The following is a 57,671-nucleotide window of genomic DNA, read 5'->3' as shown; positions in this document are numbered from 1 at the left end:
GCTGCCACATGAGACCCGGGCCAGGCGGAACCTGGAGTCGAACATCCGAGCGGGCCGGGATGACCTCGAGCCACCTTCCTGGGGATGGTGCGATGCCGGCAGTTCGTCCGAACGCACGGCAGGCCTAGGCCGGCGATCTGGAGTGTGTGCTATGCCATTGAACTTTTACCGATTCGACGTCAGATGGGATGTGTCACAGCCCAAGAACGCGGTGTTCGAGGCCCTTTCCGACCTCATGAGCTACCCCCAATGGTGGCCGGACTATCAAGCGGTCAGACGCCTCGACGGCGACGTGTTCGAGATCACCGTGCGATCGACCCTCCCCTACTCGCTGGTGGTGACGAACAAATTCCTGATCCGGGACCCCCATCGTGGACACTTCCGGCTTGCGCTGGGCAGGGACCTCGTCGGTTGGATCGACTTCCTCGTCACCGACCAAGGGAACGGGCGCAGTTCGGTGCACATCACTCAGGAATGCACCGCGACCAAGCCCCTGTTGAAGATTCTCGCGCCCGTGGCAAAATCGGCATTCCGGCACAACCATGCACTGACCATGAGGCATGGACTAACAGGCCTTGAGGAGCGACTGGCATCCGGGAACAACTGACATGGCCATAGGGGCGAATCACGCTCCGCTCGGGCCTGATTCAATCACATGGAAATTCTTCGGTGACTGGCGAAACGTACTCGTCACCCTCTGGGTAGGGTCGATGCAGAACATGCATCCCGGCCTTGGCGCGGGCGTGGAGGAGCATTCCCGATTCCTCGAAGAAAGATGGGCAAGGGTGTTCCGCTCCTTCTATCCCATCATTGGCGTTGTTTACGATGGCCCGCGCGCACATACCACCGCGTTGAAGATTCGCGGCTACCATAATAATATAGGCGGAATCGACAACCTCGGACGCCCTTATCATGCGCTCGCCCCAGACACCTTCTACTGGGCACACGCAGTCTTCTTCATGGCCATGATTTGATTCGGTGACCGATTCATGGGAGGGGTGACAGAAAGCGAAAAGGAGCAGTTGTTCTGGGAGCATGTGGAATGGTATCGACTATACGATTTGAGCATGCGTCCAGTTCCTGAATCATGGGACTCTTTCAAGGCGTACTGGAATCACATGTGCACGCACGTGCTGGAGGACCACCGAGCAGCGCGGGACGTGCTGGACCTGCGCGGCGTCGAGAGACCACGCCACTTCCAGCGGATACCGCGGTTCGTGTGGACTGGATCGTGGGAACTGTGCGCGCGGGCACTGATGTGGATCACCACTGGGCTCTACGAACCGGTGATCCGTCAGCGCCTCGGCCTCACGTGGACCGAGCGGGACGAACGGTGGCATCGACGTGTCGGTTGGCTTGTGCATCACGGGTTCATGTACGTCCCTCGCAGCCGCCGCTATCACCCGCGTGCCCGGGCCGGCCGGCGCAGGGCCAACGGCCAAAACGCGCCACTGGTCGAGACACCGGACCGCAATCTGCCGAAGTCGACGGCTCTGCCCAGGAACCGGCGCGCGGGCAGCTCGGGGGTGTCCGGTGGATCAGGGTGTTTCCTGCACAGAAAGCGCCGTGGCCGAAGCGAGTCGGAAGGGAGACGGCCGTCCGCAGCTCCGGCCCCGAAGGGCGGGGCCGAGCAGAAGGGACCTTGACGACGACACGACCTGAGACACGTCCGATCAGCAGACCAACCCAGCGGGGAGGCATGCCCTAACGTGCCCTCGAACGGCGCCCCGTACTTGGTCCCTTGGGACTTGCCCGGTTGAGCGTGTGACCGCTCTGCGCTTGAGCCGTCAGGCCACGTAGGTAACAGGCCGGAGGGAACGGCCAGTGGCCATCTGGTCACGAGCAGCAAGAGGCGTCCATCGTATTGACCGGTGACAGCTTCAATAGCAGCACCTTCGCCATCGAGCTCGGCAAGTTCCAGGTGGAGACCCAGGGCTGATTCAAAGTCGTGGTCTTGACGAGAAGCGGCTGGTCACGGACGTATGACGATGCGGGAGGCGGCCGCTACGCAGGCAAAGAGGCTCCGGTTGAAGGGTGACCTTCCCAAGTCGCCCTGTACAACCGGAGCCTCGATGTGTCGTCAGTCTGCCATCGTCTGTCTGACCAAGACGCTGTCCCGTCAACACCGCGCCATCCCCGCACCGGCTGAGCGGCTCTGTCATCTGGCCGACCCCCGTGATCGACGCGGACGGCGCCACACCCTGGTCTCCGTCCTGCCAACCGCGGCCAGCGCGGTCCTGGCCGGCGCCCGCTCCTACCTGGCCGTGGGCCAGTGGGCCCGCCACGCTCCCCAGGACACCCTCGAACGCCTCGGCATCCGTCCGGGCGGGCCGTTCGCAGTGCGTCGCGCCCCCTCCGCCTCCACTCTCCGCCGCGTGCTGACCCTGGTATGCCCCGGCGCCCTGGCCGACCTGCTCGGATGCGACCCTGCGGGGGCCGCATCAGTTGCGGTGGACGGCAAGACCGTGCGCGGCTCGCGCATGGATACCGCTCCGGCCGCCCACCTGCCCTCGGCCGTCGTGTCCGGTGGACGCACCGTCAGCCAGCTGCGGGTACCGGACAAGACCACCGAGGTCACCGGCTTTACACGCCTGCTGGCACCGTTCGGCCTGACCGGCGTGGTCGTCACCGCCGACGCCCTGCACACGCACCGCGAACACGCGAAGTGGCTGGTGGAGGCGAAGAAGGCGCACTGCCTGCTGATTGTCGGCGTACGGGCTGTAGTGCAGAGGTGTGTACGGGCTGATGTGCAGAGCTTGATCCTGTGTCAGCTGGCCGCAGTGATGCCGCCTTCGATGGCTGTGAGGCGGTTCTTCAGGCGGTAGCTGGCGCCGTTGATGGCGAGGATCTCGCAGTGGTGGAGTAGGCGGTCGATGATGGCAGTGGCCAGGACGTCGTCGCCGAAGACCTGACCCCACTCACTGAAACTCTTGTTCGAGGTCAGCAGGGTGGAGCCCTTCTCGTAGCGCTTGGAGAGCATCTGGAAGACGAGGTTTGCCTCGTCACGCTCCAGCGGGAGGTAGCCGACCTCGTCCACCACGAGAACGTGAGGCCGCAGGTAGGTGCGGAGTTTGCTGGCCAGGCGGCCGATGGAGTCGGCGGCCTTGAGCTGGCGGACCATGTCGTCGAGGGTGGTGAAGTAGATCGAGTAGCCGGCCCGGCAGGCGGCGACAGCCAGCGCGACGGCGATATGTGTCTTGCCGACCCCGGGCGGGCCCAGCAGCGCGACGTTGGACTTGGCCTCGACGAACGCGAGGGTGGCCAGGTCCTTGACCTTCCTGGGGTCGAGTTCGGGCTGGTAGGAGAAGTCGTACTCCTCAATCGTCTTGTGGTGTGGCAGGCGGGAGACCCGTAGCGCGTGGCGGAAGCGGCGTTCTTCACGGACGGCAAGTTCTTCTTCCAAGACCAGGTCGAGGAAGTCGAGGTAGGCCATCGACGCGGCGTCGGCCCGGCCGACGTGCTCGGCCAGGGCCTCGGTGAGGTGGGGCAGGCCGAGTTTGGTGGCGGTGGTGCGGATCCGGGCGGTGACCAGCTCGCTCAACGCATGTCCTTGGGGTCGATGGGGGCGGGGTTGAACGGGCGGGTGCCGGCGATCTGGTCGTAGAGGGCCAGCGGACGGGTGCCGACGTGGACTTGCGCGGCTCTGGCCCGGGTCAGCAGCGAGATCAGACCGCCCGGTTCCTCGGCGCCGGAGCGGGCCGGCCTGCTCACGGGTGGCGGAAGGTCGGTGGTGGTGGCGCGGGTGTGTCCGTCGGGCAGGGCCTTCCAGTGGGCCTCATCCACGATCCTCGCGCTGCGTCCGACCGCGCGGGAGTGCACGGCCAGCAGCGTGATGCCCTGCGCGTCGGGCACGGTGGAATGCAGGGCCACGGTGCCTGCGGAGGCTCTGACCTCGACGAGCTGGCGGTGGCGGACCTTGGTGGCGGGCACCGAGTAGAGGTTGGCGTCGAAGGCGACCAGGCAGTCCTTGGCCACGTGTCGCAGGTGCCGATCGGCCACGATGTAGGGCTTGGCGGGCAGCGCCCGCAGCGCGGCGTGATCCCGCTTGGCCCGCACGCCGATCACCTCGCCGTGGGTGCGGTGCGTACGCGCCCGGCGCTGGGGCACCCAGGCCATGAACGCCCCGTCCATGTCATCCAGGCTGGAGAAGGACCGCCCCGCGAGCACATGATCGCGGACGATGAGGACCTGGCGCTCGACGCGGCCCTTCCCCGTCGGCCGGTAGGCGGCCAAGACGTCGATGTCGAAGTCGTAGTGCCCGGCGAACGCCACGGCCTCCGGATGCAACGGGACCGCCTCGCCCGGGGCGACGTGACGGCGCACGACAGTCTTGGTCCGGTCGTAGACGATCACCCCGGGCGCCCCGCCGAAGTGCGCGAACGCCCGCCGGTGGCACTCGAAGAACGATGCCAGATTCTGGCTGGTGGTGAAGCAGCAGAACGGATCTCGGGAGTAGGACAAGGTCATGTGGAAGGAGTAGACCTTCGGGATGCCGACATGGGCCAGGATGTTGCCCTCGTCGCCCCAGTCGACCTGGGCCTGGGCGCCGGGCACCACCTCGAAGCGGCGGTGCAACTTCGCCAGCTCGCGCGGGGTATATCCCAACTCCTCGGCGATGCGGGGTCGGGCCTGCTGCACGTACATCTTGACGCGCTGGTAGTGGTGCGGGAAGGCATACTGCTCGACCAGACGCTCATGGATGACCGCGGCCTTCAGCAGCACCTCAGCCCGTAGCCACGCATCAATCACATGCGCCCACGGCTTGATCACCTGGTTGCCGAGATCCGAGCGCGGCGCCGGAGCCGGCGGAACCGGAGGACCGTCGCTCTCCAGATACTTCTTGACCGTACGCCAGTTCAGACCGGTCTCCCGAGCGATCTCCGAGATGCTCGCGCCCGCCTCATGCAGAGCCCGGAAACGCCGCAGCTCCAGCCACCGCCCCGGTTCCAGCAACATCCGACAGGCCCTCCTCGACGCTTCACAAGATCAGCGTCAGGCTCCTCTCATCGAGCCGGGCCCCACCCCGACACGCCGAGTCACCTCTGTAGATCAACCCGTACGCACCTCTGCATCAGAGCCCGTACGCCGACACTGATCGTCAAGGGAAACCAGCCGGGTCTGGCCGCCGCGCTGCGTGCGCTGCCGTGGAAGGAAGTGACCTCCCGCCGCTACGACCGCGAGGCCGGACACGGCCGGCGCGAAACACGCTCGGTCCGCACGCTTACGGTCACCGATCTGGGCCTGGACTTCCCACACGCGGTCCAGGCGGCGAAGATCCTGCGGCACCGCACCGACACATCAAGACCGGCACGGTCACCCGGCAGACTGTCTACGCGATCACCGACATGACGGCCCGTGAGGCGTCGCCACAGGCCATCGGCCGGCTGGCCAGGTCGCAATGGGAAATCGAGGCCCTGCACCATGTCAGGGACGTGACGTTCACCGAGGACGCTTCGAAGATCCGGGCCGGGCACGGACCGGAGAACATGGCCACGCTGCGGAACTTCGCCATCACCACCCTGCGGGACGCGGGCCACCGCAGCATCGCCGCCGGCCTGCGGGAAACCTCCTACGCCCCCTTCACACGCCCACTGGACCTCCTCGACCCGGCCTGACCAGCAACCCAACATGATCATCTGGACTTTGAATCAGCCCTGGGTGGTGGGGGGTCGTGACTATTGTGCTGGCGACGCAGCCGATCAACGCTCGTGATGAGGAAGATCGTCTTCGCGGATGGCGAGGTAGGTCTCGGCTGTCGCGGCTTCGAGGAGGCCGGGGTCTTCGTCGAGGTCGAGCCGGGGGTCGTTCTGGGTGTGGAGCAGTTCTCGCCAGGGGCGGTCTCTGCCGTCCTCGAAGGCCGCACGGACGCGGGGCTCGATCCGGGCGCGCTCTTCCTCTTGCTGTTCGCGGAAGACCCTGCGCTGGGTGTGGCGCCGGCGCTCCTCGGCTTCCTCGCTGGCGGGCTCGTCGGCCCGAACGTCCTCGGCCCGCATGCCCGGGGTCCGTTCGGCGATGAGCTGGCCCTCGCGGTGTAGTTGGGCGCAGGCGGCGAAGAGCTGCCGGGACATGCCCAGGCGCAGTTCGGTGCCGGGTACACGGTAGGTCAGGAAGTCGTCGAGGCCGAGGGCCCGGGCGTACTCCCGGCGGCCGGGCTGGGCGTCGTCGGCGAATTCGGCACGGACATCGCTGCGCATGGCGTGGGCGTCCGTGTCACGCTCCAGGGGCGTGGTGACGCCGCGGGCGCTTCTGCGGCGGTTCGTGCGGTCGGCGGGCAGGGCCACGGTCTTGAGCCGGGAGGGCTGGGCGCCGCTGAGCGCGAGGTACACCAGCATCTGGGCGCGTGCCGTGCCCATGAGGGCGTCGTCGCTGTCGCCGAGATGGTCCTCGGGGGACCCCGGTGGCTGGGGACTGGTGGTGCTGACGGTGGGAGGGAGCGGCGGTTTGCCGGGGTGGTGGTCGTGGTCGATGGTGAGGAACAGGTCGCCCTGGGGCTGGACACTGGCTCCCACGAGGATTCGCCGGTGGGCGTATTCGTGGAGGACCTTGCTGCCGCCCTGGAGCTGCTTCCAGCCTTCCCAGAGGCGGGGGCTGCGGACGTTCCCGCCCTTGGCCTCGATCATCCAGTACAGGTTCTCCTGCTCGTGCAGGCCCCACAGGTCCGGCAGTTTCGCGGAGGTGCTGACGAACTTGTCGCGGAGGGCGGGAATGGGGCCGCCGTCCTCGATGTGCAGGGTCTGGCCCAGCCCCATCAGTGAGTGTGTTGTGGCAAAGGGAGTCCCTGTTCGATGAGCAGGGGCTTCTTCGTGTGCGGGGCATGACTGGGGCGGGGTAGGGGCAGGCAGCGGACGGCTTGTTGTTGATCGAGGAGGGTGCGATGCCGTCGGTGCTGGGGTTGATGGAACAGCGTGAGGCGCGGGCGAGGCAGGACCTGGAGTCCTGGACGGAGGTCCTGGAGCAGGCTCAGGCGGAGGTGGATGCCGCGCGGGAGCGAGTCGAGCGGGCCCGGGTGGGGCGTGAGGAGCTCGTGTCGGTGCCGGCCGAGGAGAGCCCCGTGATCACGCCGGTTTCCGTGCCGTCGGGTGGTGAGATGGCTGCCGCCGTGGGATCGAGCGGCCCCGGCGCGGGGCATGGCGAGAGGCCGCCGGTGCGGCGGTCGGGCATGGGCGGGGAGGTGCTCAGCGGCCTGTATCGGGAGGTGTTCGCCGCGGTGGTGGCCGCTTCGGGGCCGGTGAACGGAGTGGAGCTGACGCGGGCGGTGGGCCGGGAAGCGGAGATCAAGAACGAGGTGGAGAAGATCCGTCACCGTGCCTACGTGCTGGAGAAGCGGGGCTGGCTGGCGCGGGCGAAGGACGGACGGTTCATGCCCGCGCCCGGGGCAGTCGGCCGGGACGCTTCTCCGGCCAGCGCGGAGCGTCCGCGGCCAGGCGCCGGGACAGCCTGATCACAGCGGCCCACCACACCATCTGGGCGTGGTGGTCGAGGCGGCGTTCGTAGTCGCGGTTGAGGCGGCGTGAGCGGGAGAGCCAGCTCAGCGTTCGCTCCACCACCCACCTGCGGGCCAGCACGACAAACCCGCGGTGACCGTCGGATCGGCGCACGACCTCGATCCGCACTCCGTGCAGGGCGAACGCCTTGGCCAGGGCCGGGCCCTGGTAGGCGCTGTCGACCCACACCAGTTTCAACAGCCGGCCCGGCTGGTCCATGAATGTCTCCAGCAGCGCGGGAGCGGCCTTGGAGTCGTGCACATCGGCTGTGGTCACGGTGACCTCCAGGAGCAGGCCCTCGGTGTCGGTCAGGATGTGACGCTTACGCCCGTCACGTGATTTCCCGCCGTCGTATCCGCGACTTTCCGCACCGACGGTCTCGGAGGCGTCCACCGACTGACTGTCGATGATCCCCGCGGATGGCTCGGCGTTGCGCCCTTCGTGTTCCCTGGCCGTGCGACGCAGCCGTTCATGCAGTTCACGCACGTAGTCGTAGGCCCGCCAGCGGCGGAAGAAGTCGTAAACCGCCCGCCAGTACGGGAAATCGACCGGCAGGGCCATCCACCTCACACCATTGTCGACCAGGTAGCGCACCGCATCGAGTATTTCGCGGTGGCAATACCCCTCGGGACGCCCGCCCTGCTTGAGGAGCCAGGACGGCACCGGCATCGCGGAACGGACCTCGGCCCACTCCGCATCCGTCATGTCACTCGGATAGCAGTCCGCCCGCCGCCCCGGAACGATCGAACCGAACCGGTGCACGTAGCAGTCACACCCAGGAGTGACCGTGGTGGACGAAGTACACAGAGATACTGCTCAACTGATCGGACAACGGGCTTCCTTGGGCGTGCTGGGTGTCGTAACCGCGTCACTACCAAGGGGCCCGTTCTTTCATGCCCGCGGTCGCACCCGTACCTCCGTCCAGATGATCACCCGCGCCCGCATGCCTCGAACGAAATCCGGTTTGCCACAACGCACTGAGAAGTGCCGAGGTGGGCGGTTCGCCTGCTGAGTACCGGATGTGACGGCTTGTCGACTTCTGTCAGCGTCGGCCCTGGACGCAGAACAGGCATGGCCGCTGGTGATTATGTGGGTGTCTAGTTCGTATGAGCACCGAGCGAGTTCATGCCTGCGCACCCATCTTCCCGCATACCGACATGCCTCCGGCAACTGGGGGACGCCTCCGGCCCAGCCCTGCTGGAGACAGCCGTCGACCTGCGCAGTTATCTGGCCGCGGTGCCTGACCCGCGGGCCCGTCGCGGCATCCGCCATCCATGGACGGCGCTGCTCACCGCTTCGGCCGGCGCCGTTCTGGCCGGCGCCGCCTCGATCACGGCGATCGGTGAGTGGGTCACCGACGCGCCGCAGCGCGTCCTGGCCCTGCTCGGGTTCCGCCCCGACCCGCTGACCGGCCTGATCCGCCCGCCCCATGCCACGACCATCCGCCTCGTCCTGGCCGCCGCGGACGGCGACGCCCTCGACCGCGCCATCGGCGACTTCCTCCAGGAACGCAAGTCCCCGGCCCCGGACCCGGGACGGAAGGTCATCGCCGTCGACGGCAAGACGCTCCGCGGCTCCCGCACCGCCGGCCGGACGGCCATCGCCCTGATCGCCGCGATGGCCCACAGAGGCGAGGTCCTCGCGCAACGACAGATCGACGGGAAGAGCAACGAGATCCCGGCCTTCGCCCCGCTCCTGGACGGCATCGACCTGACCGGTGCCGTCATCACGGCGGACGCCCTGCACACCCAGCACGACCACGCCACCTACCTGCACGAACGCGGGGCTCACTATCTGGCCGTCGTCAAGCGGAACCGCCCCGGACTGCATGAGCGGATCCGTGGCCTTCCCTGGCGAGACATCCGCCTGGACCACATCGAGCGCACCCGGGCCCATCACCGCGACGAGACCCGCCGATTGAAGACCGCCGCGTTCGCCCACATCGACTACCCGCACGCACGCCAGGCCCTCCAAGTCGTGCGCTGGAGACGGGACCTGGGCACGGGCAAGCTGACGATCGAGCGGATCTACCTGGTCACGAGCCTGCCGCCCGGTGCAGCCGACGGCAGCGAACTCGCGGCCTGGATCCGCGGCCACTGGCGTATCGAGAACCAACTGCACCACGTCCGCGACCGCACCTTCCACGAGGACGCCTCGGACGTCCGCACCCGCCATCTACCCCGCGTCATGGCCGGCCTGCGCAACCTCGCCATCGGCGTCCACCGCCAGGACGGCCACACCAACATCGCAGCCGCCCTTCGCCACACCGCCCGCAACCACCTGCGGCCCCTCACCACCCTCGGCCGCCGCGCCGGCCGGGGCCTCTACACCCTCGGCCCCGAGTGGACCACCCCAACCTCCACAAGCCCCCGTTGACAGCGGCGGACAGGCCATAACTCCGTGGTCTTGGGGTACTTCCTCGGCGCAGGCATCGTCTGGACTCCGCTCATGAGACCCATCTGACCCTCTGCCACCCACCCCCGCATCTCGGGGGCAGGGCTCCGGCATGAAGCAGGTATGACCGTTTTTTGATCACGGAATGGCCAGGATTCGCAGGGGCCGGGTGGCGTCGCGGGCGTTTCCTCTGAGAGCTGTGGCGATGCTGCGGAGACCGGCCAGGCGAAGGGCTCCGATGGCGAGGTTGCGCCAGGTGGCCATGGCGCGGGGCGCGTTGCCGGTCCGCAGCTGTGAGGCGTCCTCGGCAAAGGTCGTGTCCCTCACGTGATGGAGCGCCTCTACCGACCAGTGGCCGCGGATCAAGGACGCGAGCTGGGCCGGATTGGCCTGCTCGGCGGTCAGGCTGGTGACCGCGTACACGGTCTTGGTGCTGACCTTGCCGGTCTTGCGGTTGACTCGGCGCCGCTTGAGTTCGATGGCCTGGGCGGCGCCGGGGAAGAGCAGGCCGGCGACAGTGCAGACCTTGATCCGGCGGATCTCGCTGCGGCCGTGGCCGGTCCCGACGGTGCGGTTCTGGAGTGGGATCTGCTTCCAGGGAAGGGACTTCATCTGCTTGCGGAGCTTCTTCTGGTTTCCCTTGACGATGACGATGTAGTGGGCGCCCCGGCCTCCCAGGTACTCGGCGTGCTCGCGTTGGGTATGCATCGCGTCGCTGGTCACGACCGCTCCGGTCAGGTCGATGGCATCCAGTAGTGGCTGGAAGCAGGTGATTTCATTCGTCTTTGTCTCAACGTCGACCTGGCCCAGGACGGCGGAAGTGGCGTGGTCGACGGCCGCCAGCAGGTGGATCTTCCGGTCGTGCGCGCGGGCGGCGCCGCGCAGGGATTTGCCGTCCACCGCGATCGCCCGCAGCAACCGCTCGCTGGGTTGCGGGCATCGGGCGGACAGCCAGCTGCCGACGGCTCGGTCGAGTACGTCACCGTCGACCTGGGCGAGTACCCGGCGGATGGTGGCCTCACCAGGGGCGTGGTGTTGGCCGGTGAAGGGGTCGCAGCGGGCACCGAGCCGGGCCAGGACCGACTGCGAGGCGTCAGCCGCCCACTCACTGATCGCCAGCAGAGAGGTCGCGCCGGTCAGGACCGCAGCGGCGCAGATGGCGAGCACGCCGACCAGGGGGTGAAGCCGGCCCCGTGGGTCACGGGGGTCCGTCACCGTCGCAAGGCAGGTCAACAGGCCCGGGCACTCCTCAACCGACAGAGACGATGCGGTGGCGAGTTGGTCAAGCGAGGCGGGCATGAGGGATGATTCGGCAACGGCAGGCACGGTCTTCCAGCAGGATCATGGGACGTAGACACTCACATGATCGCCGGTGACCGTGCCTGCCACATTTCGTCACGAACCCTCCCAGCAAGGCAAGTTGGGGTGAACACCCTCAAGTCACCTTCGTGCCGATGCCCTGATCTCGGGGGAACCTCAGTGGCGCCTGGCCCCAGGCTCAGGATCTGCGCCCGTTGATGCGTGCTGGGGTACAACACCCTCCGCCAGACTCAAGTTTACTGGAGAGGCAGCCGGGGCAGGTCCACTCCATCAGGCCGATCACTTCCAGCCAAAGGGGGTTTCATGTCCTTATTCATCATTCCCATCGTTGGCGTTCTCTCTGTCCGTGCTTCCGGTAGGACCCAGCGCCGGGGCTGCTGCTCGGCATGCACTCCAGCGGATCGCCTCTTTGGTTTGCGAACGGGGGACCCGCAAGCAGTTCTACTACGGGAAGCTAGCCCAGCTCCCGCCACAATTGCATGTGGACGCCACTCGGACTCTGGAGCGGCGCAAATAAGCCGCGCGGCCCGCTGGCGCCGCGCCTCCGGAAGGGTGGGGAATCGCCATGCGGTGTGATGTTGACCGGTCCATAGCGGGTAACCGTAGGCACCTGATCTTGATAGGTTACTCGCCCGCCATTGGCCACGGGCGCTGTGCCCACCCCGGGGGCGGCGAGCCCGAGAACACGTCGGAGAGATGAGGTGGCCAGCCGTGGCCTGGAGGCCATCCCTGTAGCCTCACACCGAGTACCGCTGCTCGGGCACTCTCGCCAACTCCAGTACCAGCCTCTGGAGTTCATGCGGTCGTTGCACACTGGTGAGCCCTTGAAGCGGATCTATCTGGGGACGCACGCTGTGTGCGTCCTGACAGACCCCGAGTTGATCGTGCAGGTGCTGCGGGCGGATCGTCGGCATTTCGACAAAGGTGCACTGTTCGACGAACTGCGCCCCTATATCGGAAACGGTCTGGTCACATCCGCAGGAGACGTGCACCGACGCCAGCGGCGCATGGTGCAGGGGGGGTTCCATCGTGAACGAATCGCTGGCGTCGTCTCCGTAATGGCCCAGCGGGCTGACGCGCTGGCAGCCTCATGGCAGCCTGGCCAGCACATCGCTGTCGAAAGAAGCATGGACGCGCTGGCATTCGACATTCTGACGCGTGCGATGTTCGCCGGGCCTGTGCACCCTGACATCCTTCCCATCATCCAGACGTGGCTGGGTCGCCGCATTGGTGCAATGCAGCAAACCCTTTCCCCAATGCCCCGCTGGATTCAGTCTCTGCCCATACCCGGGCGTGCCCGATTCCAACCTAAGGCCATAGCTCCACTGCATCAGGCATTGGATAGGATCACAGCCAGCTATCGGGCCGACGGCGCTGACCACAATGACCTGCTGACCTTGCTCATGAACGCGGAGGACGAGACCGGCGCGAAGATGACTGACCAGCAGATCCGCGAAGAACTGGTCACGCTGCTAGTGGCCGGCACCAAGACCACAAGCAGCTCCCTCTCCTGGATCCTGCACTCTTTGGCCAGCTACCCGGAAGTGCAGCGACGAGTTCAGGCCGAGGTCGACGACGTACTGGGCGGCCGCCTCCCTGTCGCCGCAGACCTGAGCGCCCTGGACTACCTACAGCGCACCATCCGTGAGGTGCTCCGCATGCGGTCGGTGTGGTTGCTGATGCGGCGTGTTATCTCCCCCGTCACCCTCGGCGGGGTCACGCTCCCACCCGGCACCGAGGTCCTCTACAGTCCCTACGCCATCCACCACGACCCGCGCTTTTATCCCCGCCCTGATCATTTCAATCCAGATCGGTGGACGAAGGAACACAGCGCCAACTTGCCTAAGCACGCCTACATGCCCTTCGGCACGGGAAGCCGGATTTGCATCGGTGAGGGTTTTGCCCTGGTGGAGCTCGCGACGGTCATAGCGATCATCATGACTCGATGGAACCTTCATCTGACTTCAGATACCCCTGTGCGTCCAGTGGTAGGCACACTCGTGCGTCCGGGACGGCTGACGTTGTCGGCGTCGCCGCGGACCGCATCCGCGGACATGTGACGCAAGGCTGGGCCGGGCCTGGCAAATCTGGATTTACAGGGCCCGGCCCAGCCCATTGATCGTCGAATCCTGTGATATCCCGGTAGAGAGTTGACCGAAATTATGAAAATTGGCATTATCGCCCTCATTACCGATGAAGGAATGGGTCCGGTTAGGCTTGCTCAGGAACTAGAACAACGAGGTTTCAGTTCAATGTTCGCTGCCGAACATACGCACATCCCTTATCTACGGGAGACGCCATATCCGGGTGGCGGGACTCTGCCCTCGCCTTACTACCGCACCCTGGACCCGTTTGTGGCGCTAGCAAGCGCTGCAGCCGTCACCACTCAGATCAGACTGGGAACGGGTATCGCACTTGCCGCTCAGCGGCATCCAATACTTATGGCAAAAGAGGTGGCGAGCCTTGACTTTATCTCTAACGGCCGATTGATTCTCGGTGTCGGTGCGGGGTGGAATCGCGAGGAGATGCGGAATCACGGAGTGGATCCAGCGGCCAGGATGGCCGTATTACGAGAACATGTACTCGCAATGAAATCAATTTGGGCGAATGAGCGATCCAGCTTCAACGGTCACCACGTAACTTTCCAGGCTATTTGCTCCTGGCCAAAAACCGATCAGAAACCACATCCCCCAATCCTTATGGGTGGCTCCAGTGCTACATCGGTTGAGTTCGCACTAAACTACTGCAACGGCTGGATGCCTATCTATAACGCAGAAGACGGGCCCCTACTCAAACAGATAGCGGATCTTTGCGGTATGAATTCTGGATCACGCGGGAGCGAGTTCAAGGTCATCGCGTGCGGAGTTCCCCCCGAGGCTAGAGCTATCCGATTCCTAGCAGAATCCGGTGTGGACGAGATACTCATCAAACCTCGCGCACTGTCGGTCGATGACTCTCTTTTTGAATTAGACAGGATTGCATCCCTCATTAATTAGCTCAACCTGAGTGACAGCCAGTCCACCACCGGAAGGTTTCAGGATGCTTATCTCGGCCTCCGATTTCTACTGCCCCCTCACAGTTGAGCGACATTCACAAGCTGAGGAAGTTGAGATTCGAGCAATCCGCTGGCTGGAAGACCGCGGATTCTTTGACGACATGCCTGCTGACGATCGAGCAGCCCTCACCGGTACCCGCATCGCGGAACTCTGCGGGATGGCAACTCCTCACGCTTCTGAAGAGAAACTTCTCAACTGTACCAAGTGGCTGTACTGCATGTGGCACGTAGACGATAAATACTCTGATGCCTCGCATACTTCACAGGGGGCTCTTGTTCACTTTGTGCGAATGGCATCCAACCTGCTCCGTGCGATCTCAGTTCCGAAACTCGCCACCAACGATCCACTCCTCATCGTCGCGAACGAAATTTCCAAGGACATGCGCAGATATGCCAGCGATGTTCAGATGCGACGCTGGCAAGACGCGCAACGGCGCTGGCTGATGGGTGTGGCGTGGGAAATCAGCAATGTGGTAGACGGCGCACTCCTAGGAGTCGACGAATACCTGGCGATGAGATTGAACTCATCAGGAGTGCTTCCTTCGATCGCGACGTTCGACATCGCTCAAGGTGGCGGGGCGTGTGCAGAAGAGATGGACAGCAGCACGGTGCAGGCGCTCACGGAAATGACCGCTCTCATTGTCGCACTGGACAATGATATCTACTCCCACCCTATGGAGAAGGGGTGTGCCCGCAACTCCCTCAATGTCATCGAATTGATTCGGGGACCCGAGGATGAATACGACGGTGAACTGGTCACCCGGGTTCGGGAAATTCGTGATCCGATGATGTGGCGCTTCTTGGAATTGCGCGAGCAAGTCGGTAAACAATGCTCGCCCGAGCTAAGCGAGTACTTGAGCTGCCTAGAGAACACTATTGGTGGATGTATTGATATCGGGCTTAAGGCTCCTCGTTATGCAAAATGGTTGGACGGAAATCCACAAATCTCGCTCGCCGCCCCCAATGTGCCACTCCGTACGGACAGTCTCGACTATCCATCCGTCGAGTGGTGGTGGCCCGAGAAATGAGCCCAGGAAAATCTACAGAAGGTGCGGCTCGGATCCGTGCCGATACGGAAGCCGCGCGATCGCAGGGCGGTTTCAAAGTCCCGGTGAGCGCATGAGTCGGCTGGTCACGGGGGTGTGAGAGGTCCGGGTCGGCCCGTCACGAACTCAACGAAGCTCCGGTTGAACGGGGTGACCTTCCCAAGTCGCCCTGAACCACCGGAGTTTCGATGTGCCGCCAGTCTGCCACCGTCTGCCTCGTCAAGTCGCCCTCGCTGGAGGGTGTAGCGGGACTCCCGCTCGTGGATCGGTTGCGGGTGCTGCGCGATCCGCGTCGGCGGCGCGGGGTGCGTCACCCGTTCGTGGCGGTGCTGCTGGTTGCCGCCTCGGCGGTGATCGCCGGCGCGCGCTCGTACGCGGCCATCGGACAGTGGTCCGCGAACGCTCCGCAGCACACTCTGGCCCGGCTTGGCGCCCGCGTGGTGGGCGCGATGGGCGTGCGGGTCGCACCAAGCGCCGCCACGATCCGGCGGGTCATCGGCCAAGTCTGCCCCGGCGGCCTGGCGCTGACCTGACCGGCACCGATCCCGGCGGCACCGAGTCGATGGCCGTGGACGGCAAGACCGCCCGCGGATCCCGCAACGGCCAGACGCCTGCGGCCCACCTCCTGGCCGCGATGACCGGCGACGGCCGGACCGTCACCCAGCTGCGGGTTCCCGACAAGACCAACGAGATCACCTGCTTCGCGGCGCTGCTGGAGCCCTACGAACTGACCGGGGTCACCGTCACAGCTGACGCCCTGCACACGCAGCGCGGCCACGCGCGTTTCCTGGTGGAGGCAAAGAGGGCGCACTACCTGCTGTGGTCAAGGCCAACCAACCCGGGCTCCACCGGCAGTTACGGTCACTGCCGTGGAAGGATGTGACCGCACGCCGCTACGACCGAGAGATCGGCCACGGCCGCAAGGAGACCCGCGTGACCAGGGTCCTCACCGTCACCGGCCTCGACCTGGACTTCCCCCACGCCGTCCAGGCCGTGCGCATCCTGCGCCACCGCACCAACCTCAAGACGGGCACCGTCAGCCGCCAGACCGTCTACGCGATCACGGATCTGACCTCGCAGCAGGCATCACCCCAGCGTCTCGGCCAGCTCGCCAGGTCGCAGTGGACCATCGAGAACCGGCTGCACTTCGTCCGTGACGCCACCTTCCGCGAGGACGCCTCGAAGATCCGCACCGGCCACGGACCCGAGAATATGGCCACCCTGCGCAACCTTGCGATCAACAAGCTCCGCGCTGCCGGGCACCGAAACATCGCCTCTGGCCTCCGGCACACCTCCTACGAGCCCTTCACCCGCCCACTCGACCTACTGGGCCTCGCCTGACCAGCACACCTACAAGATCACACGACTTTGCAACACCCCTGGTCGGTGATCCGCAACTGGGCGCCGGGATAGGGCCGTTCCTTCCGCACGATCAGCCGCATTCCCTTCGGCCAGCCCTTGAGGCAGCCGCCGGTGATCTCGGCGACCCACGCCCCGTCCCGGATCTCGCCGCCGGGCTCGATCGCTGCCGTCCAGGCCGGGGCGGGAACCTTGAGGACGGCCTGGTGAATCTGCTCAGTGATGGTCATGCCGACCGAGTACGACAGCCACCGGCCGCGCTGGGCGAGCCAGGCGACGAACTCGTGGGTGCCGCCGCCGGAGTCGGTACGGATCAGCGTCCGGCGTCCGCGCCGGTACTTCTTCGGTAGTTGCGCCAAGGCGAGTTGGGCCGTGGTGATGTGGTCGGCGGCGGTGTTGCTGCCTGCGTTGCCCGGTCTGAGCAGGCCGACGACCGGCTCACCGCTCCCGCCGCTTCCGTGATCCACGAAGCCCATCAGGGGGTGGTGTCCGAAGGTCTTCTTCCAGGTCGCGGTGGCGTCCTGCTTCTCGGAGTGGGCCAGCACGAGCACCCCGTCCAGGTCCACGATCACCTGCCCCGCGGCATCCGGCGCCGCAGTGCCGGCCAGCTTCCAGACGCGCTCACGCGCTTCGGCCCGAGCGACCCTTATCGCGGACAGGGCCTTCGGCCCAGCTGCGGCGAGGGCGTCGACGAGCCGGGAGACCGTCGGGTCGGAGGCCACCGGCCCGAACACGCCGGGCTCGGCCCGCAGCGTCCCGACATCCGCGAGGCAGTCCCCGCCCATCGCGACCGCGAGGGCCACGTCCAGCAGGATCTTCCCCGGATCGTGCACCGCCCGCGGACGCCGCCACGGCGCAAGCGCCGCCGATATCACCTGGTCCAGCCCGGCCTTGCGGACCGTCTCGACCAGCAGCACGGCCCCGGCCTGGGACACCACCCCACGGCCACCGCCCTCGATGCGGACGCGTGGATAGGACCCGATACGCTTCTTCACCTGGGAAGTGCCTCCGACGGTGGCAGGAACAAGGACCTCGACAATCCTCATTCTTGCTGGTCAGAGGCACTTTTCGCTTACCTGACCACCCGTCGGACAGCCCGCTTTATGAAAGCGCGAGGCTAAGGCCAATACCAGTGACTTAAAGATCTCGGCTGGTAGGGTGTTGGCCAGGAGGTGTCTGGATGCCACGCCCTGGACAGGTCAAGCCGGAGACGGACGAGCGGTTGTCGGATCGGATCGCGATCGGACTGCTGACGCGGACGTTCCCGCCGGAGCTGGTGGACCGGGTCGTGGAGGAATCCGGGAAGGCCGGGCAGCGCAACCGGCTGCTGCCTCCACGGGTGGTCGTCTACTTCGTGCTGGCGATGTGCTTGTTCTCCGGTCAGGGCTACGAAGAGGTCGCACGGCTGCTCACTCAGGGTCTGGCCTGGGCCAAGCACTGGTCGGGTTCGTGGCAGGTGCCTACGCCCGGTGCGGTTTCCCGGGCCCGGGCCAGGCTCGGGCCCGAGCCGCTCAAGGCTCTCTTCGAGCAGTCCGCCGGGCCTGTGGCGACCGAGTCCACTCCCGGTGCGTGGTACGGGTGTTGGCGTCTGATGGCGGTCGACGGGACCACGTTCGACGTGCCGGACAGTGAGGAGAACGACGCCCGGTTCGGTCGTCCCGCCACCCACCGGGGCGAGCGGACCGCGTTCCCGCAGGTGCGGGTGGTGGCGCTGGCGGAGTGCGGCACGCACGCCATCACCCGCGCGGCTCTGGGGCCGTTCACCACCGCGGAGTCCGTGATCGCGCGGGAGCTGTTCGACGCCCTTGGACCGGATGACCTGCTGATGGCCGACCGGGGCTTCGCCGGGCTGGAGCAGTGGCGAGCGGCATCGGCCGGCGGTGCGGACCTGCTCTGGCGCATCAAGTCCAACGCCGTCCTGCCCGTGCGGCGCGAGCTCCCCGACGGGTCCTACCTCTCCGACATCGTGGCGGCCAAGGACCACCGCAAACGCACCGATCCCACCGTGGTGCGGGTCATCGAGTACACCCTGGACGACCCCGGACGCCCGCAGCACGACGCCCCGTACCGGCTGATCACCACCATCCTCGACCACGAAGCCGCACCCGCGGCGGAGTTGGCGGCCCTCTACAACGAGCGATGGGAGATCGAGACCACACTGGACGAGCTGAAGACCCACCAACGCGGCCCCGCCCAGGTCCTGCGCTCCCGATCGCCCGACGGCGTCGAACAGGAGGTCTGGGCCCACCTCCTCGTCCATCACGCGATCCGCCAGCTCATGCACACCGCCGCCCGGGACACCGACACCGATACCGACCGGCTTTCCTTCACCCGCACCCTCCGCCTCGCCCGACGCCAGGTCACCGCGCAGGCGGCCTTTTCCCCTGACCGCCTGGCCACAGCCCTCACCGACGGGATACGAGAGATAGCCCGTCACCTCCTGCCACCGCGACGACAGCGGTCGAACGCCCGCGTCGTCAAACGCAAGATGTCCAACTTCGGCGTCAAGCGCACCGCACACCGGCTCTGGCCACAGCCGACACTCGACCCAGCCCGAGCCGTGGCCATCGCCCCACACCACAAAACGGCCCCGACCAACCCACCGAAGACCCCAGGCACCCCGGACCCTTAAATCACTGGTATTGAGGCTAAGCTCGACGATCTTCCAGTGGACAAGAAGCGGGACTTGCTCGAACTGCTGGATGTGCAGGTCGTCGTGACGAGCGAGGTCCCGGGCGCGCTTCGCAGCGGCGGCTGCCTCTTCGAGAGCTGGTTCGCCCGCGAGGGCCGCTTGGTGCCGCCGCAACTTGCTGAGGATCAGTGGTCGCAGGTGGAGCACCTCTTCCCTCAGCCGAAGAAGCAGTCCCGGGTTGTTCCGCCGCGGCTCGCGTTCGAGGCTTCCTTGTACAAGGTCCGGCACGGCCTGATGTGGAAGGACCTCCCTAGCGCAGTCACCCAAGGTCAGCGACTCTGTTGCTCAATTCCGGCTGCGTGGTTCGGTTGGTGCGTGATGATCTATCGTGCGGTCGCTTCCCTGTCGTGCGGCCGTGGGGGTGATGTGGATGTCGCTGCGGTCGAGCGGGTTGCCGCCAGTGCCGGAACGGACGGCGCGGGTGGCCCGGGCCGCTTTCCCGAAGGGGAGTCTGCCGATACGGGTGCGGGATCGGCTCGGTGAGGTGTTCGCGGACGAGCCGTTCGTCGAGGCGTTCGGGGTTCGTGGGGCCCCGGGATTGTCGCCGGGGGTGTTGTCGCTGGTCACGGTCTTGCAGTTCGCGGAGAACCTGACCGACCGGCAGGCCGCGGTGATGGCGGTGCGGGCGATCGACTGGAAGTACGCGCTCGGGGTGGAGCTGGAGGATCCGGGGTTCGACTTCAGCGTGCTGTCGAAGTTCCGGGCCCGGCTGGTCGAGCATGACATGGAGCGGGTGGTCTTCGAGAAGTTGCTGGAGCACTGCCGGGAGGCGGGGCTGGTGGCGGCGGGCGGGAAGCAGCGCACGGACGCGACCCATGTGATCAGCGCGGTGCGGGACCTGAACCGGCTGGAGCTGGCCGGGGAGAGCGTGCGGGCCGCGCTGGAAGCCCTCGCGGCGGCCGCGCCGTCCTGGCTGGCCAGCGTGGTAGACGTGCCCGAACTCGCCCACCGCTACGGGCAGCGGATTGAGGGCTGGACGCTTCCGGCCTCGAAGACGAAGCGGGAGCGGCTCGCGCTGGTCTTCGGGCAGGATGCGCTGGCCCTGTGCCGGGCGGTCTGGGCACCGGGGGCGCCCGGGTGGCTGCGGGAGATCGAGCCGGTCGCCCTGCTGCGGCAGGTCCTGGTCCAGACGTACGTGATCAGCACCGATACGCGCGGGCGGGAGGTGGTCAGGAAGCGGGAGGCCGACACGGACGGCGTTCCGCCCGGTCATCTCCGCCTCGCCTCGCCCTATGACGCCGACGCGCGCTGGGCGGCCAAGGGCGAGGATCTGTTCTGGCTGGGCTACAAGGTCCACCTCACCGAGACCTGCGACACTCCCGCCGAAGCCGAAGCCGAAGCCGAAGCCGAAGCCGAAGCCGAAGCCGAAGCCGAAGCCGAAGCCGAAGCCGAAGCCGAAGCCGAAGCCGAAGCCGAAGCCGAAGCCGAAGCCGAAGCCGGGGCGGTGGGGAGGCAGGAGCCGGTCCGGGCGGTGAACCTGATCACGGATGTGCTGACCACGGTGGCCACCGTCCCGGACGTGAAGGCGACCGCCACCGTCCAGGCCGCGCTCACCGCCCGCGGCCTGAAGCCGGCCGAGCACTACCTCGACTCCGGTTACCCCTCGGCCGACCTGATCACCCAGGCCGCAGGGCAGGGCATCATCATGGTCACCCCCGTGCTCCTGGACCACTCGCCCCAGGCCAAGGCGGCCGCCGGCTATGACAAGAACGCCTTCGGCATCGACTGGAAGACACGCCAGGCCACCTGCCCCGAAGGCCGCACCAGCACCGGGTGGCACCCGGTGAAACAGCACGGACGCGACGCCATCGTCGTCGAGTTCGCCCGCTCCGACTGCCGCGAGTGCCCCGTCTTGAAGCTGTGCACCCGGTCCCGGCGCGGCAACCGGATGCTCACCCTCTACCCCGAACACCTCCACGCTGCCCTGACCACGGCCCGCGCCGAGCAGAAGTCCCGGACCTGGAAGGACAAGTACGCCCTGCGCTCGGGCATCGAGGGAACCATCAACCAGGCCCTCGACCTCACTGGCCTGCGCAGGGCCCGCTACCGCGGCCTCCCGAAGGTCCGCCTCCAACACACGTTCTCCGCCACCGCGATCAACATCGTCCGCCTCGACGCCCACTGGACCACCACGGACACCCCACCCCGAACCGGCCGCCTCGCTCGCCTCGGCTACCAGCTCACAGCCTGACCCCGGAATTGAGCAACAGAGTCGTCAGCGCCCCCAAAGTCTCTATCAGCGGGCACTCGACTACCTCAAGACCGGCATCTGGGAGAACGCCGTCCTTGCGCTGGGCGACTGTGGCGGGACATCGGTTCCGCCCCTCTACGGGCTGCCCGACCTGCACATAACAGGAACCTTCGATCCGCGCCTCAGCGGCCCCACCCCCCGTGGCGGAGCTAGCGGCGACGTCACAACGCAGGAGGGCGCACCCGTACACGCTTCAAGCTGTTCATGGCCTACCCGGGCGTCTTCTACAGCGACGACGGGCAGATCCTGCGCGCCATGCAGCGGGGTGCCTCGAACGGCGGGCTGATCATGATGCATGCCGAGAACGGCATCGCGATCGACGTCCTCGTCGAACAGGCCCTGGCCCGCGGCGAGACCGACCCCCGCCACCACGGCGAGGTCCGCAAGGTGCTCCTCGAAGCCGAGGCCACCCACCGCGCGATCCAGCTCGCGCGGGTTGCGGGGGCCCCGCTGTACGTGGTCCACGTCTCGGCCGAGGAGGCGGTGGCCGAGCTGGCCGCCGCCCGCGACAAGGGCCTGCCCGTCTTCGGGGAGACCTGCCCGCAGTACCTGTTCCTGTCCACCGACAACCTCGCCGAGCCCGACTTCCAGGGCGCCAAGTACGTCTGCTCCACGCCGCTGCGACCGAAGGAGCACCAGGCGGCACTGTGGCGGGGGCTGCGGACCAACGACCTCCAGGTGGTCTCCACCGACCACTGCCCCTTCTGCTTCCGCGGCCAGAAGGAGCTCGGCCGCGGGGACTTCTCCAAGATCCCCAACGGACTGCCCGGCGTGGAGAACCGCATGGACCTCCTCCACCAGGCGGTCCTCGACGGGCACATCAGCCGCCGCCGCTGGATCGAGATCGCCTGCGCGGCCCCGGCCCGGATGTTCGGCCTCTACCCCCAGAAGGGCACCATCGCGCCGGGCTCCGACGCCGACATCGGCCTCTACGATCCGCACGCCGAGCAGGTCATCTCCGCCGAGACGCACCACATGAACGTGGACTACTCGGCGTACGAGGGCAGGCGGATCACCGGGCGCGTCGACACCGTGCTGTCGCGCGGCGAACTCGTCATCGACCAGCGCGAATTCACCGGACGGGCCGGCCACGGGGCCTTCGTTCCCCGCGGCACCTGCCAGTACCTGTAAGCGTCAAGGAGCCGCCCCATGGACTTCGGCCTCGTCCTGCAAACCGACCCGCCCGCCTCGCAGGTGATCAGCCTCATGCGCCGTGCCGAGCGCAACGGCTTCCGCTACGGCTGGACCTTCGACTCCGCGGTGCTGTGGCAGGAGCCGTTCGTCATCTACAGCCAGATCCTGGAACACACCCGCAAGCTGCACGTGGGCCCCATGGTCACCAACCCGGGCACCCGCACCTGGGAGGTCACTGCCTCCACCTTCGCCACCCTCAACGACATGTTCGGCAACCGCACCGTCTGCGGGATCGGCCGCGGTGACTCGGCGATGCGGGTCGCCGGGCGCAAGCCCAACACCCTGGCCCGGCTCGGCGAGGCCATCGACGTCATCCGGGACCTCGCCGAGGGCCGCGAGGCGGAGGTCGACGGCAACCCGATCCGGCTGCCGTGGGTCCGCGAGGGCCGGCTGCCGGTGTGGATGGCGGCGTACGGCCCGAAGGCCCTCGCCCTCGCCGGGCAGAAGGCGGACGGGTTCATCCTCCAGCTCGCCGACCCCTACCTCACCGAGTGGATGGTCAAGTCGGTCCGCGAGGCGGCCGCAGAGGCCGGCCGTGACCCGGCCGCGATCACCATCTGCGTCGCGGCCCCCGCGTACGTGAGCGAGGACCTCGCGCACGCCCGCGACCAGTGCCGCTGGTTCGGCGGGATGGTCGGCAACCACGTGGCCGACCTCGTCACCCGGTACGGCGAGCACTCCTCGATGGTGCCCGACGAGCTCACCGAGTACATCAAGGCCCGCCAGGGCTACGACTACAGCCACCACGGCCGCGCCGGGAACCCGTCCGCGGACTTCGTCCCCGACGAGATCGTCGACCGCTTCTGCCTGCTGGGCCCGGCCGAAGCCCACATCGAGAAGCTGCGGGCGTTGCAGGCCCTCGGCGTCGACCAGTTCGCGGTCTACGACATGCACGACGCGAAGGAGGCCACGATCGACGCCTACGGCCAGCACGTCATCCCGGCGTTCAACCGCTGACGTCACCGGCGCCCGGTCACGGCGGGCGAGATGCCTGGGGCGTCGGGTTCGGCACATCGGCCCCGGACGCCGTGACCGGGCCCGGCCGCCCCCGTACGACCCAGGTACGGCGGAGTCCAGGGGCAACCGGGCAGTGCTCAGTCGCCGAGGCCATTCTCCAAGCCCCGGCGCTGTTCGGGGTTCTGTTCGCGGACGCGGCCCAGGTCCTGCTGAGTCGCACCGGGCTGCTCCGTGCTCTTGCCGGGCGCACGGTGCACCTTGACGGGTTTGATCCCCGTTGCGGCGAGGGCCGCCAGCCCGCGCGCCTCCTCCAGCCTGCGAGCCTGCTCCAGCCGCTCGTCCTCAGAGGTCCCCACCTCTGCCTTAGGGGTCTCCGGAGCGGCGTCGGCCTCGGTCGGCTCGGTGGCCGGTGCTTCCCCTCCCGGTGTCAACGCCCGCATGCGTTCCCCGAAGGCGTCCGGGTTGTCCGGCTTCGGCCTCACCCACGGGTTCTCCACCGGCTCCGCCTCGGTGGAGCCGTCGTACGGGGGCTCGCCGCCTTCGTCCCTGTTCTCGCCGGTCTCTCTGCTCATGACGTCCCTTCCTTCCGGTCTCGGTCCTGGAGGTTGCCCTGTTCGCGGCTCCGATTCCTACCGAGGCGCACCAGGCTGCCCCCCGTCGCCGCTGCGGGTCGCGCGGGCACTTGCGACCATCTGGGAGGTCAGGAGCCCCCGGGCGGCGGCCCCCGCCTCCCGGCGCAGCCTGGCCTCCCTTTCCTCATCGGTCTCCGGAGCGGCGTTGGCCTCGTACCGGGCGAGGTCCGGCGATTCCATGTGGTTCCAGAACGCCTCCGGGGCGTCCGCCGGCACCTCGGTCACGTACGCGTTCTCCGCCGTCTCCGCAGCCTCGACGCCGACGTCGGACGCGGCCTCCACGCCTTCGGTCCCGCTCTCGACCCCGGCGTCGGACGCCTCTCCGCCTTCGGCCCCGCCCTCGCCGCCGCCCTCACCACTCATGACGTACCTTCCTGCTGGTCCTGAACCTGGGCGTCGCGCTGTTCGCGTTCCTTCTGGCTGACGATCGTCTCGGCGCCCGGCGGAGCGGTCACGAAGTGGGTGAACACTGCTTGCCTCTTCTGGAGTTCGGCTATTTCCTTCATCTCCTGCTCCTTCGTGGGGTCGAGTTCTCGCTGCACCTTGTAGATGGGGTGGGTCGCCTGCTTGACGCGGAAGCCGAACGGGGTGTGGAACTGGACCTCGAAGTTCAGTCCCGACGCGTGGTCCCGCCAGGAGGTGTTCACGCCCCTGTACACCTCGTCGTCCCAGGAGTTCCTCACCTCCAGCGGTTCGTGTCCCTGTGCGGTCAGAGCCTCGATGGCCTTCCACGCGCCGGCGGAGTACTTATCGTCGGGGAGCTGGATGGTGTAGCGGATGGCGTCCTTGATACGGGCCGTCACGTCCGCGCCGCTCATCCCGGCGGCCTCGTAACGGGAGAACTTGGGGTGGAGCGAGTCCGTGTCCTTCACGGAGTGTTCCAGACCGACCAGGTGGACACGGTGCCAGTCCTCCAGCTTCTCCTGCGCGGTGCGGGTGTCCTGGTCCTCCTTGGGCCGTTCCTGCTCGTGGCCCGGGATCCCACCGGCGGCCACGACGACTTGTTTCATCTCCTCGCGCAGCGTGGACTCCCGATCGAGTGCCTGTTGGCGGAACGCCTCGACCCGCTCGTCGAGCGTCGACTCCGGCTCGCTCGTCCCGGGCCCGTCAGGCTGGTCCCGTCCTTCGGCCAGGGCCAGGTGCTGGGCGAAGCCTTCCCGGCCGCTCGCGTGCTCGGACGGCTCCTCGTGGGGCTCGGCGGATTCGTCGGCCTCCCAGGCGCCGGATCCTTCCGGTCGTGTCTCCATCGCTCCTCCTGTGCCTAGGTCTTCCCGTACGTCAGCAGGGTGGACTCGAAGCCGTACTCCACCGCCACGTGCGCCCCGAGGCAGTAGCCCACGGCCGTGGCGGTGCGGTCCGGATGCCGGAGGGCGAGCTCCGCCCGGCAGGCCTCCATCGCTATGGCCGTCGCGTTCAACGCGGCATTGGCGCCGCCGGCGCGCGAGGCCAGGGTGCGGGCGCGTTGCAGTTGAGGGAGGGCTCCTGTGGTGACGGCGGCCCTGACCAGGCAGGGGGCCAGGCAGCGCTCGCAGGCCTGGAAGGGACGCGTGGCGGGCTCCGCGGCGGGGTGGGGCGGCAGCGGGCCCCGGGTGACCATCGCCTGCCACAGCGCCGCCTCGTACTCCCGGCCGGTCGCCCCGGGAAGCTGCCCGAGGCGGCGCAGGGTACGGACGTGGCGGCGGATCCCCGTCCCGACCAGGCAGCTGGTCCGGCTGCCGGGGTGCGCCGCCGCGAGCGGGCGCACCAGATCCACCACGTCCGCGCCCCCGGCGGCCGCCGTCCACAGGGCCACGGCGAGTTCCGCGTGAGCTCCCGCCCCCTCGCTGACGTGGTGGTGCAGGGCGTCCTCGGGTCGGTGGCAGCGGGCCCCGTACGGCTGAGGTGCCGGCGCGGGAGGTTCCCGCAGGGGCCGCGGCGTCAGATCGGGGCCGGTGACCTGGACGGACTGGGGGCGGACCAGCTCGCGCGAGGACAGCAGGCAGCGCCCCACGGTCAGCGAGCCGAGCAGCGAGGTCTCCGTGTCCGACAGTCCCAGGGCGCCGCCCAGCGACTGCTGGTCGTCGGTGTCGACGATCCGGTGGGCCAGTTTGAGGTTGGTGTTGCGCAGCACCTCACGGGCCACGGCGGCCGGGCTCTGGTCCACCACGACCAGCGCCTCGCCGTACGCGCGCACCTCGGCCAGCAGCTGGGTCATCAGGCGGGAGGCCACGCCGGCCGCGTCGCCGTCCTCGGCGCCGGTCGGGCGCGGCTCCGGCATCAGGCGGTGGGCCTCCTCGATGACCGTCACATGGGTCACGCCGGCCGACTCCCCCCGGGAACGGGCCGCGTCGGAGATGTAGAGGACGAGCAGTGCGGCGAGGAAGGCCCGCTCCTCCTCGTCGCCCAGGTCGCTGAGCCGTACCAGGGTGGGCCGCTCGGTGAGCCAGCTCGGCGGGCCGCTGCCCGCCACCCGTTCCGCGCGTCCGGGCTGGAGGAGCAGCCGCAGGCGCAGCCCGAGCGAGGCCCGGATGTTGCTCTCCACCTCGCCCTGGTAGCGGAGTTCGGCGACGAGGGAGTCGAGCCGGGCGGCGGCGTCGTGCAGGGTGACCTCGGAGCCGGCGGCCGCATCGGTGGCCAGTTCCTCCAGGATCAGCGCGGCCACGTACGGCATCGGCACGGGCATGCCGAACGCGGCGCGGAACGCGGTGCCGACCTGCGCGATGTGGCGGTCGGCGGGCTGCCCGGGCCAGGGCGCGAGTACGTTCATCCGCAGCTCGCTCCCGGAGACGACGGTGAGGCCGCCCTCCAGCGCGCCGGAGAGCCGTGCGTAGTCGCCCTTCGCGGGGTCGATCACCAGGAAGGGCACCTGGTGCTCGTTCCACAGCTGGATCAGCAGGCTGCTGGTGGTGGTGCTCTTCCCGGATCCGGTGATGCCCGCGACGAAGGCGTGTCCGGCGAGGTCGTCGACGTCGATCCGCGCGGGCAGGTCCGTACCGAGCCAGTGGCCGAGGGTGAGGGCTCGCCGGGGCCGGGACGAACGCCGCCCGGCCGGCAGGGCGCGTCTGACCTGGAGGTCCCCCACGGCGTCGGCGGGTGGTACGAGCAGGGAGCCGAGATCGCGGGAGCTGAGCCAGCCCACGGCGGGTGCGGCCCCCGCCAGACACCGGGCGGTGTCCCAGTCCTGGGCCCGCCCCTCGGGCGCCGCGGCGGTCTCGGCCCGCAGGGCGCGGCAGAACGCGGACCGGACCACGGCGGCCGTCTCGGGGGTCCGGGCGCACAGGTGGACGCCGACGGTCCAGCCGCCGGTGCGCAGGCAGTCGTCGACGAGGGCCTGCCAGGCGCCGAGGGTGGCGGTGACGGCTTCGGCGCGGGGGTCGACCACGGAGTTCTGGCGGTGTTCGGCGATTCCTTCGGAGACCGTGACCCGGCGGGCCGCCTGGGCCCGCAGATGTGCCAGCCGGCCGCCCGCCGCGGTCAGTTCGCGGGCGCCCAGGGGCAGCAGGGTCAGGACCACGCACCAGCCGGCCAGGGGGAGCCCGAGCAGCCCGGCGAGATGGGGCAGCCGCTGGTCCTCGGCGATGCCTTGGCCGGCCGAGGGGTCGGCGTACCGGGAGCGGCAGACGAGGGCCTCCTCGGTGTGCGCCGGATCCGCGACCACCGACCAGCCGGGCGGGGTGCCCGCCTCCCAGATCAGGTCCGGGGCCTGGTCGGAGAGCCACTGGCGGATGCCGTCCGCCCCGGTGTCCAGTCCGATGGCCACCCCCGCCCGGCCGGTCTCGTCGGAGCCGACGATCAGGGCCGCCGGCCGATGGAGGGCGGCGAGGGAGCTCCAGGCGGCCGTGGCCCGGGCGGCGGCGAGCCGGGGTTCCTGGTCGGCGGCCGCCTCGCGCAGGCAGAGCCAGCTGAACCGGTCCGGCTCGACGCCCAGTTCATGGAGCGGGGCGGCCGGAGCACCGGGTCCGGGCCCGCGCGAGAGCAGTTCCTCGGCCGCCGCGAGGGCTTGCTCGTCGGGGGCCCATTCGCGGGAGGACTCCAGGAGCGCCGCGACCTGTTCGAGCAGGGGCGGCAGGGTCTCGGACGTCTGCGGACCGGAGGGTGCGCGGGTGCGTCGGGCGTCCGCCCACGTCATGCGAAGGCCCCCGTGACCTGGGCGATGAGGTTCACGGCGAGTACGGCTGCCAGCACCCAGGCAAGCCCGTCGGCCCAGACGCCGAGCCGGAAGCGGCGGGCGGTGCGGGTGGTGACCACGCTGGTGGCGGGGCCGCCCGGTGCGGACAGCACCTCGGCGCGGCGGATCCTGACGTGGCCGGAGCGCAGGCCGCGCCGGCTGACCCGGACGAGGTCGCCCTGCCGTACCTCGGTCCCCAGGAGCTCACCGACGAGGGTGCAGGCGGTGACGCCACCGGCCATGTCGCGGATCCGGAACCGGCGTACGGACTGCTGGAGTTCGCCCTGGCCCGCGGACTGGGCGGCCCGGGTACCGCTCCTGAAGCCGTGCAGGAGCCCGGTGGCGATCAGGCGCAAGGCCGTGGTGATCAGAGTGAAGCAGCTGCGGACCAGGGAGAGCCCCATGGAGAAGATCCCGCCCGCGCCGCTGCTCGAAAGGGAACCGTGGAAGACGAGGCCGAGGGCGAGGCCGATCACCGCGAGGAACACCAGGAAGAAGAGGAACTCGTCCAACAGGGCGGCCAACGACAGGCCTTCGCCGAGCGAGGCGATCAGCCGGATCAGTAGGAACAGGAGGTGCAGCAGCCCGAGGGAGACCAGCACGCCCACGCCGAACAGCCGGTGGCGCATGGTGTCGAGCACCACGGGTCCGTCGACCAGTCCTTCCAGGTGCGCGCCGGACCGCTGCCGGGAGGAGGCGGGGGAGTGCGGGGCGGAGGGCGCCGGCAGCGGTGGGGCGGACGCGGGGGCGGGCGCTGCCGGAGGCGGCATCCGCCCGGGTGGCGGGGTGCCAGTCGGGCCGGCGGGTGGTGGCAACGGGCCGCGCCGCGCGGTGTGGTCCGGAAGGCTTCCCGGTACCTGCACGATCCGGCGCGGCGCCGACCGGCCCGGGGTGTCCTCACCCGGCTCCGGTGCCGGGCGGGTGCGCCGCACCGGTGGCAATGGGGGGAAGAGCGGTGCGTCGGGGTCGCCCGGACGGCCGGCCGGAGCCGGGAACAGCGGCGCGTCCGAGGAAGCCGGTGCGCCTGACGGCGTCGGCGCGCCTGACGGCGTCGGCGTAACGGCGGCCGTGCGGACGGGCATGCCGCAGTGGGGACAGGACCCGGAGTCAAGGTCCTCGTCCCCGCCGCAATTCCAGCAAGTCCCCATCGCTCCCCCGGAATTGACGATCGCGAATGACTCAAGTCTCTATGAGTTTGACTCGGAAGCGCGTACGTTTGAGTAAATTGACGACCCATCATGACCAGGTCGAGTTGCGTGCATATACGGGGGGAACCGTATGGAATTCGGGCAGCGGCTGCGCCGCGTCCTGGGCCCGTTCGCCCGCGAGACCGAGGCCCGCGCAGCGGCCGGGAACGAGAACGCGACGGCCCCGAGTACCACCGGAGGGCGACTGGCCGCCGGACTGGCCAGGCCCCGCCACGCAGGACTCTTCGAGGCGCTCCACCGGCTGGACGCCGGCCTGAGCCCCGAGGCCCTGCGCGAGCTGACCGACTGGATCCGTGAGGAATACCAGAGCGAGTACGGCGACTTCCCGGTGGGCTGGATCGCCGTGTGCGGCCTGGGCCCGCCGTACGTCGACCACCGGCTCGACCTGACCATGGCCATCCTTCAGCACTACACGCCGGGCGACGTGCTCCCCGAGCCCTACGCGCGGGCCCGGATGCTCGTCCGCACCGGCGCCTACCCGCTCGTCGAGGTGTACGCCAGCGGAGCCCTCGTCCCAGTCCCGCCCGACGGAGTCGTCTACACCCGCGGCATGTGAGCCCACGAACAGGAGCAGAAGGCTTCATGGCAGACATCGACTACCATCTGCGCAACCAGGTCTCACAGCTCACCAACCTGGTGAACCAGCTCGACCAGGGCCTGGTGGCGGTCTCCGCCCAGGTGACCGGGGTGGAGGCGACGCAGCGCGACACCCGGGACTCGCTGCAGAAACTCCGCGACGACTTCCAGGCGTTCGTCCGCTCCTCGCAACTCGCCGACGCGCTCCAGCGGGCCGAGACCAGGATCGGCGTGATCCTGGACCGCATCGAGCACGATTTCGGCCACCACAAGGTGGTGCGCCGCACCACGGTGGGTCTGCTCCAGGCCTTCGACACCGGCCTCGTGTCCGAGGAGTCGGTACGGTCCGTCAGCGACGAGCTGATGATCCAGACCCCCCGCTACTGGCTGGCCCCCGCCCTCGTCGCGCTGGCCGCCTGGTCCTCCGACGACCGCGAGCTGTGCGAGCGGGCCGTCACCGAGGCCTTCCGGCGCTCGCCCGGGCGCACATCGCTGCTCTTCGCGCTGATCCTTCGCCGCCAGAACCGGCAGGCCGCCGCCGTGCGCTGGCTCCTGCACTACCTGCGCGCCCAGGACCCGACGGCCCTGGGACGGGAGTTCGCGGTCATCCTGGAATCCGTGGCCCAGGGTGCCTTCGGACCCGTCGGCCGGGAGCTGCTGCGCACCGTGCTCGACGAATGGCTGGAGGTGCTGCTGGAGGGCGACCAGGCCGTCGCGGCCCAGGTCGAGCGCTGGCGCGCAGAGGTGGAGGCGCACCGGGCGATGTCCGCGAAGGAGGACTTCCCGAGGCTGGCCGCCGTGTCACCGCAGTGGCCCGCGCTGGAGTCCGTACTCGGCGCGGCCGAGGCGCACCGGGCGCTCCTGGAGAAGTACACCCGGTTGATGAGCCAGGAGAACCGGCTCAGCCACCGGGTGGAGGACCTGGTGGACGACATCCTCGACCGTCTGGTGTCCGAGTACGACAACGAGGAACTGCCGCTGCGCCGGGACCTGGCCTACAACGAGGCCGTCATCGCGCACGACGGCGACACCGCGGCCGCCCGGAAGGCGGCGGACGCCGACGCGACCTCGCTGGAGGAGAAGCTCGACTACCTGACCGTCCAGTCGGCCTCCGCCCTCAACCCGGCCGCCATCGGCGTCTCCCCGGCCACCCAGCGGCTGGCCGTCGGCGCCTGCCGCGACTGGTTCCGTCAGGCGCACGCCGAGTTCAGCCGGGACTACCGACTGCACATCCCCGGCACCGTCGAAGCCGTCTTCCAGAGCAGCCACAACCTCGGCGCGCAGACCTTCGGACTGCCGCGCTGGACCGGCGCGTTCACCACACCCATGGACCAACTGGAACGGTCGCTGAGCGACCACTGGGACACCCATGTGCGCCCGTTCGTCGCCGGCCTCGTGCCCGCATGGCGCACGGTCGTGGTCCCCCCGGCGGTGGTGCTCCTCATCCTGCTGATCGTCTCCATGGGCATCCACCCGGGCGCGGGCCTGATCATCACCCTGCTGGTGGGCGGGATCTGGGCGCTGGTGATCGCGTCGGGCCGCCGGGGGGCCCTGGAGCGGCAGCGGTACGCGCAGAGCGTGCTGGACCAGTCGAAGGCGGACTCCCTGCTTCAACTGCGCGCCGCCGGAGCCGAACTCGTCGACTTCGAAAGCCGGTTCCGCACCGCCGACGCCGAGGAGTCGGCCGTACGGGAGATGATCGACGGCCTGGCCGGTGCGGGGGAGGGGAACTCCCCCTTCGAGGCCCGCGTCGTGCGTCCGACCGCGAGCCCGACAGGAGAGACGTCATGAGCAGCAGCCAGCAGGACCCGAGCGCGCCCGAACCCCTTCCGTGGGCCCGGCAGTCGACCGCCGCAGAGGAAACGACCACCGCGCGGCTGCGCCGGATCGTGGAAGGGCTGCCCGACTGGGAACCGCTCCCGCCCGGGGAGATCGTGGTCCGGCGGGGCGGGAGCGACTGAGCCGATGCTGTGGACCTCCGGAGGCCCCTATCGCGCCTGGGCCGACCACCTCGACGCCTGGGCCGACGAGCGGGTGCCGGTGGACCCGGCACTGCCCCGGCTCGTACCGGCCGATTTCGCCGCCGAGACCTGGACCCGGCTGGTCGAGCGGATCCGGCAGGCCCTCGACCGGCGGCTGCACCACTGGAGCCGGCTGCTGACCGCGGCGATGGCCGAGGCGTCCGACGAGTTCTCGGTCGGCCGCGCCCTCGTCCAGGCCCGCGCCGGACTGCGGGAGATCCGGGCCCTGGCCGGCCACCCCGGCCTGCCCGCGGACCTCCGCGACCGGCTCCGGGACGCGATCGACGACCAGATCCGCGACGCCCAGAACTCCCTGGAGCAACAGGTGGAGAACATGCGGAGGGAAGGCGTCGACCCGCGCCTGATCGAGGCTCGGCTGCGCGCCGTACGGGACAGCTCCCTCGTCGCCGCACTCGACGCTCCGCCCCCCGCCGCCGGGACCGATCCCGACCCCTGGCGACTGGACCCGGCCGCCCGGCCACGCCGCCGGGTCATCACCGACTGACGCTACTTCCGAGGCACCGCCCGTCCCACTGGAACCACACGATCGACAGAAGGTCTCCATGCCCCTCTTCGCAGAGGCCCGCCGTGATCTGGACAGCTACATCGCGGCCCGTATCCCCGTCGTAGGCCTGCGCACCATCGAACAGCCACGAGCCATGAGGCTGGTCAGGGAGGCTGCAGGCAGCCCGGCCCGTGCCGGTCTGCCCTTCTGGGTGTACACCCGGGCCACCGGACTGCGCGATCTGCGGACCAACGCGCCGGTCAACGAGGACCGCTCCCTGACCGGCGCGATGGAGTTCGCAGCGGCTCAGTTCACCGGCCGGGCCCAGGCCACGGTCGTCTTCGTGGACCCTGACGACGTCAGCGGCGACAGCCCCTTCACGCGCCACCTCTCCGAGCTGGCGCGGCTCGCCGACAGCAACTCCGGCTGTCTGATGCTGATCACGGACACGCCCATCTGGACGGGACTGCTGCGGCTCGGCATGACCTTGCAGCTGGACCTCCCCGACGCCGAGGAGATGTACACACAGATCACGAGCTTCCTGGGCGACCATCACGGCGTCGTGCCGATCGAATGGACCGAGCAGGACACCCGGCGAGCTGCGGAGTTCCTCGTGGGCGTCACCGAGGCGGAAGCCGTGAACCTGCTCGCCACCATCGTGGCGAAGGGCTCGGTGAAACGGGAGGACGTTCATCTCCTGGCCCGGGCCAAGGACCGGATCTTCGGCGATCTGGCCGGGCTGGAGCGCGTCCAGGTCAAGGAGGCCGACCGGCAGATCGGCGGCCTGGCCACCCTGCGGGCCTGGCTGCGGAACAAGCGGGAGCTCCTGGAGTCGGATCTGCGGGGCACCGGTCTGCGCCCCCCGCGCGGCGTGCTGCTGGTGGGCGTGCCGGGATGCGGGAAGTCGCTCTCCGCCAAGGCCATCTCCGCGGAGTGGCGGCTGCCGCTGTACCGGCTGGACCTCGCCTCGATCCTGGGCAAGTACGTCGGCGAGTCCGAGGGCAGGCTCAAGGACGCGCTGGAGACCGTGGACCGGATCTCCCCCTGCGTCCTGTGGATCGACGAGATCGAAAAGGGCCTGGCCGGACAGAACGACTCCACCGGAGTCAACCGGCGGCTGGTGGGGCAGTTCCTGTTCTGGCTGCAGGAGAGCGACTCGCGGTCCTTCGTGGTGGCCACCGCCAACGACGTGCGCAGTCTGCCGCCCGAGCTGTTCCGCAAGGGCCGCTTCGACGAGTTGTTCTTCGTCGACCTGCCGGACGAGGCGGACCGGCGGGAGATCATCGCCATGTACTACCAGCGCTACGTGAAGGTCGCCCCGCCGCAGGATCTGCTCGACGCCCTGGTGTCGATGTCGGAAGGCTTCGCCGGCGCCGACCTCGAATCGGCCCTGCACGACGTCGGCGCCATGCGGCACATCCGCGGTGAGGCAGCGGTGACTCCGGCGTTCGTCAGGGACACCTTCGCCAATACGATGCCGCTGAGCCGGACCAACCCCGAGCAGATCGAGGACATCAGGGCGTGGGGCCGGGACCGCGCGGTCCCGGCGGGCACCCCTGCCCCGGCACCGGAACCGGGTGGACGGGGCGGCCGCCGCATCCTCCCGCAGCCGGGGGTGGGAGGCGGATTCTGAGCGATGCCGCCGTCAACTGCGCTGGAAGCCATGGGTGGACCTGCCCGAGCACTTCGGCTCGTGGAAGGGCGTTCACAACCGGACGCGGATCCGGGCCACCGACGGCACGCGGGCGAAGGTCTTCACCGCCCGGCTCGCCCAGGCCGACGCCGAGGGCGACCTCGACCGGGTCGTCGCGGTCGACTCCACCATCGTGCGTGCTCACCAGCACGCCGCCGGGGCCCGTCGAAAGGGCCCCGGCCGGCGGCATCTGCGGCGGGCGTGGGATCCGGGCGCTGATCCGAAGGGAACGGCCTAGCGCCAGCTGTGCGGGGCGCGGAAGCCCGGGGTGCGCTCCAGGCGGCGCCAGCCGGCCTGGCGGGGCGCGGGGACCGCGGTCTCCTCGGGGGTGGCGGCGGCGCGGGCGAGCAGGATCGCGGTGATCGCGGCCAGCTCTTCCGGCTCGACGTTGCCCTTCTCGATCTTCAGCAGGGTGTCGGCGGTGATGCTCATCGGTGGCAGGTCTCCTTCGCGGTTACTGCGGCGGGTTGCCGTGCTTGCGGGACGGCAGATCGGCGTGCTTGTTGCGGAGCATCGCGAGGGCGCTGACGAGGACCTCGCGGGTCTCGGCGGGGTCGATGACGTCGTCGACGAGGCCGCGCTCGGCCGCGTAGTACGGGTGCATCAGTTCGGCCTTGTACTCCTTGACCATGCGGACGCGCATGGCCTCGGGGTCCTCGGCGTCCGCGATCTGCTTGCGGAAGATGACGTTGGCCGCGCCCTCGGCGCCCATCACGGCGATCTCGTTGGTGGGCCAGGCGTAGGTGAGGTCGGCGCCGATGGACTGGGAGTCCATGACGATGTAGGCGCCGCCGTAGGCCTTGCGCAGGATCAGCGAGATCCGCGGGACGGTGGCGTTGCAGTACGCGTACAGCAGTTTGGCGCCGTGGCGGATGATGCCGCCGTGTTCCTGGTCGACGCCCGGCAGGAAGCCGGGGACGTCGAGCAGGGTGACGATGGGGATGTTGAAGGCGTCGCACATCTGGACGAAGCGTGCGGCCTTCTCGGAGGCCTCGATGTCCAGGACTCCGGCGAGGTGGCCGGGCTGGTTGGCGACGATGCCGACGACCTGGCCGTTCATGCGGGCCAGGGCGCAGATGATGTTGCGGGCCCAGCGCTCGTGGATCTCCAGGACGTCGCCCTCGTCGACGATCTCCTCGATGACCTTGAGCATGTCGTAGGGGCGGTTGCCGTCGGCGGGGACCAGGTCCAGGAGAACCTCGCTGCGGCGGTCCGCGGGGTCGCCGGTCTCGTGGACGGGCGGGTTCTCGCGGTTGTTGGAGGGCAGCATCGAGATGAGGTAGCGGACCTCGGAGATGCAGGTCTCCTCGTCGTCGTAGGCGAAGTGCGCGACGCCGGAGGTCTCGGCGTGCACGTCGGCGCCGCCGAGGCCGTTCTGGGTGATCTCCTCGCCGGTCACCGCGCGGACCACGTCCGGGCCGGTGATGAACATCTGCGAGGTGTCGCGGACCATGAACACGAAGTCCGTCAGGGCCGGGGAGTAGGCGGCGCCGCCGGCGCACGGGCCGAGCATGACGGAGATCTGCGGGATGACGCCCGAGGCCTTGGTGTTGCGCTGGAAGATGCCGCCGTAGCCGGCCAGCGCGGAGACGCCCTCCTGGATGCGGGCGCCGGCGCCGTCGTTCAGGGAGACCAGCGGGGCACCGGCCGCGATGGCCATGCCCATGATCTTGTGGATCTTCGTGGCGTGGGCCTCGCCCAGGGCGCCGCCGAAGATGCGGAAGTCGTGCGCGTAGACGAAGACCGTGCGGCCCTCGACCGTGCCCCAGCCGGTGATGACACCGTCGGTGTAGGGCTTCTTGGCCTCCAGGCCGAACCCGGTCGCCCGGTGGCGGCGGAGCTGTTCGACCTCCTTGAAGGAACCTTCGTCGAGGAGCAGCGCGATGCGCTCACGGGCGGTCAGCTTGCCCTTGGCGTGCTGGGTCTCGGTCGCGCGGTCACTGGGGCCGCGCCGCGCCTGCTCACGCAGGGAGTGCAGCTCGCCGATCCGGTTCCTCATCGTCCGTCCCCCCAGCCGTCTCCGGTCTGCTGGACCACGAGGCACGACCACGTGAAGCCGCCGCCGCCCGTGAGGAGGAGGGCGTAGTCGTCCGGCGCCAGCCGGCCCCGCGCGCCGAGGTCCGCGAGGTTGGCGAACAGGTCGCCGCAGCCCAGGTGCCCGGTGCGTGCGCCGAGGCGTACCGGCTCCACCGCCAACAGCTCCCGGATGGCGGGGAGGTACATCAAGTCGAGGACCTTGGGGCCGAGCCGGGGCAGGGCGACGCACCGGATACGCGGGTCGTCGGGGGACAGACCCGCTTCGGACAGGGCTTGCAGCACCACCGTGCGCACGGCCTCCGGGCCGGTCTTGGCGAACCGGGCCATGCCGCCCGTCTCCAGGAACGCACGTTTGGTCCGGCGGATGTCGACGGGCCGGCCGTGCGCGAGCGGCGCGGGACCGAACGCGAGCTCGGCCCCTTCACCGACGCGGACCACGTCATCTCCAGGTTCCGGTTCACCGGAACCTGGACGGCTGGGCGCCCGGCGGCGGCATCGGCGCCACCCGGCACCGCGGTCAGCTTCGCCGGCGTGGACACCCTGAGGATCGAACACGGGCGGGTCGCCGAATACTGGCTGACGGACGACCAGCTCGACCTGTACACACAGCTCGGCGCGGTCCGCGGAGTGGAGCCGCAGCCCGTCAACCCGCACGGCTGACGGGAGGGATCACCGGGCAAGGTATTGAGCAGCACGTCATGCCGGCGTTCAGCCGCTGACCGGCCGGGATCAGCCGGTGCAGGTGATGGAGAAGGGGACCGGGTTCGAAGTGGTGCGGGTGGGGCTCTGGAGCTCCACGGCCATCCCCGTGGTCAGGGTGCCGGCCTTGGCGTAGGTCGTCAGCCGCACGGTGTCGTGCCCGGTGGGGTTGGCCTTGTCCCCGATGGACATGGTGCGCCAGTGCGGATCCACCACCGAGCCGTCGCCGGACACCCAGCGGTAGGAGATCAGGGTCGGCTCGGAGGCGGTGAAGGTCGCGGTGAACGCCGGGGCCCGGCTCTCGGGGGTCGGACAGCTGCCGGTGTAGGTGGTGTTCGCGCCCGCCACCGACATCCGTACGCCCGAACCGGGGGTGGCGTCCTCGCCGTTGCCGTCGAGGGCGTGGACCAGCCCGGCGGCGATCAGTGCGCATGCGGCCGCGCCGGCCGCGACGAAGGCCACCGTACGGCGCTTGCGGGGCGGGGCTTCTGGCGTCGCGTGCGCGGACGTCGCGTGCGCGAACGGGGAGGGTGCCGCCGCCGCGGGCTCCGCGGTGGTGGTGGCCGGCTCTGGCGTCGGGACCGGTGCCGGCGCGGGGACGGGTGCCGCGGGCGTGGCGGGTTCCGCGGGAGCCGACAGGACGCGGGCCGCGGTCGTGGTGGCGTCCGGTTCGTGGGCGATGTCCCGCAGGGCCCCGGCGGCTTCGGCCGCGGGGGTCCGCTCGGCCGGCTCCTTGCGGAGCAGCCCGGCGATGACCGGGGCGAGCGGGCCGGCCCGCGTCGGCACCGGCGGTTCCTCGTCCACGACGGCCCGCAGGGTGCTCAGCGCGGTGTCCTGCCGGAACGGGGAGATCCCCTCCACGACTGCGTACAGCATCACGCCGAGGGACCACAGGTCCGACTCGGGGCCCGAGGGCCGGCCCAGCGCCCGCTCCGGCGGCAGGTACTCGGGGGAGCCGACCACCTCGCCGGTCAGGGTCAGCGCGGTGCTGCCCTCGACCATCGCGATGCCGAAGTCGCTGAGCACCACCCGCCCGTCGTCGGCGAGCAGCACGTTCGCCGGCTTCACGTCGCGGTGCTCCACCCCGGCGGCGTGCGCGGCGCGCAGCGCGCTCAGCACCTCCGCGCCGATGTGCGCGGCGTGGCGCGGGGTGAGCGGCCCCTCGGCGCGCAGCAGATCGGCCAGTGACCGCCCGCGGATCAGTTCCATGACGATCCAGGGCCGGTCGTCCTCCATGACCACGTCGTGGACCGTCACCACATTGCGGTCGGGTATCCGTGCCGCCGCCCACGCTTCCCGCTCCAGCCTGCTGTACATCCGCGCGATGTCGCCGGCCCGCAGATGCGCCGGGGCCCTGACCTCCTTGACGGCGACCTCGCGGTGCAGGGTCTCGTCGCGGGCCCGCCACACGGTGCCCATACCGCCCTCGCCGAGCCGGGACAGCAGCCGGTAGCGGCCGGCGATCAGCCGCTCCCCGCCCGGGGTGCCCGGGGCGGCGGCGGTCACGGCCGTGTCTGCGCCGGTGGCCGTGGCCGCGGTGGTGTTCGCGAGCGTGCTGTCCGTCACGGTCTCGGATTCCTCGTTGTGCATGGGGGCGGTTCTCCCTCTGATCGCCTGCCGACGCCAACATCACGTACGGAACCGGACTCCCGGTTCAACGGGGTGGCTGGAAATTTTCGGAAATGGTTGAACCGAACACCTTCGCGAAGGCGTGTTGCTGTCGTACGAGGAGTCAGCAGGCGTCTTTTTCAAGGAGTGTGGAGTGGCTTCGGTCATCGTTGGACGCACGGGTCCCTTTACCGGGCAGAGCGTGGTGCTGGGCGGCGAGCCCCTCAGCTTCGGGCGCAAGAGCGACAACAGCGTCGTGATCGTCAGTGCCAGTGCCTCCAGGCTGCACGCCGAGATCCTCGCCGAGGACGCCGGTTTCGTCCTCTACGACCGGGACAGCCGCAACGGCACGTTCGTCAACGACCAGCGCGTCACGCGGCATGTGCTGCGTCCGAACGACTGCATCCGGATCGGCGATGAAACGTTTCTCTACGAGGCCCAGGACGCCATGGAGACGGTCATGGACCTCTCCCTCCTGGACCTGCCCCGGCCGAGCGCAGCGGACCCCGGCACGCTGCGGGTCACCATCACCGGCGGCGGCCCGGTGGGCCTCGCCTTCGCCCTGGCGCTCGACGAGATGCTGCCCGGGCGGACCGCCATCACCCTCTACGACGGGCGCTGGACCAGGAACGGCTCCTCGGTCGTCTGGAAGGACGAGACCCAGGGGAACTTCCGCCGCCAGCAGGTGGTGACCGTCCAGAGCCGGCAGTACCTCGCCCTGTCCGAGGAGGTGCTCGCCGCCCTCTTCGACGACGAAGGCGCCTACTCCGAGATGTGGCCCGTCGGCCCGGACTCGGTCGACGGCCGCCCGCCCCGCAACATCCGGATCGCCCACATCGAGGACCGGCTGCTGGACCTGGCCAACCGGAAGCCCTCGATCCGGCTGGTCCCCAAGCGTTTCGACGTGGCGGAGGAGCAGAACCGGATCACCCAGGAACACGTGCTGGTGGTCGCCGAGGGCGGCCGCTCCCGCACACGGGAGCACTACGCCGACCGCTTCGGCGCGGCCGACGCCTCGATCTACTCCCTCGACGGCGAGCACCTCCAGGACGTCGTGCTGGGGCTGCGCGTCAAGTCGAAGCTGCCGGACCCGATGAGCGTGCTGCTCACCGTGTCGCAGAACCGTTTCCTGCTCAACTCGCTGCGCGGCGAGGGCTTCCTGAACATGCGGCTCACCCGGGAGGAGGTCAAGAACGTCATCGGCATCGACCCGGTCCGCCACGTCTTCGAGGAGTGCATCGCCGCCCGCCCCTGCCTGATGAGCCGGCAGGAGGAGGACAACGAGTTCCGCTGCCCCACCCACGGCACCCTCTTCCTGCCCGCCCTGCTGCGCGGTTCTCCGCTGTGGAAGGAGATCCGGCAGGGCCTCAGCCTGTTCGGGGTGGCCGAGGAGGACCTGTCCGCGATCACCTCGTTCCGGCTGGACATGGTGCAGCGCCCGCGGTTCACCGCACAGCTGCACCGCCCGACCACGACCACCCCCGGCACCTACGGCTTCCTGCTGGGCGACGCGGCCAACGCCATCCACTTCTGGCCGGGCCGCGGCCTCAACAGCGGCCTCGCCTCGGCCACTTCGCTGGCCCGCTCGCTCAGCCGCGCCTGGCAGGGCAAGCCGCTGCGGGACGCCGACTTCATCCGGCACGAGGCGGCGATGTCGATGCTCCAGTACCGGCACAAGAGCCGGGCCTGGAACGCCATGGTGACCACCGACGAACAGGGCGTCACCCGCGCCATCAAGGACATCATCGGGAGCAGCACGGAGGCCGGTGCGGGCGCGGCCGCCGTTGCCGGTCTTGCCGGCGCCGCGGACGGGAGCGACCTGGACGCGCTGCTGGAACGGATGGCCGGGATCCGCGAACGGCTGGCGCCCCGGATGCCCGGCCTGCCCGGCGACGGGGAACTCCGCTCGCACCTCGCCTCGATCGCCCCGGCCACCCTGCGCACCCTGTGGGAGAGCGGCGCCTGGGACACCCTGATCGTCGGCGGGGAGGAGGCCGACATCGACCTCTTCTACCAGTCGGACTCCCCGGTCTTCGTCCCCCGCCCGGCCGACCCCCGGAGCCCCTCTCCCGTCGGCTGACGTTCCCGGGGGGTCTTGGGAGCGCCGCCCCTGCAGGGGCGGCGCCGGTCTGCCGTGGAAATCCGGCGGTCGGCAGGCGGTACGCGTCCTTCCGGCGACCCGGTTCACCCGCAGTACATCCGGAATCCAGCGGTCCGACGGGGATTGTCGGTGGGGTTTGCCGTGCGGGCGTGATGTGATGGGCACATGATCGATGAGTTCCTTACCCATGGCCTGTCGGATGTGGAAGAGGCCGTCCGCAAGGCGGCGGCGATCGAGATCATGCCGAGATTCAGGCAGCTCGCCGAGCACGAGGTCGACGAGAAGAACGGCCCCCACGACCTGGTGACCGTCGCCGACCGCAAGGCCGAGGAGTACCTCACGGCCTCCCTGACGCGCCTGCTGCCCGGCTCGGCCGTGGTCGGCGAGGAGGCCGTGCACGCCGATCCCACGGTGTACGAGGCGCTGCGCGCGGACGCCCCGGTGTGGATCGTCGACCCGGTGGACGGCACCCGCCAGTTCGTGAACGGCGACCCGGCGTTCTGCACCCTGGTGGCGCTGGCCCTGCGCGGGGAGATCCTCGCCTCCTGGACCTTCGCCCCGGCGCTGGAGGAGCTGGCGACCGCGGTGCGCGGGCAGGGGGCGTACGTCAACGGCGAGCGGATCCACAGCGGTTCGCCGGAGGCCGGCGCCGCGCTGCGGGTCGCCATCGCCCACCCGCTCTACACCTCCGACGAGAACAAGCGGACGCTGGCCCGGCTGGACGTGCCCGGGGTGGCGGCCAGGCCGTGCGGTTCGGCCGGCCTGGAGTACCTGAAGGTGGCCCGCGGCGACATGGACGCCCTGGCCTTCACCTGGCCCTCGGCCTGGGACCACGCGGCCGGGCTGCTGCTGGTCGCCGAGGCCGGCGGGGCGCAGAGCACGGTCGAGGGTGTCCCCTTCCGGGTGGACCGGGACAACGCGCTGCCGTTCGCCGTCGGGCGGGACGAGGCCACGGCTGTACGCATCCGGGAGCTGCTCCGGGGCGCCTAGGGGTGTCCGGCCCGGGGTGCGGGGCGCAATATCCTGGAGGCGCAGGCGCCGCCGGAAACGAAGGAGTCGCAAGTGCCGTCGATTCTCGATGTGGTCGTGGTGGGGGCGGGGCCCAACGGGCTGACCGCCGCCGTCGAACTGGCCCGGCGCGGCTTCTCGGTGGCCGTCTTCGAAGCCGCCGACACGGTGGGCGGGGGCGCCCGGACCGAGGAGCTCACCCTTCCCGGCTTCCGGCACGACCCGTGCTCGGCGGTGCACCCGCTCGGTGCCGGCTCCCCGGTCTTCGCCACGATGCCGCTGAAGCGGTACGGGCTGGAATGGCTGCACGCCCCGCTGCCGATGGCGCACCCCTTCGACGACGGCACGGCCGCCGTCCTCTCCCGCTCGGTCGCGGAGACGGCGGCGTCCTTCGGGCCGCGGGACGCGGGTGCCTACCGGCGTCTCGTCGGGCCGTTCCTCGGCAAGTGGGACACCCTGGCCCGGGACTTCATGTCCCTGCCGAACACCGCGCTGCCCAGGGACCCCGTCACCCTCGCCCGCTTCGGGCTCGCCGGGCTGCCGCCCTCCACCTGGCTCCTGAGCCGCTTCCGCGACGAGCGGGCCCGGGCCCTGTTCGCCGGGCTCGTGGCCCACGTCATCGCTCCGCTCGGCGGGATCGGCACCGGCGCCGTCGGACTGGTCTTCGCGCTGGCCGCGCACGCGAACGGCTGGCCGATGCCGCGCGGCGGCTCGCAGTCCGTCTCCGACGCGCTCGCCGCCTACCTGCGCGACCTCGGCGGGACGATCCACACCGGCTTCGAGGTCAAGCGGCTCGACGACCTCCCGCCGGCCCGGGCGTACGTCTTCGACACCTCGCCGACCGCGCTGGCCCGGATCGCCCGGCTGGGGCGCGCCTACGACGGCTACCGGTACGGCGCCTCCGTTTTCAAGATCGACTACGCGCTGGACGGCCCGGTCCCGTGGACCGCCGAGGAGCCGCGCCGCGCCGGCACCGTCCAGATCGGCCCGCGCGCCCGCGACATCGACGCCGCCCTGCAGCTGGCCTCGGGCGGCCGGGCTCCCCGCAACCCCTTCCTCATCACCGCGCAGCCCAGCCTGGTCGACCCCGGCCGGGCACCCGAGGGCAAGCACGTGTTCTGGGCGTACGGGCACGTTCCGGCGGGCTGGGACGGCGATCTCACCGAAGCCGTCGAACGCCAGCTGGAGCGCTTCGCCCCCGGCTTCCGCGACCTGGTCCTGGCCCGTGCCACGGCAGGCCCGCCCCAGCTCGCCGCCCGCAACCCCAACTACGTCGGCGGGGACATCGCCTGCGGAGCCGCCTCGGGGCTCCAGCTGCTGCTGCGCCCGAAGATCTCCCTCTCCCCGTACACGACGGCCCACCCGGCGGTCTTCCTCTGCTCGTCGGCGACCCCGCCGGGCCCCGGGGTGCACGGCATGTCCGGCCACAACGCCGCCAAGGCGGTCTGGCGCCACCTGCGCAAGGACGTCTGACGCCGGCCCCGCACCCGTATTCCGTTTTCATGGCACAGGAGGAAGCAGTGGCTCTGGGCGACAACACGGGCGGCAGGGGAAAGGTGCTTTTCTTCGTCGACCTGTGCGCCGCGGTGATCATGGCGGTGCTCACCGCGATATTCGCGGCACGAGGGGAATGGATGCTCACCGCGGGATTCGCAATGGCCGCCCTGGGCTGCCTCTTCACCGCGGCGTTCAGGCGCCGCACAAGGCACGGATAGATGGGTGCGGGCCCCCGGCCGCCGTGACGGCCGGTCGGGGGTGCCGCTCGCGAAAGGACTCCCGATGGTCCGCATCACCCTGGTCCTCGGCGACATCACCGCCGAGAAGGCCGACGCGATCGTCAACGCGGCCAACTCCTCGCTCCTCGGCGGCGGTGGGGTGGACGGCGCCATCCACCGCCGGGGCGGGCCGGAGATCCTCGCGGCCTGCGAGGACCTGCGGCGCTCGCACTACGGCAAGGGACTGCCGACGGGCCGGGCCGTCGCCACCACGGCCGGCAGACTCGCCGCCGGGCACGTCATCCACACGGTGGGCCCGGTCTGGTCGCGCGAGGAGGACCGGTCGGAGCTGCTGGCCTCCTGCTACCGCGAATCGCTGAGGATCGCCGACGAACTGGGGGCCCGTACGGTCGCCTTCCCGGCCATCTCCACCGGCATCTACGGCTGGCCCATGGACGACGGGGCCCGGATCGCGGTGGAGACGGTGCGGTCGGCCCGGACCGAGGTGCAGGAGGTCCGGTTCGTCCTCTTCGACGCGGCCGCCTTCGCCGTCTTCGAGGCGGCGCTGGCGAGCGCCGGGTAGGCCGTACCACCGGATCCCTTACGGGGCGGTGCGGTCGGTCAAGGCAGGATCTCGACGTACCCGTCGGTTCCGTGCACGCGGATCCGCTGCCCGTCCCGGATCAGCCGGGTGGCCTGCTCCACGCCCACGACGGCCGGCAGGCCGTACTCCCGGCCGCGCCATGGGTCATCAGCCCGCCCACCTCCGTCACCAGGCCCGCGATTCCGACGAACAGCGGTGACCAGCTGGGGTCGGTGAAGGCCGTGACCAGGATGTCGCCCGGCGATCCCTTCGATGCTCCGACGGATCTGTGCGCTGAGCGTGCGGATCGCCTCCCGGTCGTCCGGGTTCACGCGCGACAGCTGATCGAGCCGATCGTCGATCGACGGCACTTCCGCCATGATCCGCCGGAAGGCGTCCGTCGTCACGCAGAAGCCGTCCGGCACGCGGACGCCTTCGATCCGCGACAGCCCGCCCAGGTGCGCGCCCTTGCCGCCGACGACCGCGGCCTGCGTCTCGTCGACCTCTCGAAGGTCCCGCACGTACGGCACGATCATCGCGATGCCTCCGCAGATTGTGGCCCCGGCCGAAGATTCTGCGCCGTGACCCGGGCCTTGCGGCAAGCCCCCGGCGCGCTATACGTGGAGAGAGGCAAGGAGAGAGTTCTCCTTGCCTTGCCTTTGTCGTTTGCCGTCACGGCGATCGCCTCGACGCGCCCGGAGCGGGCCGGGGGTAGGTCCTGGTCTGTTTGACGCTGCCGTACGCGAAGCTCGACTCGATCGAGGCGATTCCGGGAATGGCGTGGATGCGGTGGCGCACCAGGGCTTCGTAGGCCTCCAGGTCCTCGATGACGACGCGGAGCAGGTAGTCGCTGCTGCCCGCCATCAGGTAGCAGTCCTGGATGTGCTCGATGACGGCGACGTGCTCCTCGAAGAGCCGCACCGCCTCCGCCGTGTGGCGTTCCAGCCGGATCCGCACGAAGACGGTGACCGGGAGTCCGAAGGCCACCTGGTCGACCATGGCCGTGTAGCCGCGGATCAGGCCCGCCTCCTCCAGCCGCCGGACCCGGCGCAGGCAGGGTGACGGCGAGAGCCGGACGCGGTCGGCCAGGTCCTGGTTGGACAGGCGCCCGTCGGCCTGCAATTCCCGGATGATCTGCAGATCGACTGCGTCCACGGCCACTCCTTGGCAGATTCTGCCCCAAACGTATGTCCGAGAGGCAGAACTGGCAATCGGCTGCCCCGCCCGAAGCCCTAGCGTTGCCTGCAACGGACCGGACCGGTCCGAGTACCAGAGGCTGGAGCAATTTCCTTGGTCGCGACGCACACCACCCGGGCGACCGTGCCTCCCGATGCGGCGGGCCCGCGGGCCGGACACCCCGGCCGGCGCGGGCTCTCCCCGCGGCTCTCCCCGCAGGCCGAGGGCCTGCTCGCGCTGCTGGTGACGGTGGCGATCTGGGCGGCCTTCGCGCTCAGCGCCCGCGCCCTGAGCGCCTCCTCCCTGCTGCCGGCCGACGCGGCCCTGCTGCGCTTCGGCGTTCCCCTCGTCGTGCTCTTCCCCGCACTGTGGCGGCGCCGTCGCCGCATCGCCGCGGTACGGCCCGGCGCCGCAGCCAAGATCATCTGCGGTGCGGGGGTGCCCTTCTTCCTCGCGGCGATGCACGGCGGCGCCCTGACCTCCGCCGCCTTCGTCGGCTCCATCGTCCCCGGGATGGTCCCGCTCTTCGTCTCCGCGATCATGATCCGCCGAGGGCACGGGGTGCCCCGCGGGACGCAGACGGCCGGACTCGCGCTGATCGCGGCCGGCGTCGCCGCCCTCGTCTGGCGCTACGTCGTCCCGGTGGACACCGACGTGCTCGCCGGCTCCGGCATCCTCCTGGTCGCCAGCGGACTGTGGGCCCTCTACACGGTGGGCCTGCGCGAGGTGGACCTCGATCCCGTCGGATCGATCGGCCTGCTGTGCCTGCCCTCCTTCGCCGTGATCGCCGTCCTGGTCCTGACCGGGGTGCTCCCGACGGGCATCGCCCACGCGGCGGGCAGCGACATCGTGCTGTTCCTCGTGGTGCAGGGGCTCGGCGTCGGGCTGTGCGCCGGCCTGCTCTACGCGTTCGCCATCCGCAGGCTCGGCGCCGAACGCAGCTCCGTCGTCGGCAGCCTCAGCCCCGTCGCCGTCGTCCTGCTCGCCATCCCCCTGCTCGGCGAGACGCCGACCCTCGCCGTGCTCGTCGGCGTCCCCCTCATCACCGCCGGCGTCGTCCTCGCCAACCGCCGCCCCCGACCCGAGGTTCCCGCAGATGCTTGAGCTCCTCCCCCCGCCCCCCACCGATCCGCTGTGGGACCTGACCTACGAGTTCGGCAGCGACGAGCGGCCCGAACGGCTGAACCTCGTCCTCGGGGTCTACCGGGACCAGACGGGAACCACGCCCGTCATGGCCGCCGTGCGCGAGGCCGAGATGCGCCTGGCGGAGCGCTCCGAGTCCAAGGAGTACCGCGGGCTCTCCGGGAACGCCGCCTTCAACCGCTCCCTGCTGGACCTGGTGCTGGGTCCGGACGGGCCGGCCGGCCGGGCCGCCGCCGTCCAGACCGTCGCCGGCTCCGGCGCGCTGCGGCTGCTGGCCGATCTGGTCTGCCGGACCCGCCCGGGCACCACGGTGTGGATCAGCGATCCCGCCTACGTCAACCACCGGCCCATCCTGGAGGCCGCCGGGCTGAAGGTCCGTACGTACGGCTGGCGCGACGCCGAGGGCGGCTTCGACACGGCCGGCGTCCTGCGGGAGCTGCGGGAGGCCCGGCGGGACGACGTGGTGCTGCTCCAGGGGTGCTGCCACAACCCCACGGGCGTGGACCCGCTGCTCGACGACTGGGAGGCGCTGGCCGAGTCGGCCGTCCGCGGCGGCTGGGTGCCCTTCGTGGACCTCGCCTACCACGGGCTCGGCGACGGCCTGGAGGCCGATCTGCTGGCCACGCGGATGCTCGCGGCGCGCGTGCCGGAGATGCTGATCGCCGTCAGCTGCTCGAAGAACTTCGGTCTCTACAGCGACCGCGTCGGCTGCGCCATCGTGCTCGGCGCCTCGGCCCAGGCCGTGCGGCACGCCGAGACGGCCCTGCAGAACGCCGCCCGGACGCTGTACTCGATGCCGCCCGAGCACGGCGCGGCAGTCGTCACCACGATCCTGGAGGACCAGGGGCTGCGGGCCGCCTGGCGCGCGGAACTGGACGTCATGCGGAGCCGGATCATGGCCAACCGGGCCGATCTGACCGCCCACCTGAGCACCCTGGGCTGTGCCGAGCAGGCGCGCTCCCTCGCCCGGCAGAAGGGGATGTTCTCGATGCTGCCGCTGACCGCGCCGCAGATGCTCCAGCTGCGCAGGCAGTACGCGGTCTACGGCACGACCTCCGGGCGGATCAACATCGCGGGCATCTCGGCGCACCGCATCCCCTGCCTCGCCCGGGGCATCGCCGGGGTCCTCGGCACGGCCGACACGCTCCGGGCCGTGCAGACGGCGTAGCCCGGGGGAGGCGGTGCCCGGCCGGAACGACGGCCGGACACCGCTCGGAATCACTCGGGATCACTCGGGTCAGGAGACGGTGAGGAACTTGGCGATGCTCGGGACCCCCTGGGCGTCGAGGGCGAAGAGCATGTAGTTGCCTGGCAGGACCACACCGGTGTCGGCCGGAACGGACACCGTGTAGGAGTTGGTTCCGGTTGCCGTGGACACCACGGGGACCCGGCGCTGGTCGTTGTCGGTGGAGTGGGTCGCGGCCGCGGCCCGCATCAGGACGAAGGATGCCACCGGGCCCTCGGTGCTCACCGTGAGCGAGGTGCCGGGGGCCGTCCTGGAGGGCACGCCGCCGGAGATGACGGGACGCGGCTTCGGCGTGCCGTCCGCGTTCAGCAGGTACGGCGGTGTGAAGACCGCCCCATCGGCGTGGTTGGTGGCGCAGTCGCCGCACAGGCCCCCGCCCCCGGAGAAGATCCGCCCGTCCGGCAGCAGGTTGGCCACGCTGTGGTAGTTGCGCGGCACGGCCATCGAGGCGAGCGGGGTGAAGGCTCCGGTCGCCGGGTCCCACAGCTCGGGCGTCAGCACCGAGGTCGCGTCGCTGAACGGCACCGGATAGGCCTGCCCGCCGAAGACGGCCACCTTGCCGTCGGGCAGGACGACGCTGTTGCTGAAGCCGCGGGCGTGTTCCAAGTCCCCGGTGCGGGCGGCCTGCGCCTGGCTGCCCGCGACGCTCACCGTGTAGGCGCGCCGGGTGGCCGGGCTGTCCTGGTAGGCGGGGGAGCCGCCCAGGGTGAGCAGCTTGCCGATGTCGTAGGAGACGGCATTGCCGGTCATGGCGTCCTGGCTGTCGGCCCGGGTCCCGGCTGCGGTGATGCTGCCCTGGCCGGCGGTCGAGATCCAGTTCATCTGCTTGCTCGGACCCAGCTGCAGCACCTTGCCGCCCGAAGTGGCGTACAGCCACATGTGGTTGTCGGCCCGGTAGGGTCCGGCCGGGTCGGCCGTCAGCGCCGGGACGGCGGAGACGCCCGGGAGCTTGCGCCAGGTACGGGTGTCCGGCGACCAGGCCTCACCGGCCTTGTCGCCCGCCGCCCCGCTCCACGAACCGCCCAGGACGAAGGCCTCGCCGGTGGAGAGCAGCGTCATGGCCTGGTAGCCGCGGGCGATGTTCATGCTGGTGGTGGCGGACCAGTCGTCGGTGGCCGGGTCGTAGATGCTCGCCTTCTCCGCGTTGCTGCCCCCGGTGACCAGCACCCGGCCGTCGGCCAGCATGGCGATGCCCGGACAGAACATGTCGTGGCCGGTGTTGTCGATGCGGCGCTGGGTGACCTTGCCGGTCTTCAGGTCCAGGATCGCGGTCTGGGTGTAGCCGTTGCTGCCGCCGAAGCGGTCGACCGCGTACGCGGACCAGGCCAGCAGCTTGTCGCCGGGCAGGGCGGCGGTGGCCACGGGCACCAGCGGGAAGCCGGTGATCCGGCCCCAGGAGCCGTGGACGGCCGGGCTGGCCGGCCCGCTCAGGCGTATCTCGGCGGCCGAGGTCCAGGGGCCGCGGGCGCCGGCCTCGCTCGTCACGGTCAGACGTACGTAGCGGGCGTGCTCGGCCCGGGTGAAGGTGGCGGTCTTGACGGTGTCGTCGTCCCGCCACGTGCCCGAGGCCACCGGCGCGGCGAAGGTGAAGCCGTCGGTGCTGGTCTGGACGCTGTACGCGCCCGCCCGCCCGTTGGGCCCGTCCGCGCGCGGGTGGTAGACGAGTGCGGAGACGACCGACGTGCGGTGCATGTCGATGGTGAGGGTGTGCGGCAGGGGAGTGGCGGTGCCGCTCCACTTGCTGTGCCAGATGGTGTTGGCGTTGCCGTCGAGCACGTTCGCCGCGCGGCCGTTCTCGCCGGCGGTCTCCTCGTCGCTGGCGGTGGCCGTCCATCCGGCCCGGGACAGGTCGACGGTGGCCGCCGGCGTGCCCGGGTCGCCCAGTACGTCGATCTCGGCGGCGGAGCTCCAGGGCCCGCGGCCGCCGGCCTCGGTGAGCGCCGTGAGGCGCACGAACCGGGCTCCCTGCGGGGCGAAGCCCAGCGTCTTGGTGCCGGCGTCGTCGGCGAGGGTGCCCGTGGCGACGGGGGTTCCCCAGCCCTGTCCGTCCGTGCTGAGGCTGATGCTGTACTCACCGATGCGCCCGTTGGGCCCGTTCGCGCGGGGGCGGTAGACGAGTGCGGAGACGACCGAGGTCTGCCGCATGTCGATGGTGAGGGTGTGCGGCAGGGGAGTGGCGGTGCCGCTCCACTTGCTGTGCCAGATGGTGTCGGTGTTGCCGTCGAGCACGTTGGCCGCACGGCCGTTCTCGCCGGCGGTCTCCTCGTCGCTGGCGGTGGCCGTCCACCCGGTCCGGTCGAGGACGGGAGCCGTGGGTTCCATCGCGTTCGCCGGCGCGATGCCGTGGTGCGGGGACTGCTTCGCCGTCTGCTGGTCCTGCGGGACGGGCGCGGGCCGGGGGGCCGGCGCCCGGCCGGCGGCCGTGCTGGAGACCCCGAGCCACGGGGTCAGGCCGATCAGCAGTGAGCCGAGGCCGAAGGCTATGAGCAAGTGGGAACGGCGTAACAGGCGTGGAAAGGCGAGGGTGCGCCTGGACTGCAATCTGACCTCCTGGGGCGACGGGACGTGCCCCAGAGAACATAGGTCAGATCAAAAGCAACTCTCCCGAAAAAAGGGAGAGTTGGCGTGAAGCGGCATTGCCGGTGGAATGTGCGCGGTCGTGCGCGGTCGTGCGCGATCGTGCGCGGGACGAGCGCGGACACGACAGTCCCCGGCAGTTCCGTCGATTCCATGAGCCATCCGCCGTCGCCGATGGCTCCCGTGGTCGACAGATGCTGCCGGGGGCCTGGCCAGAGCCTGGACAAGGGTCACGCGGGCCTGAGGACGTCTCCAGAGGGAGGTGCGGCTCTATCCGGTTATCCGGTGTATTGATGAGTTTCCTCCCTATTCATCAGTAGTCAAGACCCTGCCGGAAGTACGCTGAAAGTAATCCGCGCCGCGCTCGGAACGAGCCCGACGGAAGGTGTCGCGATGTCCGCATGGCCGGTTTCACGAGGTGCGCGCGGGCCCGGCGCCACGGTCTGGGAGCCCGAGACCGTGACGTCAGACCCGTACAACGCGCAGACGCCTTCGGCCGCGCTGGCCGAGCCGGTCACGCCCGTGGGGGCCTTCTTCGTGCGCGACCACTTCGGCATCCCGCGCACCGACCCCGCCCGGTGGCGGCTCCGGTTCGACGGCGCGGCCGCCGCTCCCTTCACCATCGGCCACGCGGAACTGCTCACGATGGAACACCGGGAGCTCGATGTCGTCGTGGAGTGCGCGGGCAACGGCCGCGGCCTGATGAGACCTCCCCCGCCCGGACTGCCGTGGAGCCAGCAGGCGGTGGGCTGCGCGCACTTCGCGGGCGTGCCCTTCCGCGCCCTCGCCGACCGGGCAAGGATCGATCCGGCGGCCGTGGAGATCGTGTTCACCGGAGCCGACTCCGGCACCGTGCACGGCCGCCGGACGCCCTTCGAGCGCAGCCTCCCGCTCGCCGCGGCCCTCCACCCGGACACCCTCCTCGCCACCCGCATGAACGGCGAGCCGCTGGCACCCGAGCACGGGGCGCCGGTCCGCCTGGTGGTCCCCGGCCGGTACGCCGTCGCCGATGTGAAGTGGCTCGTCGGGGCGCGGGCCGTGACGCACGCGTTCACCGGCGCCTTCCAGACCGAGGAGTACCTCTACGTCGCCTCGCGCGGCACCCCCGAGGGCCCCGTCACGACCGTGCGGGTCAAGTCGGTCATCACCGAGCCCGAGCCGGACACGGCCGTGCACCGCGGCCACGAGACCCTGGTCCGCGGCCGCGCCTGGTCGGGCGGCGGGGTCCCCGTCCGGAGCGTCGAGGTGCGGGCCGCGTACGAGGACGACGACCCGGACGGCGACGGCGACGCCGGCCGGGACTGGCACCCGGCCGTGCTGGAACCGCCGGCGGGCCCGTACGGCTGGAGCGGCTGGTCGTACCGGTGGACGCCGCAGCGCCCGGGACCCTGCCGGCTGCTGTCCCGCGCGACCGACGCCCACGGCGACACCCAGCCGGCGCACCCCCCGTGGAACGCCCGCGGCTACGGCTGCAACCCCGTGGCCTGCGTCGAGGTGGTCGTCGTATGAGCCGGAGGCGGGGACCGGCGGCTGCCGGCCGGAGGTGCGGACCGGCGGCCTCCCGCTCGCCCCGCCCCGCACCCGCCGGGTCTGCGCCCCTCCGGGCTCCCGCCACCGGACGCAGAGCCCCGCGGCCATGCCTCGGATAGGGTGATTCGGTAGGAATCAGCCCCCCCGGGGTGAGGTCGGTGCATTGGACACTTACCAGTCGACGAGCGAGGTGCCGGAGCAGCCGGTGGCGGCTGTCGGGTACGCGGGCGTGCTCCGCGAGCTGCTGCCGATCGCCCTGTGGCGCGAGGACGCCGACGGTCGCATCGTGGAGTGGTCGCTGGCCGCCCAGGACCTGCTCGGGCACCGGCCCGAGGACATCATCGGCCGCCCCGGCACCGCCGTCCTCGTCCCCGAGGCCAACCAGGAGCTCGCCGACCAGCTGACCCGGCGCGTCCAGGCCGGCGAGACCGTCGTCGGCACCCTGCCCGTGCGCCACCGCGACGGCCACCGCGTCCGCATGGAGATGTGGATCGTGCCCGCCGTCGACCCGCAGGGCCGCACGGGGGCCATGCTCATCGCCGTGGAGACCTCCGAGGTCCTCCACATGCGGGACTCGCTCGCCGCCCTGCAGAGCCTCTTCACCCAGTCGCCCATCGGCCTCGCCACCCTCGGCCCCGACCTGCGCTTCCTCCGGGTCAACGACGCGCTGGCCCGGATGAACGGCGTCTCCGCCGCCGAGCACCTGGGCAGACGGCTCACCGAGGTGGTGCCCGGGGTCAACGCCGTCGCCCTGGAGGCGACGATGCGGCAGGTCCTCGACCGGGGCACCGCCGTCGTCGACGTCCGCCGCACCGGGCGGACCCCCGCCGACCCCGAGCGCGACCGGACCTGGTCCTGCTCGTACGCCCCGCTGCTCGACGGCTCCGGCCGGGCCCTCGGGGTGATCGCGTCCCTCATCGACATCACCGAGGGCCAGCAGGCGCAGGCCGAGGCCGAACGGGCCCGGCACCGGTTCGCGCTGCTGGCGGAGGCGGGCACCCGCATCGGCACGACCCTGGACCTCCACCAGACCGCCCAGGAGATCGTGGACGTGCTGGTGCCGCAGCTCGCGGACTCGGCCGACGTACAACTGCTCGAAGCGGTGCTGGGCCCCGACGAGGGCGCGGCGCCCGCCGCCTCCACCCGCGGTGTCCTGCGCCGCCTGGCGGCCCGCTTCCCCGACCCGACCGCCCCCACCGCGAAACTCGCCCCCGGCCAGACCTTCCAGATCCCCGTGGGAACCCACTACGAGCGGGTCGTCGCGGAAGGGCGGCCGATGAACCTCTACGTCTCCGACATCCCGGCACTGATCACGTCCCCGCGCGCGGAGGCCCTGCGCGCCTACCTCGCCACCCTGGGCTCGGCGCGGCTGGTCCCGCTCGTCGCGCGCGGCACGGTGCTCGGCGCGGTCACCGTGACGCGCACGCGCGACCGCGAGCCCTTCGACGAGCAGGACTGCGTACTCGTCGACGAGCTGGTCGCCCGCGCGGCCCTCAACATCGACAACGCCCGGATGTACACCCGCCAGCGGCAGGCGGCCCTGACCCTCCAGCGCAGCCTCACCAACAGCGCACTGCCCGAGGTCCCCGGCCTCGCGCTCACCGGGCGCTACCTGCCCGCCAGCGACCACGACGTCGGCGGGGACTGGTTCGACGTCATCCCGCTGCCCGGCGGCCGGACCGGGCTGGTCATCGGGGACGTCATGGGCCACGGGATCCACGCGGCGGCCGTCATGGGGCAGCTGCGCACGGCGGTACGGACCCTCGCGCGCCACGACGTGTCCCCGGCGCGGATGCTCGGCTCGCTCGACGCCGTGGTGGCCGACCTGGGCGAGGACGAGATGGCGACCTGCGTCTACGCCGCGTACGACCCGGCGTCCGGCGGCTGTGTCGTCGCCCGCGCCGGGCATCCGCCGCCGGCCGTGGTGGCCACCGACGGGACCGTGTCCTTCCTCCACGGACCGCCCGGCACCCCGCTGGGCACCGGCGGGCAGGACTTCCGCACCGAGGAGGTGCGGCTGCCCGCGGGGAGCCTGCTCGTGCTCTACACCGACGGCCTCATCGAGGCCCGGGACCGGGACCTCGACCAGGGCATGGACCAGCTGGCACGGGCCCTGCGCCGGGTGGACCAGCCGCTGGAGGAACTGTGCGACGGGATCCTGCGGTCGCTGCTGCCGTGCGCCCAGCAGGACGACGTGGCGGTGCTGCTGGCCCGGACCCGGCCGGCGTGACGGGACGGTACGAGGGGCCGCACGCGGGGCACCTCGGCCGCCGACCGCGCCCCGGCGCGGTCACCAGGCCATGTCCTCCAGGGCCTCCAGGTCCAGCGGCCCCGGCTCCTGCGGCCCCCCGCCCCCGGTCAGCGGCAGCTCGGCCCAGATGACCTTCCCGCGGTCGGTGTAGCGGGTGCCCCACCGCTCGGCGTACTGCGCGACGAGGAACAGCCCGCGCCCGCCCTCGTCGGTGGTGGCCGCGTACCGCAGGTGCGGCGAGGTGCTGCTGCCGTCGGAGACCTCGCAGATGAGGGTGCGGTCGCGCAGCAGCCGGACCCGGACGGGCGCGCTCCCGTACCGGATCGCATTGGTGACCAGCTCGCTGAGGATCAGCTCGGCGGAGAACGCGATGTCCTCCAGGCCCCACTCGACGAGCTGTGCCGAGCCCGCGTTCCGCACCCAGGAGACGGCCGAGGGCTCGCCCGGCACCTCCCACTCGGCGATCCGGCCGGCCTCCAGCCGGCGGGTGTCGGCGATCAGGAGGGCGATGTCGTCGCTCGGCACCGGGAACAACATCGTGGCGAGCACGTCCGAGCAGGCCTGCTCGGGGCTGCGGCCGGGCCGCGACAGCGTGTCGGCGAGCAGGTGCAGACCGGTGTCGAAGTCCCGGTCGCGGTCCTCCACCAGCCCGTCGGTGAACAGCACCAGCCGGCTCCCCTCGGGCAGCTGGAAGTCGACGGCCTCGAAGGGCATCCCGCCGACCCCGAGCGGGATCCCGGCCGGCAGCTCGGGGAACTCCACCTGCCCGTCGGGGTGGATCAGCGCGGGCCCGGGATGCCCGGCGCTGGCCATCCGGCACCGCCCGGAGGCCGGGTCGTAGACCGCGTAGAGGCAGGTGGCGCCGGTGACGCCGGAGGCGGGCTCGGCCACACCGTCGGGGTCACCGGCGTCCGCGCCGTTCCCGTTCGCCCCGCCCCCGGCCTCGTCCTGGTCGATCCGGTTGATCAGCTCGTCCAGGTGTCCGAGGAGCTCGTCGGGCGGCAGGTCCAGGGTGGAGAAGTTGTGCACGGCGGTCCGCAGCCGGCCCATGGTGGCCGCGGCGTGCACCCCGTGCCCGACGACATCGCCCACGACCAGCGCCACCCGGGCCCCCGGCAGCTGGATCACGTCGAACCAGTCCCCGCCCACCCCGGCCTTCGCCGGGAGGTAGCGGTAGGCCACGTCCACGGCGCTCTGGTCGGGCAGCACCCGGGGCAGGAGGCTGCGCTGGAGGGCCACGGCCGTCGCGTGCTCGCGGGTGAAGCGGCGGGCATTGTCGATGGAGACGGCTGCCCGGGCCCCCAGCTCCTCCGCGAAGGACAGGTCCTCCTCGTCGAAGGCCTCAGGGGTGTCCGCGCGCCAGAAGTTGGCCATGCCCAGGACCACGCCGCGGGCCTGGAGGGGGACGGAGATGAGCGAGTGCAGTCCGTAGTCGAGGGCCTCGCGGGTGCCCTGCGAGTCCTGGGCCCGCCACCCCATGGCCGTGTTCAGATCGGTCGCGAGCACCGCGTGTCCGGCGTCCAGGGCCGCCGCCATCGGGGCCGTCGGCACGGCGAACCGGATGACGTCGCCGACCGGCTGGAGCGGTGAGTCGCTGCGGACGCCGGTGATGGCCGCCCGGCGCATCTCGGTGTAGACCCCGGTGGCCGGCGAGGGCTCGTCGCCGCGCAGTACCGGTTCCAGCAGCTCCACGGTGACGAAGTCCGCGAAGCGGGGGACGGCCACCTCCGACAGCTCCTCGGCGGTCCGCACCACGTCCAGCGTGGAGCCGATCCGCACACCGGCGTCGTACAGCAGCTGGAGCCGGCTGCGTGCCACCTCGGCCCGTCCGGAGAGGGAGGCGAGCTCGGTGGAGTCGCGCAGGGTCACCACGCGGCCGGCCGGCCGGCCCGCGTACGGCTTGGTGGGCCGTACGTTGACCGCGAGCAGCCGGTCGCCCGCCAGGTGCACGTGGTCCGTCACGACCCGGCCGGAAGCGAGCAGCTCGGTGGTACGGGGGTCGAGGCCGAGGTCGGTGACGCCGCGTGCCTCGGCGTCGGAGGGCAGATCGAGGAGCCTGCGGGCCTCGTCGTTGGCCAGGATGAGCCGCTGGTCGTTGCCGATGATGAGCACGCCCTCGCGCACGGCGTGCAGAACGGCCTCGTGGTGTTCGTTCATCCGGGTCATCTCGGCGGCGCCCAGGCCCCGGGTCTGGTGCAGCAGCCGGCGGCTGACCAGGGCGGCGCCGACGGTGCCGAGCAGCAGACCGCCCGCCGTGGCTCCCAGGAGGAGGGGCAGCTGCCCCTCGACCGCATGGGAGACGTTCTCCACCTCTATGCCGGTGCCGACCAGGCCGATGACGGCGCCTTCGGTGTTCCGTACGGGGACCACGGCCCGGACGGCGTCGCTCGGCTCGCCCGTGAAGGTCTCGGTGAAGGATTCCCCGGCGACGGCGCGGGCGATGTCGGTGGCGCGTTGGCCGATCAGCTCGGGCCGTGAGTCGGTGTAGCGGATCCCGCGGATGTCCATCACCGCGATGAAGTCGACCCCCGACTTCTGGCGGGCGGCCTCGGCCAGGGGCTGGAGCACGGCCGTCGGATTCCGCGACAGCAGTGCCTCCGGGAGGCCGGGGGCGTGCGCGAAGGCCTCGGCGGCGGCGAGCGAGCGGTTGCGCGCGTCGCGCTGACTGTCGTAGCGGGCCTGGAAGACGAGGGCCAGCGCGGCAGCGGTGATCAGCAGCACCACGATCACCGCCGTGAGGGCGAAGACCTGACCGGCGACGCTGTGCGCCCCGAGGGACAGGCGTGCCCGCAGGCGCGAGCCCCACCCGGTCGGCTGGCGACCACTACGTCCGGTCATGAGCCATTTCTAACACTGTCCGGAGGGTTTGGAGCGGCTGCGGGGGCGGCGGCGGCCGCTCGATAGGCGCGGGGGCCGAGGCCGACGTACGAGGTGAAGTGCTGGCGGAAGGTGACCTCGCTGGCGAAACCGGCCCGCCGGGCCACCTCCGGCACCGGATGGTCGGTGCGCTCCAGCAGCTTGCGGGCCGCGTCCAGCCGGTGGCCCAGGAGCCAGCGGTGCGGGGTGGTGCCGGTGGCCGCGGCGAAGTGCCGGGCGAAGGAGCGCGGGGACATGCCGGCCCAGCGGGCCATGGTGGACACGGACAGCGGCTCGTGCAGGGAGCGCAGCGCCCGCTCCCGTACGGCGGCCAGCGTTTCGGCGGTCCGGTCCGCGGCCGGCACGGGCCGGTCCAGGTACTGGGCGTGGCCCCCGGTGCGGAAGGGGCCCGTCACCATCGAGCGGGCGATGGCGGCGGCGGCCTCGGCGCCGTGCGCCTCCCGGACCAGGTGCAGGCAGAGGTCGATCCCGGAGGCCACTCCGGCGGAGGTCCACAGCCCGCCGTCCTCGACGTAGAGCGGGGCGTCCTCGACCACGACCCCCGGGTAGCGGGTGGCGAGCTGCGGCGCCAGCCACCAGTGGGTGA

Annotated in this window: 47 protein-coding genes and 7 pseudogenes (1 of these 54 running past the window's edge); 33 read left to right on the top strand and 21 right to left on the bottom strand. The window is 70.3% G+C overall.

All coding sequences use genetic code 11. The features are described 5' to 3' along the window. The first annotated feature begins 190 nt into the window (after nucleotides 1-190). From OG332_RS07155 to OG332_RS07145, 3 genes and pseudogenes are all read left to right on the top strand, one after another. Nucleotides 191-607: a polyketide cyclase gene (locus tag OG332_RS07155; protein ID WP_327412653.1), complete on the top strand. Its 417-nt coding sequence runs from the start codon at nucleotides 191-193 to the stop codon at nucleotides 605-607. 1 nt (nucleotide 608) lies between these two features. After that, nucleotides 609-1,646, top strand: a pseudogene (locus OG332_RS07150) (oxygenase MpaB family protein). Nucleotides 1,647-2,072: 426 nt separating this feature from the next. Continuing rightward, nucleotides 2,073-2,825, top strand: a complete 753-nt coding sequence (locus OG332_RS07145; protein ID WP_327412652.1) for a transposase family protein — start codon at nucleotides 2,073-2,075, stop codon at nucleotides 2,823-2,825. On the opposite strand, the gene istB is transcribed toward OG332_RS07145, so the two are convergent. Next, nucleotides 2,768-3,541 carry an IS21-like element helper ATPase IstB gene (gene istB, locus OG332_RS07140; protein ID WP_327411911.1) on the bottom strand — a complete coding sequence of 258 codons (774 nt, stop codon included), beginning with the start codon at nucleotides 3,539-3,541 and terminating at the stop codon, nucleotides 2,768-2,770. The genes OG332_RS07145 and istB overlap by 58 nt on opposite strands. After that, nucleotides 3,538-4,956, bottom strand: coding sequence for an IS21 family transposase (istA, locus tag OG332_RS07135; protein WP_327411910.1), 1,419 nt, complete (start codon nucleotides 4,954-4,956; stop codon nucleotides 3,538-3,540). Before istA ends, istB begins: the two co-directional genes overlap by 4 nt. A 389-nt stretch (nucleotides 4,957-5,345) precedes the next feature. On the opposite strand from istA, the gene OG332_RS07130 reads away from it, so the two are divergent. Continuing rightward, complete coding sequence (locus tag OG332_RS07130) at nucleotides 5,346-5,615, top strand: hypothetical protein (protein WP_327412651.1); 270 nt, start codon at nucleotides 5,346-5,348, stop codon at nucleotides 5,613-5,615. Between the two features lie 84 nt (nucleotides 5,616-5,699). Here OG332_RS07130 and OG332_RS07125 read toward each other — a convergent pair whose 3' ends face one another. Then, complete coding sequence (locus OG332_RS07125; RefSeq protein WP_327412650.1) at nucleotides 5,700-6,749, bottom strand: hypothetical protein; 1,050 nt, start codon at nucleotides 6,747-6,749, stop codon at nucleotides 5,700-5,702. A gap of 125 nt (nucleotides 6,750-6,874) precedes the next feature. Here OG332_RS07125 and OG332_RS07120 point away from each other — a divergent pair, with 125 nt between their 5' ends. Continuing rightward, entirely contained in the window at nucleotides 6,875-7,441 is a 567-nt protein-coding gene (locus OG332_RS07120) for a hypothetical protein (protein WP_327412649.1), read from the top strand. On the opposite strand, the gene OG332_RS07115 is transcribed toward OG332_RS07120, so the two are convergent. Next, entirely contained in the window at nucleotides 7,359-8,189 is an 831-nt protein-coding gene (locus OG332_RS07115) for an IS5 family transposase (protein ID WP_327412648.1), read from the bottom strand. The two genes, OG332_RS07120 and OG332_RS07115, sit on opposite strands and share 83 nt — an antisense overlap. Before the next feature lie 420 nt (nucleotides 8,190-8,609). Here OG332_RS07115 and OG332_RS07110 point away from each other — a divergent pair, with 420 nt between their 5' ends. Beyond that, a complete protein-coding gene (locus OG332_RS07110) occupies nucleotides 8,610-9,860 on the top strand; it encodes an ISAs1 family transposase (protein WP_327412647.1) in 1,251 nt (416 codons plus the stop codon). Nucleotides 9,861-10,016: 156 nt separating this feature from the next. On the opposite strand, the gene OG332_RS07105 is transcribed toward OG332_RS07110, so the two are convergent. Then, nucleotides 10,017-11,177 (bottom strand): ISAs1 family transposase, encoded by a 1,161-nt coding sequence (locus OG332_RS07105; protein ID WP_442816085.1) that lies wholly within the window; start codon nucleotides 11,175-11,177, stop codon nucleotides 10,017-10,019. 674 nt (nucleotides 11,178-11,851) lie between these two features. On the opposite strand from OG332_RS07105, the gene OG332_RS07100 reads away from it, so the two are divergent. The 6 genes from OG332_RS07100 to OG332_RS07075 all read left to right on the top strand — a co-directional run bounded on the left by OG332_RS07100 (nucleotide 11,852) and on the right by OG332_RS07075 (nucleotide 16,640). Further along, the gene (locus OG332_RS07100) at nucleotides 11,852-13,258 is read left to right on the top strand and encodes a cytochrome P450 (protein WP_327419131.1); all 1,407 of its coding nucleotides are present in this window, start codon (nucleotides 11,852-11,854) and stop codon (nucleotides 13,256-13,258) included. Nucleotides 13,259-13,348: 90 nt separating this feature from the next. Continuing rightward, on the top strand, nucleotides 13,349-14,194 hold the full coding sequence (locus tag OG332_RS07095) for an LLM class F420-dependent oxidoreductase (RefSeq protein ID WP_327412646.1): 846 nt from the start codon (nucleotides 13,349-13,351) through the stop codon (nucleotides 14,192-14,194). A 43-nt stretch (nucleotides 14,195-14,237) separates the two neighbouring features. Beyond that, the gene (locus OG332_RS07090) at nucleotides 14,238-15,281 is read left to right on the top strand and encodes a terpene synthase family protein (protein ID WP_327412645.1); all 1,044 of its coding nucleotides are present in this window, start codon (nucleotides 14,238-14,240) and stop codon (nucleotides 15,279-15,281) included. 206 nt (nucleotides 15,282-15,487) lie between these two features. Then, complete coding sequence (locus OG332_RS07085; RefSeq protein ID WP_327412644.1) at nucleotides 15,488-15,832, top strand: transposase family protein; 345 nt, start codon at nucleotides 15,488-15,490, stop codon at nucleotides 15,830-15,832. A 35-nt stretch (nucleotides 15,833-15,867) separates the two neighbouring features. Continuing rightward, a complete protein-coding gene (locus OG332_RS07080; protein ID WP_327412643.1) occupies nucleotides 15,868-16,182 on the top strand; it encodes a transposase in 315 nt (104 codons plus the stop codon). Next, entirely contained in the window at nucleotides 16,179-16,640 is a 462-nt protein-coding gene (locus OG332_RS07075; protein ID WP_327412642.1) for an ISAs1 family transposase, read from the top strand. Before OG332_RS07080 ends, OG332_RS07075 begins: the two co-directional genes overlap by 4 nt. Nucleotides 16,641-16,681: 41 nt before the next feature. Here OG332_RS07075 and OG332_RS07070 read toward each other — a convergent pair. Then, nucleotides 16,682-17,653 (bottom strand): annotated as a pseudogene (locus OG332_RS07070) (IS1380 family transposase); the annotation flags it as partial. A 185-nt stretch (nucleotides 17,654-17,838) separates the two neighbouring features. Here OG332_RS07070 and OG332_RS07065 point away from each other — a divergent pair. From OG332_RS07065 to OG332_RS07045, 5 genes and pseudogenes are all read left to right on the top strand, one after another. Then, nucleotides 17,839-19,044: pseudogene (locus tag OG332_RS07065) on the top strand (IS4 family transposase); the annotation flags it as partial. Between the two features lie 282 nt (nucleotides 19,045-19,326). Next, nucleotides 19,327-19,833, top strand: a complete 507-nt coding sequence (locus OG332_RS07060) for a transposase (protein ID WP_327412641.1) — start codon at nucleotides 19,327-19,329, stop codon at nucleotides 19,831-19,833. Next, a complete protein-coding gene (locus OG332_RS07055; RefSeq protein ID WP_327412640.1) occupies nucleotides 19,814-21,541 on the top strand; it encodes a transposase in 1,728 nt (575 codons plus the stop codon). Before OG332_RS07060 ends, OG332_RS07055 begins: the two co-directional genes overlap by 20 nt. 246 nt (nucleotides 21,542-21,787) lie before the next feature. Continuing rightward, nucleotides 21,788-22,732 (top strand): annotated as a pseudogene (locus OG332_RS07050) (amidohydrolase family protein); the annotation flags it as partial. 18 nt (nucleotides 22,733-22,750) lie between these two features. Next, a complete protein-coding gene (locus OG332_RS07045) occupies nucleotides 22,751-23,752 on the top strand; it encodes a TIGR03842 family LLM class F420-dependent oxidoreductase (protein WP_327412639.1) in 1,002 nt (333 codons plus the stop codon). 137 nt (nucleotides 23,753-23,889) lie between these two features. On the opposite strand, the gene OG332_RS07040 is transcribed toward OG332_RS07045, so the two are convergent. The 5 genes from OG332_RS07040 to OG332_RS07020 are packed head-to-tail and all read right to left on the bottom strand — an operon-like array spanning nucleotide 23,890 to nucleotide 29,301. Beyond that, nucleotides 23,890-24,324: a hypothetical protein gene (locus OG332_RS07040; protein WP_327412638.1), complete on the bottom strand. Its 435-nt coding sequence runs from the start codon at nucleotides 24,322-24,324 to the stop codon at nucleotides 23,890-23,892. 57 nt (nucleotides 24,325-24,381) lie between these two features. Then, a complete protein-coding gene (locus tag OG332_RS07035) occupies nucleotides 24,382-24,747 on the bottom strand; it encodes a hypothetical protein (RefSeq protein WP_327412637.1) in 366 nt (121 codons plus the stop codon). Then, on the bottom strand, nucleotides 24,744-25,631 hold the full coding sequence (locus OG332_RS07030; protein WP_327412636.1) for a hypothetical protein: 888 nt from the start codon (nucleotides 25,629-25,631) through the stop codon (nucleotides 24,744-24,746). The genes OG332_RS07035 and OG332_RS07030 overlap by 4 nt, the downstream gene beginning before the upstream one ends. A gap of 14 nt (nucleotides 25,632-25,645) precedes the next feature. Next, a complete protein-coding gene (locus tag OG332_RS07025) occupies nucleotides 25,646-28,492 on the bottom strand; it encodes an ATP-binding protein (protein ID WP_327412635.1) in 2,847 nt (948 codons plus the stop codon). Then, on the bottom strand, nucleotides 28,489-29,301 hold the full coding sequence (locus OG332_RS07020) for a hypothetical protein (RefSeq protein ID WP_327412634.1): 813 nt from the start codon (nucleotides 29,299-29,301) through the stop codon (nucleotides 28,489-28,491). Before OG332_RS07020 ends, OG332_RS07025 begins: the two co-directional genes overlap by 4 nt. Before the next feature lie 508 nt (nucleotides 29,302-29,809). Here OG332_RS07020 and OG332_RS07015 point away from each other — a divergent pair. The 6 genes and pseudogenes from OG332_RS07015 to OG332_RS06990 all read left to right on the top strand — a co-directional run. Then, complete coding sequence (locus OG332_RS07015; RefSeq protein ID WP_327412633.1) at nucleotides 29,810-30,295, top strand: hypothetical protein; 486 nt, start codon at nucleotides 29,810-29,812, stop codon at nucleotides 30,293-30,295. A gap of 26 nt (nucleotides 30,296-30,321) precedes the next feature. Then, nucleotides 30,322-32,106 (top strand): hypothetical protein, encoded by a 1,785-nt coding sequence (locus OG332_RS07010; protein WP_327412632.1) that lies wholly within the window; start codon nucleotides 30,322-30,324, stop codon nucleotides 32,104-32,106. Continuing rightward, nucleotides 32,103-32,276: a hypothetical protein gene (locus OG332_RS07005; RefSeq protein ID WP_327412631.1), complete on the top strand. Its 174-nt coding sequence runs from the start codon at nucleotides 32,103-32,105 to the stop codon at nucleotides 32,274-32,276. The genes OG332_RS07010 and OG332_RS07005 overlap by 4 nt, the downstream gene beginning before the upstream one ends. Nucleotides 32,277-32,280: 4 nt before the next feature. Continuing rightward, nucleotides 32,281-32,841: a hypothetical protein gene (locus tag OG332_RS07000; protein WP_327412630.1), complete on the top strand. Its 561-nt coding sequence runs from the start codon at nucleotides 32,281-32,283 to the stop codon at nucleotides 32,839-32,841. 58 nt (nucleotides 32,842-32,899) lie between these two features. After that, a complete protein-coding gene (locus tag OG332_RS06995; RefSeq protein WP_327412629.1) occupies nucleotides 32,900-34,474 on the top strand; it encodes an AAA family ATPase in 1,575 nt (524 codons plus the stop codon). Nucleotides 34,475-34,607: 133 nt separating this feature from the next. Beyond that, nucleotides 34,608-34,709 (top strand): annotated as a pseudogene (locus tag OG332_RS06990) (IS5/IS1182 family transposase); the annotation flags it as partial. 59 nt (nucleotides 34,710-34,768) lie between these two features. Here the strand turns inward: OG332_RS06990 and OG332_RS06985 are convergent. From OG332_RS06985 to OG332_RS06975, 3 genes are read right to left on the bottom strand one after another with little or no spacing between them, the layout of a single operon-like run. Then, complete coding sequence (locus OG332_RS06985; protein WP_327412628.1) at nucleotides 34,769-34,966, bottom strand: acyl-CoA carboxylase subunit epsilon; 198 nt, start codon at nucleotides 34,964-34,966, stop codon at nucleotides 34,769-34,771. A gap of 22 nt (nucleotides 34,967-34,988) precedes the next feature. Next, complete coding sequence (locus tag OG332_RS06980) at nucleotides 34,989-36,533, bottom strand: acyl-CoA carboxylase subunit beta (protein ID WP_327412627.1); 1,545 nt, start codon at nucleotides 36,531-36,533, stop codon at nucleotides 34,989-34,991. Further along, complete coding sequence (locus tag OG332_RS06975; RefSeq protein ID WP_327412626.1) at nucleotides 36,530-37,009, bottom strand: 3-oxoacyl-[acyl-carrier-protein] synthase III C-terminal domain-containing protein; 480 nt, start codon at nucleotides 37,007-37,009, stop codon at nucleotides 36,530-36,532. Before OG332_RS06975 ends, OG332_RS06980 begins: the two co-directional genes overlap by 4 nt. On the opposite strand from OG332_RS06975, the gene OG332_RS06970 reads away from it, so the two are divergent. Then, nucleotides 36,953-37,231, top strand: coding sequence for an ester cyclase (locus OG332_RS06970; protein WP_327412625.1), 279 nt, complete (start codon nucleotides 36,953-36,955; stop codon nucleotides 37,229-37,231). The genes OG332_RS06975 and OG332_RS06970 overlap by 57 nt on opposite strands. Nucleotides 37,232-37,300: 69 nt before the next feature. On the opposite strand, the gene OG332_RS06965 is transcribed toward OG332_RS06970, so the two are convergent. After that, complete coding sequence (locus OG332_RS06965; RefSeq protein WP_327412624.1) at nucleotides 37,301-38,860, bottom strand: serine/threonine-protein kinase; 1,560 nt, start codon at nucleotides 38,858-38,860, stop codon at nucleotides 37,301-37,303. 172 nt (nucleotides 38,861-39,032) lie between these two features. Between OG332_RS06965 and OG332_RS06960 the strand changes: the two genes are divergently transcribed. The 5 genes from OG332_RS06960 (at nucleotide 39,033) to OG332_RS06940 (ending at nucleotide 44,285) form a co-directional block, all read left to right on the top strand. Then, nucleotides 39,033-40,958 carry an FHA domain-containing protein gene (locus tag OG332_RS06960; protein ID WP_327412623.1) on the top strand — a complete coding sequence of 642 codons (1,926 nt, stop codon included), beginning with the start codon at nucleotides 39,033-39,035 and terminating at the stop codon, nucleotides 40,956-40,958. Nucleotides 40,959-41,144: 186 nt separating this feature from the next. Further along, entirely contained in the window at nucleotides 41,145-41,969 is an 825-nt protein-coding gene (locus OG332_RS06955; RefSeq protein WP_327412622.1) for an inositol monophosphatase family protein, read from the top strand. Between the two features lie 72 nt (nucleotides 41,970-42,041). After that, a complete protein-coding gene (locus OG332_RS06950; protein WP_327412621.1) occupies nucleotides 42,042-43,460 on the top strand; it encodes a phytoene desaturase family protein in 1,419 nt (472 codons plus the stop codon). A 47-nt stretch (nucleotides 43,461-43,507) separates the two neighbouring features. After that, nucleotides 43,508-43,702 carry a hypothetical protein gene (locus OG332_RS06945; protein WP_327412620.1) on the top strand — a complete coding sequence of 65 codons (195 nt, stop codon included), beginning with the start codon at nucleotides 43,508-43,510 and terminating at the stop codon, nucleotides 43,700-43,702. A 64-nt stretch (nucleotides 43,703-43,766) separates the two neighbouring features. Further along, a complete protein-coding gene (locus OG332_RS06940) occupies nucleotides 43,767-44,285 on the top strand; it encodes an O-acetyl-ADP-ribose deacetylase (RefSeq protein ID WP_327412619.1) in 519 nt (172 codons plus the stop codon). Between the two features lie 38 nt (nucleotides 44,286-44,323). Here the strand turns inward: OG332_RS06940 and OG332_RS06935 are convergent. From OG332_RS06935 to OG332_RS06925, 3 genes and pseudogenes are all read right to left on the bottom strand, one after another. Next, nucleotides 44,324-44,544 (bottom strand): annotated as a pseudogene (locus OG332_RS06935) (PEP-utilizing enzyme); the annotation flags it as partial. Between the two features lies 1 nt (nucleotide 44,545). Then, a pseudogene (locus tag OG332_RS06930) lies at nucleotides 44,546-44,821 on the bottom strand (PEP/pyruvate-binding domain-containing protein); the annotation flags it as partial. A 136-nt stretch (nucleotides 44,822-44,957) separates the two neighbouring features. Beyond that, entirely contained in the window at nucleotides 44,958-45,440 is a 483-nt protein-coding gene (locus OG332_RS06925) for an Lrp/AsnC family transcriptional regulator (protein ID WP_327412618.1), read from the bottom strand. 135 nt (nucleotides 45,441-45,575) lie between these two features. Between OG332_RS06925 and OG332_RS06920 the strand changes: the two genes are divergently transcribed. Together OG332_RS06920 and OG332_RS06915 are read left to right on the top strand one after the other, a co-directional pair. Then, complete coding sequence (locus OG332_RS06920; protein WP_327412617.1) at nucleotides 45,576-46,565, top strand: DMT family transporter; 990 nt, start codon at nucleotides 45,576-45,578, stop codon at nucleotides 46,563-46,565. Beyond that, the gene (locus tag OG332_RS06915) at nucleotides 46,558-47,772 is read left to right on the top strand and encodes an amino acid aminotransferase (protein WP_327412616.1); all 1,215 of its coding nucleotides are present in this window, start codon (nucleotides 46,558-46,560) and stop codon (nucleotides 47,770-47,772) included. The genes OG332_RS06920 and OG332_RS06915 overlap by 8 nt, the downstream gene beginning before the upstream one ends. A 69-nt stretch (nucleotides 47,773-47,841) precedes the next feature. Here the strand turns inward: OG332_RS06915 and OG332_RS06910 are convergent, their stop codons facing one another. Beyond that, a complete protein-coding gene (locus tag OG332_RS06910; protein WP_327412615.1) occupies nucleotides 47,842-50,340 on the bottom strand; it encodes a discoidin domain-containing protein in 2,499 nt (832 codons plus the stop codon). 480 nt (nucleotides 50,341-50,820) lie between these two features. Between OG332_RS06910 and OG332_RS06905 the strand changes: the two genes are divergently transcribed. Both OG332_RS06905 and OG332_RS06900 read left to right on the top strand, forming a co-directional pair. Further along, the gene (locus OG332_RS06905) at nucleotides 50,821-51,936 is read left to right on the top strand and encodes a molybdopterin-dependent oxidoreductase (protein WP_327412614.1); all 1,116 of its coding nucleotides are present in this window, start codon (nucleotides 50,821-50,823) and stop codon (nucleotides 51,934-51,936) included. A 184-nt stretch (nucleotides 51,937-52,120) separates the two neighbouring features. Beyond that, nucleotides 52,121-54,187 carry a SpoIIE family protein phosphatase gene (locus OG332_RS06900; protein WP_327412613.1) on the top strand — a complete coding sequence of 689 codons (2,067 nt, stop codon included), beginning with the start codon at nucleotides 52,121-52,123 and terminating at the stop codon, nucleotides 54,185-54,187. A gap of 60 nt (nucleotides 54,188-54,247) precedes the next feature. Here the strand turns inward: OG332_RS06900 and OG332_RS06895 are convergent, their stop codons facing one another. After that, nucleotides 54,248-57,046, bottom strand: coding sequence for a SpoIIE family protein phosphatase (locus OG332_RS06895; RefSeq protein ID WP_327412612.1), 2,799 nt, complete (start codon nucleotides 57,044-57,046; stop codon nucleotides 54,248-54,250). Further along, nucleotides 57,043-57,671 carry the 3' portion of a GlxA family transcriptional regulator gene (locus tag OG332_RS06890; protein WP_327412611.1) on the bottom strand. The gene runs 367 nt beyond the window's last position, so 629 of the gene's 996 nt are visible here — the last part of the coding sequence; its start codon lies off the right edge, out of view; it ends in the stop codon at nucleotides 57,043-57,045. Before OG332_RS06890 ends, OG332_RS06895 begins: the two co-directional genes overlap by 4 nt.

It is taken from the genome of Streptomyces sp. NBC_01233, assembly GCF_035989305.1.
Classification (GTDB): Bacteria; Actinomycetota; Actinomycetes; order Streptomycetales; family Streptomycetaceae; genus Streptomyces.
Note: the sequence above shows the minus strand (reverse complement) of the source record. Positions and strands in the feature narration are given on the sequence as shown.

Coding starts and splice junctions, on each gene's coding strand:
- OG332_RS07085 (WP_327412644.1), top strand. CDS start 15,488: ATGTGCCGCCAGTCTGCCACCGTCTGCCTCGTCAAGTCGCCCTCGCTG.
- OG332_RS06940 (WP_327412619.1), top strand. CDS start 43,767: ATGGTCCGCATCACCCTGGTCCTCGGCGACATCACCGCCGAGAAGGCC.
- OG332_RS07130 (WP_327412651.1), top strand. CDS start 5,346: ATGACGGCCCGTGAGGCGTCGCCACAGGCCATCGGCCGGCTGGCCAGG.
- OG332_RS07045 (WP_327412639.1), top strand. CDS start 22,751: ATGGACTTCGGCCTCGTCCTGCAAACCGACCCGCCCGCCTCGCAGGTG.
- OG332_RS07035 (WP_327412637.1), bottom strand. CDS start 24,747: ATGAGTGGTGAGGGCGGCGGCGAGGGCGGGGCCGAAGGCGGAGAGGCG.
- OG332_RS06995 (WP_327412629.1), top strand. CDS start 32,900: ATGCCCCTCTTCGCAGAGGCCCGCCGTGATCTGGACAGCTACATCGCG.
- OG332_RS06955 (WP_327412622.1), top strand. CDS start 41,145: ATGATCGATGAGTTCCTTACCCATGGCCTGTCGGATGTGGAAGAGGCC.
- OG332_RS07120 (WP_327412649.1), top strand. CDS start 6,875: ATGCCGTCGGTGCTGGGGTTGATGGAACAGCGTGAGGCGCGGGCGAGG.
- OG332_RS07145 (WP_327412652.1), top strand. CDS start 2,073: ATGTGTCGTCAGTCTGCCATCGTCTGTCTGACCAAGACGCTGTCCCGT.
- OG332_RS07105 (WP_442816085.1), bottom strand. CDS start 11,177: ATGCCCGCCTCGCTTGACCAACTCGCCACCGCATCGTCTCTGTCGGTT.
- OG332_RS07040 (WP_327412638.1), bottom strand. CDS start 24,324: ATGAGCAGAGAGACCGGCGAGAACAGGGACGAAGGCGGCGAGCCCCCG.
- OG332_RS06915 (WP_327412616.1), top strand. CDS start 46,558: ATGCTTGAGCTCCTCCCCCCGCCCCCCACCGATCCGCTGTGGGACCTG.
- OG332_RS07015 (WP_327412633.1), top strand. CDS start 29,810: ATGGAATTCGGGCAGCGGCTGCGCCGCGTCCTGGGCCCGTTCGCCCGC.
- OG332_RS07000 (WP_327412630.1), top strand. CDS start 32,281: ATGCTGTGGACCTCCGGAGGCCCCTATCGCGCCTGGGCCGACCACCTC.
- OG332_RS07010 (WP_327412632.1), top strand. CDS start 30,322: ATGGCAGACATCGACTACCATCTGCGCAACCAGGTCTCACAGCTCACC.
- OG332_RS07115 (WP_327412648.1), bottom strand. CDS start 8,189: ATGACGGATGCGGAGTGGGCCGAGGTCCGTTCCGCGATGCCGGTGCCG.
- OG332_RS07020 (WP_327412634.1), bottom strand. CDS start 29,301: ATGCCGCCTCCGGCAGCGCCCGCCCCCGCGTCCGCCCCACCGCTGCCG.
- OG332_RS07025 (WP_327412635.1), bottom strand. CDS start 28,492: ATGACGTGGGCGGACGCCCGACGCACCCGCGCACCCTCCGGTCCGCAG.
- OG332_RS07030 (WP_327412636.1), bottom strand. CDS start 25,631: ATGGAGACACGACCGGAAGGATCCGGCGCCTGGGAGGCCGACGAATCC.
- OG332_RS06895 (WP_327412612.1), bottom strand. CDS start 57,046: ATGACCGGACGTAGTGGTCGCCAGCCGACCGGGTGGGGCTCGCGCCTG.
- OG332_RS07005 (WP_327412631.1), top strand. CDS start 32,103: ATGAGCAGCAGCCAGCAGGACCCGAGCGCGCCCGAACCCCTTCCGTGG.
- OG332_RS07110 (WP_327412647.1), top strand. CDS start 8,610: ATGCCTGCGCACCCATCTTCCCGCATACCGACATGCCTCCGGCAACTG.
- OG332_RS06980 (WP_327412627.1), bottom strand. CDS start 36,533: ATGAGGAACCGGATCGGCGAGCTGCACTCCCTGCGTGAGCAGGCGCGG.
- OG332_RS06905 (WP_327412614.1), top strand. CDS start 50,821: ATGTCCGCATGGCCGGTTTCACGAGGTGCGCGCGGGCCCGGCGCCACG.
- OG332_RS07125 (WP_327412650.1), bottom strand. CDS start 6,749: ATGGGGCTGGGCCAGACCCTGCACATCGAGGACGGCGGCCCCATTCCC.
- OG332_RS06965 (WP_327412624.1), bottom strand. CDS start 38,860: ATGCACAACGAGGAATCCGAGACCGTGACGGACAGCACGCTCGCGAAC.
- OG332_RS07090 (WP_327412645.1), top strand. CDS start 14,238: ATGCTTATCTCGGCCTCCGATTTCTACTGCCCCCTCACAGTTGAGCGA.
- OG332_RS06985 (WP_327412628.1), bottom strand. CDS start 34,966: ATGAGCATCACCGCCGACACCCTGCTGAAGATCGAGAAGGGCAACGTC.
- istA (WP_327411910.1), bottom strand. CDS start 4,956: ATGTTGCTGGAACCGGGGCGGTGGCTGGAGCTGCGGCGTTTCCGGGCT.